We start from the raw sequence: 57,671 nt of genomic DNA, 5'->3' as shown, positions 1-57,671 counted from the left end.
TTTTCCAGAATGTCTGCCAGTTGGTGAGAATGATGGCGTCGCCAAAGCATCCGCAGTCTCTGACGGGGTTGCTGATGGCCAGCCACAGTGTCAGGGGTGTCATCACCAGCATGATGGCTAATGCCAGTCGTGAAGACAACTTCCTTCTGATTGCAAACAACAGAAAGATGCCTAAGCAAAATTCCGTGGCGCCCAGCAGCACCGACAGACCCAGTGTTGCCATGTCGGGCAGCCAACCTCCCAGATGCATGGCTGTCAGGTAGTCCTGTATCTTGTATTGCGTGCCGAGCGGATCGATGGCCTTAACAAATCCAGAGAGGATAAAGACCAGCGCCAGCACCATGCGGGCTATGTTTACAATCAGTATTCTCACTTCTCCAACTTAATCAGTCCGAAGACTGCATAGTTGATAATATCCATATAGTTGGCATCGATGCCCTCGCTCACCAGCGTGGCTCCGCCTAAGTCTTCTATTTCCTTGATGCGCTCAATTTTGGTCAGGATGAGGTCCGTGTAGCTGCTCACGCGCATGTCGCGCCACGCTTCGTCGTAGTCGTGGTTCTTGCGTTTCATCAGTTCCAGGGCCTCTTTGGCATAGTGATCGTAGAGCACCATGGCTTCGTCGTTGTTCATATCCACGCAGTCGGCAAAGCCTTTCTCCAGTTGAATCAGTCCCACGATGCCATAGTTGATCAGCGCCATGAACTCCGGGCGTATGCCTTCGCCCACCAGCGACTCCTGTTTAATCTCCAGCGAACGGATGCGCTTGGCTTTGATAAACAACTGGTCGGTCAGCGATGAGGGTCGCAGGATGCGCCACGAGGCACCGTAGTCGTGCAACTTCTTCGAAAAGATGTCGCGACATTCGGCTATGGCAGCCTCAAACTGTGCATTAGTTTTTTCAAATTTGTTCATATTTCGGGTGCAAAGTTACTAAATAAATATGAATTACACATTAATAATATGGATTATGAACCTCGAATTATGAAATATTAATCATTTTGTTTTTTGCGGATATACTTGATTTTTGCACCAAGTGTGTTCCATTGCACCTGCAGCGAGTCGCGCTTCATGCGTAGCAGTGTCAGCTCGGTCAGTTCCTCGGCGGTGGCTTTCAGTGCTCGTTTGTGCTCCTCCACGATGGTCTTCTTCTGCTCATATTCAGCCTTCGTCGCTTCCAGTGCTTCATCGACGCGTGCCAGTTCCTCTTGTGAGGCCAGTAGGGTGGAGTCTTGCTTGTGCTTGAGGGCAGCCCGGCGCTGTTCTATTTCGTCTCTTCTTGAGTTGCTACAGGCGGTGGCGACCAGTGCTAAAGCGATAGTAGCAATGAGTAATCGCTGTTGTTTCATACTTCAATCATTTAGGGACAGTCCGCGTAAAATCAGGACTGCATATTTGGGTACAAAGTTAATCAAAAAAAGACTAAATGCCAAAAATAACTTGTTTTTTTGTCTGAAAGTTCGTAACTTTGCACCCTCAAAAGAGTTATATACGTAAATGAAGTTGTATTCTGACGAAGAACTGGCCAAGATTCTTGACCAGGATATTTTCCACAAAATTAGCGATGTGGCCGATCATCTGGGCGTAGAGTGCTACGTGGTGGGTGGCTATGTTCGCGATATCTTCCTCGAGCGCCCCAGCAACGACATCGATGTGGTGGTGGTTGGTAGTGGTATCGAGGTGGCCAAGGCCCTGAAGAAGGTGCTTGGTCGCCATGCTCATCTCTCTGTTTTCAGGAATTTCGGCACGGCTCAAGTGAAGTTCAACGACACCGAGGTCGAGTTCGTAGGTGCCCGCCGTGAGAGCTATAGTCACGACTCGCGCAAGCCAATCGTGGAAGATGGTACGCTGGAAGACGATCAGAACCGCCGCGACTTCACCATCAATGCGATGGCCATCTGCTTGAATCGTAGCCGTTTTGGCGAACTCGTCGATCCTTTCAATGGATTGGCCGACCTGGAAGATGGTATCATCGCCACCCCTCTTGATCCCGATATCACATTCAGCGACGACCCGCTTCGCATGATGCGTTGCATTCGTTTCGCCACGCAACTCAACTTCCAGATAGAGGAAGCTACCTTCGATGCCCTTCAGCGCATGGCCGATCGCATCAAGATTGTCAGTGGCGAGCGTATCGAAGTGGAACTGAATAAAATTATGATGGCTCCCCATCCCAGCAAGGGACTGGTTGACCTGCAGCGCTGTGGCCTGCTGAACATCATCCTCCCCGAGGTGGCTGCGCTCGACATCGTGGAGCAGAAGAATGGTCGTGCCCATAAGAATAACTTCTATCATACGCTTGAGGTGCTGGAGAATGTGGTGAAAGCGACCAACGAGACCCACCCCCAACCCCTCCCTGTGAGGGAGGGGAGTGAATGCTCTCAGACGAATGCTTCTGCTTCCCGTACCGATGGACTGGGTGAAAACCGTGTTCTTTATTTGCGCTGGGCTGCTTTGCTTCATGATATTGGTAAGACGAAGACCAAACGATGGGATGCTTCCATAGGTTGGACGTTCCATAATCACAACTATGTGGGCGCCAAGATGGTGGCCGATCTGTTCCGTCGCTTGAAGTTGCCCCTCGGTGCCGAGATGAAATACGTTCAGAAGCTGGTTGATCTGCACATGCGTCCTCAGGTGATTGCCGATAGCGAGGTGACAGACTCGGCCGTTCGTCGCTTGTTGAACGATGCCGGTGATGACATCGACGACCTGATGACCCTCTGCGAAGCCGATATCACCTCGAAGAATGAAGTTAGGAAAAAGATGTTCCTCGAGAACTTCCGTATGGTACGCGAAAAGCTGGCAGACCTTAAGGAGAAAGACTATAAGCGTCTGTTGCAGCCCGTCATCGATGGTAACGAAATCATGGAGCTCTTCCATCTCTCGCCTTCGCGCGAGGTGGGCACCCTGAAACAATACTTGAAAGACGCCGTATTAGATAATAAGGTAGAAAACGAGCGCGAACCTCTGATGCAGCTCCTCATGGAGAAAGCGCGCGAGATGGGAATCGCCTGATATGGGCGTCATATTCTAATTCTAAAAGTGCCACTTTTCCACAAGAAGAGTGGCACTTTTGTTGTCATCGCCCTTTGTTAATAGCTTTTCTATGAGGATAGCTCCCCTCCCTTTGGAGGGGCTGGGGGAGGCTCCCCCTGTTGTTTTTTGTTAAAGTATCACTTTGTCTTGGGGTAAAATCGTGTTGTTATCGCAAACAGACGTTTTGTTTATTTGATAATTTTATCATTTCGGTGGTAAAAAAGTCCGTTTTTAATAGCAAAAATGGATATAAATTAAGAAAATGCAATTAATTTATGAATTTTTTTTGTAATTTTATTGATTATTCCGTTTTTATTGTTAATTTTGCACCCCGAAACCAAACTGCACCGAATTGACATCGGTTTGTAAGTGAGAAAGCAGATGAAGTGACAATTTGTAATTCATTCTATTTAGTTTTAATTGGTTATACACAAACATTTATTTAATATTAATTTAACAGAAGTCTTATGAGCAAAAGACTAGCATTGCTTTTGATGACCCTTTTCCTCGTAGTAGGTGGGGCATTCTCTCAGACGAGAGTCAATGGTACCGTCATGTCAAAGGACGATGGTGAGCCCGTTATCGGTGCATCAGTTTTAGTTGTTGGCACCCATGTCGGTACAGTTACTAACAGTGAAGGACAGTTCTCTCTGAATGTTCCTGCAGGTAAGAAGACACTTCGTATTTCTTACATTGGTATGGAAACTTTGGAATTGCCCGCAAGCGCAAACATGCGCATTTTGTTGACCAGCGACCACAACTCACTTGATGAGGTGATTGTTGTTGCTTACGGTACAGCAAAGAAATCTTCATTCACAGGTTCGGCTACTGCCATGAAGGAGAAAGACATGTCAGCCCAGAAGGGTTCGCTTGTTAAGTCTCTCGAAGGTAAGGTAGCTGGTGTACGTGTAGGTTCATCTATTGGTGACCCAGGTGCTGACCAGAACATCCAGATCCGTGGTATCGGTTCTATCAATGGTTCTACTCAGCCTCTGTATGTTATCGACGGTGTGCCCGTATTGGCAAACTCAGATGGCTACATGTCATCAAGCATCAAGTCACAGTCTATCCTTGCTACTCTGAACCCTAACGATATCGAGAGCATGACCATCCTGAAGGATGCTGCTGCAGCATCACTTTATGGTTCACGTGCTGCCAATGGTGTTGTTATCATCACCACTAAGAAGGGTGCTAAGGGTAAGACCAACGTACACTACGATATGCAGATTGGTACTCAGCAGATTGCTAAGAAGAGCGCCATGAACACCATGAATGCTGCTCAGCTGAAGGAGTACTATACAGATGGTATCAAGAATGGTATCTTGGAGTATGGTCTGGCAGCAACAGAGGCCGAGGCTTTGGAGTATGCTACTAATGGTGGTTTGGAATCACAGGGTTTTTATCCCGCATACATGTTTTTCTGGGATTTCGATAGCGATACTGATACCAATTGGTACGACCAGGTTTATCACAACGCTCTGACTCAAGACCACCAGCTCTCTATCGACGGTGGTAACGACAAGACCAAGTTCTATGTAGGTTTGGGCTACAATGATTCAGAGGGTGTCGTTAAGGGCACTCAGTTCCAGCGCTACAGTGGTCGTGTGAACTTGGATCACCAGGTTAACGACTGGTTGAAGATTGGCGTTAAGCAGATGATTTCTTTCTCTGATACTAAGGGTATTCGCGACCAGAGTGATCAAGAACAGGGTTTTGGTACAACCGCCCCTTGGTCCGTACTCTACTCTTTGGATCCTACAGCTAAAAATAAAAATGCTGATGGTTCATATAATAATGATGTTGCTTTTGGTAAGGTTGCTAACCCCAACAACATGTTTGGTGTTGAGAGCGGTGAGTATGCCGAGTTCGTGAAGTCAAACATGATGCGTAGCATGAGCAACCTCGAGGCTGAGGTTAAGCTGCCTTACGACCTCGTTGCTCGTACCATCTTCGGTTATGACTACACCAACAATAAGTTGCAGGAGTTCTGGTCTCCTCTGAGCGTTAACGGTGAGTCACTTGGTGGCTTGGGTCAGCGTTGGGACTTCACCAGCAAGACTCTGACCTCTTCTACCACTCTGGGCTACAACCATCAGTTTGGTAAGCACGCTGTTAATGCATTGGGCGGTTATGAGTATGAGAAGCGCCAGATGCCTTTCTTGACAGCTTCTGCTAAGGGTTATGGTACTTACAAACTGCCTGAGCTTTCTAATGGTCAGACTTACGATACTGGTAGCGCTATCTACGAGTCAATGCTTTCTTCTTGGCTCGGTAAGGCTGACTACAACTACGACAACAAGTACTATGCTGGCTTGAGCTTCCGTCGTGACGGTTCTTCTCGTCTGGCTAAGGACAATCGCTGGTCTAACTTCTGGTCAGTATCTGCTGCATGGCGTATCTCTCAGGAGTCTTTCCTGCAGGACAATCCTCTCTTCTCTGACTTGAAGGTACGTGCATCTTACGGTACTAATGGTAACCTGCCCACCGGTATGTATCAGTACATGCCTCAGTATGCTACCAGCGGTGGTTATGGAGCAAATGGTGCTTACTACTGGTCAACTCCTGGTAACGAGGGCCTGACATGGGAGAAGTCTAAGAACTTCAACGTTGGTTTCGACTGGACACTCTACAACCGTGTATCACTCACTCTTGAGTACTATAAGAAAGTGACCGACGATCTGATCTTCTCTACTCCTGTGTCTTATGTAACAGGTTTCGGTTCTAACATCAACAACATCGGTAAGCTGGAGAACAGCGGTCTCGAGTTCAGCGTTTCTTCTCAGAACATCCGTACTAAGGACTTCAGCTGGACCACCGACTTCAACCTGACATGGCAGAAGATTGAGGTGAAGGAGTTGCCTGGCGGCGAGGACGTTCAGTATGGTGATGGTAACATGTACCTGCTCCGCGAGGGTGAGTCTATGCACACCTTCTACCTCCCCGAATGGAAGGGCGTTGATCCTGAGACCGGTCTTGGTGAGTTCTGGCTCGATCCCTCTGATCACTCAAAGGGCGTAACTAACACCTACGCAAAGGCTGGTAAGGGTAAGGTAGGTAAGGCTGTGCCCGATGTACTCGGTGGTATGACCAACACCTTCCGCTACAAGGACTTCGATCTGTCGTTCATGATTTCTTATCAGTTCGGTGCCGACATGTTCGACTATCCCGGATACTTCCTCACCTTCAGTGACGGTGTACGCATTGGTTCATTCAATGTTCATGAGTCAGTTGCTGGCAACTACTGGAAGCAGCCTGGTGATGTAGTTGAATTCCCCAAACCTATCTATGGCAACCCCTATCGTTCAGATAGGTTCTCTTCACGCACGATCCGTTCTACCGACAACATCCGTGTTCGTGATATCACTCTGGGCTACAACGTGCCTCTGTTCAAGCAGTACATCAACAACCTGCGTGTGTACTTCCGTACCACCAACCCATTCATGATCTACTGCGCAACTAAGGACGTAGATCCCGACGTTGATGTAAACGGTTATCGTCAGACCGATACACCTCCTACACGTCAGTTCCTGTTTGGTCTGAACCTGACTTTCTAATATTCAATACATCAATAATAGAATCATAACATATGAAAAAGATATATTTAGTTTTAGGTCTGGTTGCTGGACTGAGCCTTTCATCTTGCAGCCTCGACTCAGAGCCATCTACTTCGCTTGGCGAAGGCGTGGCTATCACGACAGAGTCTGATTTGCAGTACGCTGTCAACGGTATCGGTTATCTGATGTCTGAAGATCGTATGCTCTACGGTTCTGAGTTCGGACTCTATGCCGACCTTCTTACTAACGAGTTTAAGTATGTTGATGACTACGGTCAGAGCACTGCCATCGCTCGTTATACTTTGACTAAGTTTGATGAGCTGCCCGAGTATGCTTATGCTGATATGTATGGTGCTATCGCCAACTGTAACAAGGCACTCGAGTTGTCTGAGGCACTCGAGCAGACCGAGACTGTTGACAAACTGCGTGGTCAGCTTTATGCATGGCGTGCATTGCTCCACTTCGACTTGGCTCGCCTTTTCGCTCACATTCCAACAGCTGTTGATGATGTGAACGCAGCTAACTCTGGTATCGTTCTCTCTGACCATGTGGTAGCTCCCGACTTCAAGGGCGATCGTGCTACTTTGGCACAGACCTACAAGCAGATCACCGACGACTTCACACAGGCTATGAATCTGCTCGAGGCTTCTAAGGACGAGAAGAAGGAGACTGGTTACTTCAACTACTATGCAGCTTTGGCTCTGCGTGCACGTGCCAACCTCTATGCTGGCAAATATGCAGAAGCTCTGGCTGATGCTAAAGAGGTAATCAAGGATGGTGGCTACGAACTCTATACACCTTCTAACTATGTTAAGGCTTGGGAGCAGGAGGGTACTTCAGAGTCAATCTTCGAACTTCTGATCACCGCCAACTACAATGCTCAGCGTAACTCGCTTGGTTATTACACCGATGCTTCTGGTTACCCCGAGGCTGCCCTGGATGAAGATGGAAATATTCTGACCTACCTGAAGGCTACTCCTGCTGACATTCGCTCTAAGATGATCAAGGAGCAGGCAGTTAAGGGTGTTGCAGGAACTCACTTCTTCCCTGCTAAGTATCCTGGTCGTGAGGGTCTCTACGTTAACAACCCCAAGATCATCCGTCTCTCTGAGGTTTACCTCATCGCTGCAGAGGCTGAGCTGAAGGGCAACAATGATGGCGCTAAGGCTGCTTTCTACATCAACGAGATTGAGAAGAACCGTGTAACTGGTTACACCGATGTTGCTACTGTTACTATCGACGACGTGATTGCTGAATACGAGAAGGAGTTCTTCGCTGAGAACCAGATTGCATTTGCTTACTGGCGTAACAAGAAGAGCATCACTAACCAGGTTAACAATGTTATCAGCTACGACGATAACCAGACCATCCTGCCTATCCCACAGCGTGAGATTGACTTCTATCCTGGACTGGTTCAGAACACAGGTTATTAATCCTCTGAGTTTATATTGCAAGTTTCCTTGTTGATAGATTCTTGCAATCATCATAAGACACTCCGCACTGTTTGTGTGCGGGGTGTCTTTTTTTTTATATAAACTTTTGATAGATTAGAAATTATTTTATATCTTTGCATTATAAAACAATTAATTATTAATCTCTTTTTAACTAAATTGCGATGAAGCCTTTTTTATTATCAGTAAGTTTGTTGTTCATCATAGGTTTGTTCTATGGTTGCAGTAGTAATGATGAAATCGATATCAAAGACAGGAATATTCTGGGCTACTGGGAAAGTACAGAAATTTTTGAAAGAAGAGGAGGCTTGTTGTTTACTGCAGATGGTAAAGTCAAATGGTGGGAATTGCAGCCGACATTTGATACAAAATCAAAAAAAATTGATGAAGTGTACTCCGAAAGCCTTTGGGGGTATTTCTGGTTCGAGGATAATGGTGCGGTGCATATGCAAAAACGCCCCAAAGACAGTGCCCCCAATCCAGATGAACTGTATTACAAAATTGTGAGTTTAACAAGTGATTGTATGGTTATTCGTACTTTTGGTGGCATTATGGGAACTCCGTTAAAAGATGGTTATGACCACACGTACAGGAAATTGCTAAGCCGCTGAGACCATCCTTTTAGCTAATCATGGGTTCACTTCAGTTCCTTCAGTCGCTTCGCATTCTTGCCTTGCAAGCGTCCATCTGGAAGACGTGGTCGTGGTGGCAGACTCCGGACTGATGACCAAGAAGAATGTGCAGTTACTGCAGACCGGGAAATACAAGTACATTCTCGGGGCGAGAATCCGCAATGAGGCCAAGGAAATCAGGGAGTGGATTCTGTCTCAGGAGAAGGAGGAGAATACATATCCGGAATATGAGAAGACGCACATCTTGATGATTTACGTCTCAAAAACGCTAGTTCGAGCATTTTCTTTGATGTCATTTTGTTAAGAAGTTTAATTGTTTTTGTGTGAAAAAGGGAAAGGGATGTTAATGATATCATCTTTCACCTAATACCATAACCCTTGCAACCTAAGAAGTTGAGTGCATGCGAAACTTCAGTCAATTAATATATACAGGTCCAAATTTCATTTTCTTATAAGTAGTCTTGACGTGGGTGTTAGACCAATAATAGTATGTTTCAAACACAAGGTAACTATCATTAATACTGATTATACCGAAGCCTGTATCACTGATAGAGGGTCTGAGATGATAGCCTTTCTCGGTAACTTCCCATTTCCCCATAGGCATTTCTTCGAATTTTTCTGGTGTGACAGACCATTCGCCAAAGGTTCCATTTGCCCAAAATGCCATTCCATGCTGATGTTGCATGTCTTCCTCATCACATTCTATGCTTAGCCAATAACCTACGGGATTGATGGGATTGATGGGATTGTTCTCGTCATCTTTGCTGCATCCTACTAATATGAGAGCAATGGCGCTCATCCACAACACTTTTTTTGATGATTGTAATAAGAATGTTGTTAACTCCATAATTACTTGTTTTTGATTTCGTCTGCTATTATAATGCAAAAAAGAGAAAATCTTGCATGGAAAAGCGTTAAAGAATAAAAAAACACACACATTTTCATGCAAGGTTTACGTATTTTTGAATTATTAAAGTAGGAACGCGATAATAAAATGGTCGGAAAACTTATAGAGCGTGTACGGAAGAATGACCGACGAGCGATGAATCAGTTATACCAACTGTATGTTGAGGAGCTTTCATCGGTCTGCTACCGCTATGTGCCTAATAGGAACGACGCGAAAGACGTGCTACAAAATAGTTTCGTGAAAATATTCACGTCAATCCCGACCATTAGTTACCGCGACGAACCAAGCTTTAAGGCATGGATGAAACGATTGGTAGTGAACGAGACTCTCTATTTCCTAAGAGAACGAAAGAAACTCTTGTTCGTAGAACTTGATGAGTCAAACCTTCAGTTGTCTGATGAAGAAGAGCCTCAACCAGAATACTTGTCTCCTAACGAACTCCATCGACTCATCAGCGAATTGCCAGACGGCTATCGTACCGTGATAAACCTGTTTGTTTTTGAGGGGTACACCCACCAACAAATTGCAGAGATGCTGGATATCAAGGAGACAACTTCCGCTTCGCAACTCTATCATGCAAAACTGACATTGGCAAGGAAAATCAAGGAATTAATGAACGAGAAACAATGAAAGAGGATTGGACAAAAGAAATGAAACGAAAGTTGGAGGAACATCGGATGGATCCGCCTTCTGGGTTATGGGAAGACATCTGTGAACAGATGGACCTCTCGACGAGCCCTGTCCAAAAGCCAACTCTTATCAAGCGATGGCACTTAGCTTTTGCCGCTGGATTGTTGGCACTTGTTGGGTTCTTCACGTTCTATCATCAAGATAACAGCCTACCGCTTTCACAACCAAGTGCGACAACACAGGTTTTGGAAGAAATTAGCCATGAATCGATTCCTTCTGCCTCCACGCCATCAAAACCGTTCTCTTCAAACCCCGCGAATCTAATCGCCCAGAAACGACAGACCAACATATCTGTCAGGGAAGTGGCACATAACGATACGATAATTGAATCCATTCATGAAAAAGAAAAGGAGACAGAACAAGTTGCCGTTGAGAAAGCAGAAAACAAACCTTCTGTTGAGCATCCAACAACATCTGTAATAGAGAATGACTTCATGACATCCGAACGCCCTATCAAACGTTCCGCAAATTCCGATAATTGGTCTTTGGGCATCAACGCTTCTGGCGGATTGTTTGCCTCCAACAACATTGTTAACGGTACTTCATACGGCTCATCCCCAAATAACTCCTACTATGTTGGAATCATTGGAAAATACCCAAACTCAGGCTATGAAACACCACTCGGTGATTACGTATGGAAGCATCAGCTTCCCTTGCGCATCGGATTGAGTTTGCAATATCAACTGAACCAACATGTGGCAGTGGTGAGTGGCATCAACTACACATATCTCTCTTCTGAGTTCTCCATCCCGTCTATTCAGAACGCCAACTATGAACAGAAGTTGCACTACCTTGGTATTCCACTCGGCATCTCATGGCAACTGTTGGCAAATCGTCACTTCCGCTTCTATCTCTCTGGAGGGGGAATGTTGGAAAAATGTATTCGCTCAACGTTATCACTGGAACATCGTCAAGAAATCGAAAAACCGTGGCAGTGGTCTGTCAATGCAGCTGCTGGCGCAGAATATACCTTCACCAACCAATTCGGTATTTACATCGAGCCCTCACTCAATTATTTCTTCAACGATAATACTTCCTTAGAACATTACTATAAGGAGCATCCACTTACACCTGCCATAGAGTTTGGCATTCGCTTACATTTGAAGAAATAATACCGTCATTCACTCCACTCTCATGGGATGTTACATTATGGTGCGTAGAAAGCACCGTGTCTCTATTCGCTCAGAATAGTTGCACTGTTTTTTTTGTTTGTTCTTTCTGTCGTTTGCAAGACAAACTAAAGCCCGATAGCTATTTTAAAAGTATGTTCGTTATTAAAAAGTATGTTCGTTATTAAAAAGTATGTTCGTCTGTTCTTTCAGTCGCTCCGCTTTATGAAAGCGGCATAGCCGAGCGATTATGTCTTTATTATTCGTTAGTATGTCTTTACCTCCGTTATTATGTCTTTAATAAGTTATTCAGTCTTTCAAAACTAGTTAATCTGTCTTTAACTAGTTATTCTGTCCGTATAAAAGTTATTATGTCTCCTTATGTTTAATATACAACTAATTTACTAATAAAATGTTAAATATTCGAGCAGCGTGTGTTATATATTCCTCTTTTTTTTGTAATTTTGCATTTTGAAAACTAAGTATGACTAAATAAGTTTTCCTCAACAAAGGAAATAAAGGAATAAGAAATATAACAATTTAAGCTTAAAGAATAATTATGAGTAAGAACAAAATGATGCTGGCTGCTGCTGTTGCAGCCATGTTGGTTTCGTGTGGCGGAGGCGGTGGCCGTCCGACTTTTGGCGATAATGAGTTTCCCGTGGAGACCGTTTCTTCGCAGTCGGCTGCTCTGCAAACAAACTATCCTGCTACGATTAATGGTATTCAGGATGTAGAGATTAGACCAAAGACTTCAGGCTTTCTGACACAGGTCTGCGTTAAGGAGGGACAGACCGTCTCTGCCGGTCAGTTGTTGTTTGTTATCGACAACGAGACATTCCAGGCACAGGTGCGCCAGGCACAGGCAGCTGTCAATACGGCACAGAGCGGTGTGAACACTGCTAAACTTACTTTTGAGAACTCAAAGCAGTTGCATGCCAACAAAGTGATTGGCGACTACGAGTTGCAGACTGCCGAGAATACCTATCTGAGCGCACAGGCACAGCTGGCCCAGGCAAAGGCTGCGCTGGCTTCAGCCAAAGAGGCGCTGAGCTACTGCTACGTGAAGAGCCCCGTCAAGGGCGTTGTGGGCACCCTGCCTTTCAAGAAGGGCGCCTTGGTGAGCGCATCAAACGTGCTGACCCACGTGGCCGACATCAGTCAGATGGACGTTTATTTCTCAGTCACCGAGAAAGACCTGCTGCTGCTCTCAAAGGCTGAGGGCGGTGTCAGCGGTGCCATCGATGCTTTCCCCCCAGTGAAGCTCTTGCTGGCCGACGGTAGTGAGTACGGCTATCCCGGCAAGGTAGCTACCGTCAGTGGTGTCATCGACAAGAGCACCGGTTCTGTTCAGTTGAAGGCCCAGTTCCCCAACCCCGACAAGCTGTTGAAGAGCGGCGGTTCTGGTACTATCGTTGTTCCCCAATCAGCCAACGATGCCATTGTCATCCCCCAGTCGGTGGTTGTAGAGGTACAGAACAAGAAGTTCGTCTATCTGCTCAACGACAGCAACAAGGTGGCCTACACCGAGATTACTGTCAACCCTCAGAACGATGGCAACAACTATATCGTGACCAGTGGCCTGAAGATTGGCGATAAGTACGTGACCAACGGTGTCACCAAGCTGACCGACGGTCAGGAGATCGTGCCCATCACTCCTCAGCGCTACCAGGAGAAGATCCAGGAGCAGGCTAAGGCCATGAGCGCTGGCGACATCGTGGGTGCCATGAAGAAATAAGTAGAATTGAAAAATTGAAAAATTGAAAAGTTGAAGTCTGAGAAAAACTTTAATTCTTCAATTCTTAAATTCTTAAATTTTTAAAGATAAGTAGAATTGAAAAATTGAAAAATTGAAAAGTTGAAGTCTGAGAAAAACTTTAATTCTTCAATTCTTAAATTCTTAAATTTTTAAAGAAATGACATTTACAAACTTTATCAAGCGCCCAGTACTCTCTACGGTGATCTCTATCCTCATCGTGCTGCTGGGTGTCATCGGACTGACCTCGCTGCCTATCGAGCAGTATCCCGATATTGCACCGCCTACCGTGGTGGTTTACACCAGCTATCCTGGTGCCGATGCTGAGACCGTCAAGAACTCAGTCATTACTCCTTTGGAGGAGAGCATCAACGGTGTAGAAGGTATGGACTACATCTCTTCTACCGCTTCGTCGGGTTCGGCACAGATCAGCGTGCTGTTCCGTCAGGGCATGAATGCCGACATGTGTGCCGTCAACGTGCAGAACCGCGTACAGCAGGCTCAGGCCTTGCTGCCTGCCGAGGTGACCCGTATTGGTGTGACCGTCATGAAGCGCCAGACCTCTCAGGTTATCATGTACACCCTGACCAGCGACGGTCGCTACGACGACGAGTTCCTGACCAACTATAGTAATATCAATATCGTGCCCGCCATCAAGCGTATCCAGGGTGTGGGCGACGTGCAGAGCCCAGGTCTGAAGACTTACTCTATGCGTATCTGGCTGAAACCCGATGTGATGAAGCAGTACAACCTGATGCCTTCCGACATCAGCGGCGTGCTGGCCGAACAGAACATCGAGGCTGCACCTGGTACCTTCGGCGAACTCTCTGACGTGGCCTACGAGTATGCCATGCGCTACACCGGTCGCTTCAAGACCGCCGAGGAGTTTGGCAACATCATCATCCAGAGCAATGCCGACGGCACCACGCTGAAACTGAAGGACGTGGCAAAGATCGAGCTGGGTGGTCAGCAGTATTCCGTTGCCATGAAGAACAACAACGTGCCTTCGGTGCTGGGTATGGTGCAGCAGATTGCAGGCTCTAACGCCAACGAGATTGCCAAGAACGTGAAGAAAGAGCTGGAAGAACAGTCCAAGCTGTTCCCTCCAGGCATGACCTATAAGATCAACTACGACGTCACCGAGTTCCTCTATGCTTCTATCGAAGAGGTAGTGTTCACCCTTGTGTTCACCCTTCTGCTCGTGTTCTTCGTCATCTACATCTTCCTGCAGGACTGGCGTTCTACACTCATTCCTCTGATTGCCGTGCCTGTGTCGTTGGTAGGTACATTCTTCTTCCTCGAACTGTTTGGCTTCTCTATCAACCTGCTCACGCTGTCGGCCTTGCTGCTGGCCATCGCCATCGTGGTCGATGATGCCATTGTGGTGGTCGAAGCCGTGCATGCCAAGTTGGACCAGGGTTATAAGTCAACCCTGACAGCCTCTATCGATGCCATGAACGAGATCTCTGGCGCCATCATCTCCATCACGCTGGTGATGTCGGCCGTGTTCATCCCTGTATCGTTCATCGGCGGCACCAGCGGTACCTTCTACCGTGAGTTCGGTGTCACCATGGCTGTCAGCATCTTCATCTCGGCACTGAACGCTCTGACGTTGTCGCCTGCGCTTTGTGCCATCTTCCTGAAGGCCCACGACGAGAATGGTCATGAGAAGAAACTCTCACGCATCGACAAGTTCCACATGGCCTTCAATACCGCCTACGACGGCATTCTGGGCAAGTATAAGTCGCGTATTGAAAAGCTGGTACATCGTCCTGTTGCCATCCTGGTGACGGTGGTCATCGGTATTGCCGTGCTCGTTGTCTCGCTGGTTACCAGCAAGACCGGCCTGGTTCCCGACGAGGATACCGGCACCATCTTCTGTACCATCTCAATGCCACCTGCCACCTCTGTGGCCCGCACCCAGCAGGTCATTGCCGAGGTTGACAGCATCTTGGCAGCCGACCCGGCAGTACAGAACCGCGAGCAAATCCAGGGTTACAACTTCATCGCCGGTTCTGGTTCCGACCAGGCTACGTTTATCGTGAAGCTGAAGCCCTTCAGCGAGCGCCAGAAAGGACTGTGGTGGAAGATCTCTGGCCTGTGGCAGGGCGACGGCATCTACCGTTTCTTCCTCAACCCCTACGAGTCTAACGGTGTGCTGGCTCAAATCTATCTGAAGACGGCCCACATCAAGGATGCCCAGATTCTGGCTTTCGCACCGCCTATGATTCCTGGTTTCTCGGCCAACAGCGGTGTGTCTCTCGTCATGCAGGACCGCACCGGCGGTTCGCTGGATAAGTTCTTTGGCGTGGTCAAAGACTATCTGGCCGAGCTCAACAAGCGTCCTGAGTTCCAGATGGCACAGACCTCATACAATCCTAACTATCCTCAGTACATGGTGCATGTAGATGTGGCCAAGTGTAAGCAGAGCGGCATCTCGCCTGCCACCGTCCTCTCTACGTTGCAGGGTTACTATGGCGGACTCTACGCCTCTAACTTCAATGCCTATGGTAAGCTCTACCGTGTCATGGTGCAGGGCTCGCCCGAGACCCGCATGACGCCCGAGTCGCTCAACAGCGTCTATGTGCGCACCGCTGCAGGCATGGCACCCGTCAAGGAGTTCTGCCAGCTGGAGCGCGTCTATGGACCTTCAAACATCAACCGCTTCAACCTGTTCACGTCTATCAACGTGACTGCCACCGTGGCTGATGGCTATTCCACCGGTGAGGCCATCAAGGCCGCCCGGGAAGTGGCTGCGCAGGTGCTGCCCACGGGCTACACTTACGACTATCAGGGTCTGACGCGTGAAGAGGCCAAGGCTTCAAACACCACTGGCATCATCTTCCTGCTGTGTATCATCTTTATCTATCTGATTCTTTCGGCCCAGTACGAGTCTTATCTGCTGCCGCTGGCCGTTATCCTCTCCGTACCGTTCGGTCTGGCAGGCTGTTTCCTGTTCACCATGTTGTTCGGCCATGCCAACGATATCTACATGCAGATCTCGCTCATCATGCTGATTGGTCTGCTGGCCAAGAACGCCATCCTGATTGTACAGTTCGCCCTTGAGCGCCGCAGCACCGGTATGGCCATCACATGGTCGGCAGTGCTGGGTTCTGCAGCGCGTCTGCGTCCTATCCTGATGACCTCTCTGGCCATGATTATCGGTCTGCTGCCTCTGATGTTTGCCAGCGGTGTAGGCAAGAACGGTAACCAGACGCTGGGTGCAGCAGCCGTGGGCGGTATGCTTATCGGTACGCTCTGTCAGCTCTTCGTTGTGCCTACGCTGTTCGTCATCTTCCAGACGCTGCAAGAGAAGTTCAGACCGATGAAGTTCGAAGGCGACGACGAGAATCCTGACGTGGCCACCGAGCTGCAGCAGTATGCCAATCGCCCCGTTGATTATACGCTTGAAAAATAGCAGTTCCTGCCTCCATTCCCCAATCGGGGAGGGGAGGCAGATACCCAATAACCAGAAGATAAAAGATTATGATGAAAAGTAATTTTCTAACGAGAATATTAAAGTCCTTCCCTTCGGGAGGGGTTGGGGTAGGCCTCCTGTTCAGCCTGCTGCTCTCCAGCTGTGGCCTCTATAATAAATACGAGCGCCCTGAGAGCATCAACACATCCGGACTGGTTCGCGATATCGTGAGCGATGGCGACACACTCGTGGTCAACAGCGACGAGAATTTTGGCAACCTGCCCTGGCGACAGGTGTTCACCGACCCCCAGTTGCAAGGCCTCATCGAGACTGCTCTCGAGAATAATACCGACCTGCGCAATGCAGCCCTCAACGTGAAGATGATGGAGACGGCCCTCACCGTGTCTAAACTGGCCTTCCTGCCCTCGCTGGCCATTGCCCCTCAGGGCACCATCAGCAAGGTGCAGATGGATGGCGCTTCGGTGTCGAAGACCTACCAGTTGCCCGTCTCTGCTTCGTGGAACCTCGACCTCTTCGGCAACCTGCTCTCGCAGAAGCGCTCGGCACAGATGAAGCTGCTGGCCACGAAAGACTATCAGGTGGTGGTACAGACCAATATCATCTGTGGTGTGGCCAACCTCTACTACACGCTCATGATGCTCGACGAGCAGATGCGCATCGTCACCGACATGGAGCAGCTCACCAAAGAGACCTGGGACATGATGAAACTGCAAATGGAACTGGGCCGTGCCCGCTCTACCAGTGTACAGAGCGCCGAGGCCAGCTACTACAGCGTGCAGGCACAGAAGGCCACGCTGCGCCAGCAGATCCGACAGATGGAAAACTCTATGGCACTGCTGCTCAACGAGGCCGGCCATCAGATACCCCGTGGCTCGTTCTACAACCAGTCGCTGCCCTCTGAGTTTGCAACAGGTGTAGGCATTCAGCTGCTCTCTAACCGTGCCGATGTTCATGCTGCCGAGATGGCGCTGGCTCAGTGCTTCTACGACACCGAGACGGCTCGCTCGCGCTTCTATCCCAACATCACCATCACGGGTAATGCCATGTTCACCAACTCGCTGGGTACTGCCGTGGTCAATCCCGGCAAGTGGATCCTCTCGGCTGTAGGTTCGCTCACACAGCCAATCTTCGCCCACGGACAGATCGTGGCAGGACTGAAGGTGGCCAAGTATCAACAGGAACAGGCCCTCAACACCTTCCAGAACACCATCCTGAAGGCTGGCAACGAGGTGAGCAATGCCCTGGTGGCATACGCCACCTGCGATGAGCTGAGCCAGATAGACGACAAGCAGGTGAAGCTCTACGAGCAGAACGTGGAGGACACCCGTCAGCTCTACACCTCTAAGGGCAGTAGCTATCTCGAGGTCATCCAGGCACAGAGCGGACTGCTCAACGCCCGCATCTCGAAGGTAACCAACGACTTCAACAAGATGCAGGCTGTGGTCAACCTCTATCAGGCACTGGGAGGCGGCGCCAAATAAAATTAAAAAGTTGAAAGGTTGAAGAATTGAAGTCTTTACGATCTGCAACTTCGATCTTTCAATCTTTCAATTCTTCAATCTTTTAATTCTTTAATTCTTAGATTATGGCAAGTGAAATTAGTCCAAAAGCCGAGATCAGCCCAAAGGCGAAGATTGGCGACAACTGTAAGATATTCCCCTTCGTGTATATCGAGGACGACGTGGAGATTGGCGACAACTGTATCATCTTCCCCTTCGTCAGCATACTCAGCGGCACACGCATGGGGCGCAATAACAAGGTGCACCAGGGTGCCGTGATCGGTGCGCTGCCTCAGGACTTCAACTTCCGTGGCGAGAAGTCTGAGTGCATCATCGGCGACAACAATATCATTCGCGAGAACGTGGTCATCAACCGTGCCACGCATACTGGCGGACAGACCAAGATGGGCAACGACAACGTGTTGATGGAGGGTGCCCATATCTCGCACGACACCAAGGTGGGCAACCGCTGTGTCTTTGGCTATGGTACCAAGATTGCTGGCGACTGCTTCATCGAGGATGGCGTCATCTTCTCGTCGTCGGTCATCGAGAATACTAAAACACGCGTAGGCCAGGGCGCCATGATTCAGGCTGGCACCACCTTCTCTAAGGATGTGCCTCCCTACATCATCTGCACCAAGCGTGCTGAGTATGGCGGTGTCAACTTCACCATGGGTCGTTCCTATGGCGTTGACGAGAAGGTGCTCAAGCACATTGCCAACGCCTACCGTCTGGTGTTCCATGGTCAGACCTCGCTCTTCGATGCCATCCTGCAGATCGAACAGCAGGTGCCCGACAGTGCCGAGATTCGCCACATCATCGAATTCCTGAAGACCACCGAACTGGGAATCATCACGAAGTTGTAAGAAATAGTCTATCTCTCTCTCACAGAAGTGCCGCTATTCATCTCGAATGGCGGCACTTCTTTTTGTCACTATGTGGAATTGTGTATTCTTGTTTTTCCTTGTTTTTTTTTCTTTTTGATGGATCATTTCCATTTCATTTTCAATTAAAAGTTATATCTTTGCACAACGAAAACCAAAACAATAACCATTATGAGCAAGACCATACAATTTAGCGTACACCGCAACCCACTGAAAGATGCCGATGGAAAAGTCACCTTCCAGGTGAGACACGAGAACTTCTATACGGCACGAAGAAAAGACCTGATGCACCACCTGCAGGTGCACAACACCATGAACCCGGAAGTCATGGAACTGGCTCTGAACGTGCTGGCCACAGAGATTGTTGATTTTCTGACCGACAACAAGCGACTGCACCTGGAGGGCATCGGCACGTTCTCGCTGAAGGTGGGATTCAGAAAGCGTCCAGATGAGGACGGCAACCTGCAGAAATTGCAGTTCACCAACGCTGCCGACATCACTGGCAACGATGTGGCCATAGAGACCATCAACTTCGCACCCGATAAGGCGCTGCTCGATAAACTGAACAACAACGGTTATCATTTCATCAATAAGACCGGTCGCGGCAACGTGGGCCATTCTGCCTCCTACACCAAGGCACAGGTCGTCAACCAATTGAATGCCTATCTCGACGAACATTCATTCATCACTCGTTCGCAGATGAAGAGCCTCTTCGGCATGACGCAACACATGGCGTTGAAATGGCTTGACGAGCTCGTCGCCGGCCCAGAACCTATGCTTGTGTGCTCTAAGGTGGGTAATTCTTTGGTGTATAAGCGTAAGTAATGCAACCTAATACTTACGCTTTCGTAACTTACGACTTAAGTCAACAGATCTTTCGACTTAAGTCAACAGTTCTCACGACTTAAGTCAACAGATCTCACGACTTAAGTCGAAAGATCTCACGACTTAAGTCGAAAGATACCAAACTGCCACTTTTCAGTTGGTAAAGTGCTATCATTGCTTCATGATAGCGCCACTGTCAGATACCAATCACGTCGTCTTTGAAACTTAAAAAAACGTCGGTTTCATCGAAGATTTTGCTGAATGTTCGTTTTTTATGTTCAAAAATGTTCGTTTTCTGTGTTCGAAAATGTTCGGAAATGTTCGATAATGTTCGTTTTTTCATGGGGGAAGTTATTTTGCGGAATTAATGTGCAGCTATTGTTGTGACTAGCGAATAAAATGATATGGGTACGAAAAAACAAAAATATTGAGTACGAGAATGCAAAATATTGGTCAAAAGGGTTCTTTGACTTATTTTGACTTATAAATTCGTTTTAATTTTTTGACTTGCGTATTCTCTTTTTTTGCTATATTTGCACCGAAAAATTACCCATAGCATATAAACCTATAACTAAAAAAAATAAATGAACAAGAAACTGTTTTTGATTTGTTTTTGTTTGTTTGTCGTGTCTGAATGTTCTTGTCAAGAGGAAATTCTAAAACGAGGTCGTCAGTGGGGGTATCAATGCAACCAAACCCCTAATTATACATTTATAAGTAACTTGTCATCACATTGTAAGGAAAAAGTATGGGATTGCGCTCTTTCCGACATGGGAAAGTCTACTGGCATATGGTTAAGCAAAGATGGCCAATGTGAGGTTGGTGTTTTTATTAGGAAATGGGACGAAAGTGGATTGCCTCCTTCTAGAAAAGGAGTTTTTCATCAGTATGCCTGGAATCGTATTCGTAGTGGCCTGCATTGGGGAAGACTATTGGTACCATGTCCTAATTCAAGTCATGATGATATAATGATGCTGCTTACAGAATATCCAAAGAAGCTTGCCAAGAAATATTTTAATTCCGACAGAATGTATGTATATCCTATAAACATGAACGGGAAAAAATGTCGTGACAAATATTCAGTGTTAATGGCCGTATATTTGCATGTTGATTATCGCGTGGCATGCCCCCATTTACTTTTTGCAATGACTGATGAGAGCGCAGAGAATTTCGATAAGTATTTAGAGGAGTTCCAAAAGACAATTTGGGTAGATAGAAAGTGGAAAAAATAATTAATAATAGATAATTATGAAAAAGAAATATCTTTTGGTTTTGCTTACTTTTGTAACAGTAATAACATGCAATTCTCAGGAAGTCCTGACGCAACGTTGTGTTGATTGGAATATAATAATTACATCAAATCCTAGTTTTTCGATTATTAGGGAAATGGAACATCATTGCAACGATGAGATGGGGTGTCCCGTGTATGAATTGGGAATATTACCAGCTATATGGGTAAGCCGGGATGGAAAATGCGAGGTAAGTATTGATATTAAGGATAAGAATATTTGTTACGACGGCGATTTTGAAGTTTTTAAGAACGATATATTCTCACAATACATTTATAATAACATAAAGAAACACTTTCAGTGGGGTGATCCATACAGATTCCCAGAAAAGAAAGATTATAAGTATCTTAAGATGTTGCTCACAAAATATCCCAATAAATTGGCACGAAAGTATTTCAATGCAGATGAGTTGTATCTATATCCATTAGATATCAAAAGTGAATGTCGTGGAAAATTCAGCCATGCAATGGTCGTGATTCCACTGCAACGAGGCAATGGGGCTCCTCCCTTCATCCATTTTGTAATGACAGAGGATGCACGTAAAAATTTTAATGGTTATTTAAAAGCCTTCCAGAAAACCATTATGTATAAGACTAAACTATAAACATTATTATAAAAGAATAAGACAATGACAATGAGAAATGTTTTTTTGATTCTGTTCAGCCTTTTGCTGAATCTATTAAGTATTGGTGCACAAAACAAAAATCCACAGGGGCTTTATAAGTTGCAGCGCCTCGCTTACGAGGATGGACGCCCTGATATTGTCGCTGACATGTTGCAATATAAGTTTTTCTCGGATTTCGTACCAGTCACAATTCTTGTTATGAACAACTCACCTGAATTGTGCGCATACTGGATTAAGCAAGATGAACCACATCCATATTTGTTTACTGGAGATGTACCTGTTGGCAATGATGGGCGTGGCACACGTATATTCAATTGCGATGATAATCATGTGGCAGTGAAATGGTTTAACACCATAAGACCTGGTGATGAAGAAAGATTTCCAATGAATCAGTTTATCACAGAATATTACGACCGATATAACATTGAATCCGAGATTGAGACCGCAATAACAATGTTACAAATGAAAAACGTTGCTACTTCTCAGCGCCTTGGCGGATGTTGGAAGCTGAAGGGAATCTATAACGATGCGACAGAAGAGCTTAACACAAACAACATGCAAGGCGATGTTTATAAAATATACGGAGAGAAAAAGTTAACCACTCTCGTTTGTCATGGTAATCGCATTATGGGGTCTAATATTTTTATCTGTCCCGTTGAATACAAGTCTGAATCGGTCGTTAAGGAAACCACCAATCCCGAGGGAGTCATAACGTGGATAGATGAGAATACATTTACATTTAAGACAGTTGCCGGCAATGGAAAAGTAATTGAAGAGTTATGGGAACGCAGTAAACTTCCGGAATCGTTCCAAAGACTATTTGCTCCAAAACTGCCTACTGCACCGATGTGATAATCTGAAACAAACACTCTTTAGTAAACGCCATTAATTTGTGAATAGACATAATAACTTCTTTTTAAAGACATACAAACAAACGAACATACCTGATTTTACAAACAGACTTGTTTTGAACATTTTAATTGGATATACAATGAAAAAATTTCTTTTTGCATTGTTGCTTGCATTGCCATTAACAGTGAGCGCAGATAATGAAAAGGTAATAGCCCAAACAAAGGGTAGCATTACTTTTGTGGTCGATGAGAATCTGGAGGCTATTCCGGATTTTGATCCGTATGATACCGGTGAAATGTCTGCCAGCTTCTTGCTTGGTAATAAAAATATAAAACTAGAGGACCGACATATCATTGCCACCAGCTTTGCTGATGCCCAATGCATGAGAAATGCTTTCGAGGATGCCTTCTATTGTAGTGTTGTTGATGCATACGCTAAACACAAGTCGCTGACGTTTTCACCCGACATGATGTGGCTGCTCATCAGCCAAGGCTTCGCTCGCTATGTGAACGCTCATCCAGAGGAGTTGCGCTATCAGCTGGTTAATCATAAAAAAAAGGTGACACTGGTGGTGAGAACTTCTGAGGACCTGCTCACAGGCCATCCCGACTGGCCAGAGCTTATAGATAACTTTGCAACGCTGATTGACCAATGTACCAAGGGTGACATTGCAAAGACCATTACGGCCGACTTTTCAACAACAGGTTCTGCAGAGCGGGTGGCTTCGCAGATTACACTGATGGAGAGTGTGAAGTCTTACTTCAACTATCTGATTATCTACTTTAGTTGTGGCATTCCGACAATTACACTGAAAGGAACGCCCGATGACTGGCGTCAGGTGATGGAAAAGAGCAAAAGATTAGAAAAGTACGGCCTTGGCGAGTGGACCAAGAGTCTGGAGCCCATACTCGCAGAGTTCGTTTGTGCAGCGGAAGGACGACCTAACCAGAGCTTTTGGCAGGACATCCTGAAGAAGAATAGGTTGAAAGAACTACAGAGTGGTGGTGGTTGTATTCCTGGAGAACCAACACATTTTGATGGTTGGATACTCAAATTCTTTCCCGATGAGAACGGAAAGACGCTCGATGTGATTGATTATGGAGAAAGAATGCCTGCAGAACAGGTGAGCGTGGGCTTCAAATACCAAGTTGTTGATCCATTTAATAAATCTGTAGTGAGTGAGACTCCCATGGAATTATGGGCAGGATTCGTTGGTGTAGATGTAGATACGCTCACCAATACCTATACACCAAAAATTGGCTGGCTCGTGCGCAAGTCTCCTAGCGATGAGGATCAGATTAAAGAACTACGAAAGCAGGATGATGCATATGCTATTAATCTCACTGTTGATGAGGTTCCCGAGATACTTTCTCGCATGGAACACATTAAGAGATTAGGCCTTTCTTTCAAAGGTGATGTAAAGCTGCCAGACTGGTTCTTTAAATTGAAGATTGACAGATTGACTATCGATGGAAAAATGACCGATAAGCAGAGAGCTCTTATCAAGAAGCACTTCCCACAAGTGGCATTCGAAGCTGTCTATTAGTTTCGAAGTGACAGACTGTATATAGTCATATAGCCACAACTGTTTGCATGCTGATGGTGTGTAAATAAGCCATTACTGAATAGCAAGTAAAATGTATAAATTATGAAGAAGTTATTCTTGTTTTTCCTGTTGTCGTTGGGCACCATGCAAGGCCGCGCCCAATTGTTAGTCGATGCGGATTATAACACGACATCGGGCAAGATAGATGTTACCTTTAAAAATATGTCAGACAGCCTGACATTTATTTTCTGTGGTGAACGTATGCCCGTCCCCGATGCAGAGATGAGCTATATAGAACTGGAAAATGGCGAGACCTTATATCCAGAGATTTGCAGGTGTAGTTTATTACCAGGCGATCTGTTTTTCCTGCACCCCGGCGAGCAATGGAAACTTGGATATCCGGTATTAACGGATAGTTTTGTTCGGGCTTTCCTGCTGGAAATTAGCTACTGGAGGGCGAACATGCCCAAAGAAGAATGGGGAAAGCCTGTTGACTACAAAATGAAGAACTGGCGAAAATACACGCTACCCAGAAAAAGCCAGGTGAACCTTTTACGTATCATTAAATGAATAGCAGACCATGAAAAGAATTTATTCATATATCATATTGGGACTATTGACACTCCATGTGTGCCCATGTTCCGCACAGTTGTTAGCAACGTCCAATTATGATGAGGACGCAGGAACCCTTATTGTCACATTACGGAATGTATCTGATAGCCTGTCGTTTCAGTTCTTGGATGGCGAGGGCCCAAAGCCTGGCACGTTTGTAACTGTAAAGCCGATTAAGAAGGCTGATTACAATCATCAAATATACTATCTTCACGAGGACCTATTCTCTGGTTCTTCGGTGTTCTTGCATCCAGGGATGTCGGTCAGTCGTGTGCTGGTATTGCCAAAGAAGATGCCCACATCCTTCCATGTGCAGGTGAATGTGGACTTTGCGCGGTATGCCATTCCAAGGGACAGACGGTCTTCTATTGATGTGTTCTCGCAACATGACATATTTAAAGATTGTCGGTTGCCGGGACGCACCAGGATGGAATTCAATGAAGATCTCTATGTTGAGGAGCCTAAGGGTGGCAGATGATAGGTCACATGCATTTTCTATCTTTAAAATAGATGAATTATGAAAAAAAAATATTGCTTTTTTGTTTTGTCTCTGATGCTTTCTTTAGTAACCAGTGCTCAAGAGGTGACGATGGACTTTTTGAAGTCGAGTACATGGACATGGAAACGAATTTCCTATCAAGTCGCTTTCACGGAGGATAGTATGTATATGGGCACTAAATTGGTTAGTTTCGGTGTCTCGCCAGAAGCTTACTATCTTTCATCGGAACCACACAGTAGGTTCCGTGATGAGTTGGTTGGAAAGAATAAGAAAGGAAGCTATGTCGTGGTGAAATCGAATGAATCAACACCAAGTCAAACCTACAGTTTTAAAATTACATCCGCTTCTGAGAAAGGACTTACTTTATATTGTAAAGAAGTTCCGGAGTATGCTGAAATGATTCTCACAAAAAACGATTGTGAGAAATACGACACGCTGCAACTTTCTTGTGCCTATAAAGAACTGGCTTACAAGCATGGCAAACAGTACCAGCAGGCCTTTTTTGATGCGTTTCCTTCAACATGGTATGATTTTGAGCGCACGTTCAATGGTGCTTTCTTCAAAAACGATATAAAGGCTATCTACAAGCAGGACTTCTCGCACGACTTTGAGAAGTATCTCAATGCGTTTAGCAATCTAAAGGACATTGATACCAAGGAGTACTATCGTAAACTCATTGACGTCACCATTGGAATGCCGATACAAAACACACCGGCATCGGACATGTGGCAGAAAATAGTGGCAGCAAAGGTGGCTCGTAACAAGAATCTGGTTTCGTTGTTGCTGAAAGAAAAGACAGAACTCCAACAGGCTCGTTTCTGGCAGTTCGTACAGAAAGATAATGAACATTTAAAGAAAGGTAGTGTAGTCAGCAAAAAGCATAGTTGCATCAAAGAAGTCTGGAGGTATGGCATGTCCATTGATAAGGAATGTATCTATTTCACCGATTCTCTTTGCTATATCATCAAAAATTGCGTACCTCGTAAGACACCGGAAATCATTATCATTGCTCCTTACCAGATGTCGGATAGTGGAAACAAAGTTGATGGTGCCATTGTGTTTTCTCATGTTCAGGTTGGAGAACATACGAAACTTCAGATGCACCTCCCTGGAGCCGATGGCAAATTTCCTACTTACTTCAAGAAGGAACCTTCACTTGTTACTGACACCCTTCTCATGGCAGCAACATATCGTTGCATATTCAGACAGAGTCAAGCACTGGAGATACATGAGCGCCCATTCTTCGATACGTTCCCATCGACTTGGAGTCAATTCTATGCCGTGATGATATCAGATGAGTATGGCAATAACGGTTTTCGTAGCAATGCCGATAGATACATTTATACTTTCAAGCATTTGAGTTGTATTCCTGTACGCGAGAAGCTCCGCAAGATGGTAGGTATCTCTATTGGTGCGATGGCGCAAGATTCTGTCTCGGAACTGTGGCGTACGGTAGTAATTAATCTCAGCAATAAATACAAGGATGAACTGAACAGTGTGCTTCAGGAATTCGAGCCTTGGCAACAAACATCATTCCGACAATTCGTGGAGAATAAGGAGTAATAGAACATAATCAAATACTCAAAGATTAATCGTTGTAGCTATGAAAAAGTTCTTCTTGTTTTTCCTATTAGCGTTGGGCATGATGCACGGCCGCGCCCAATTGTTAGCCGATGCGGATTATAACCCGGCATCAGGCAATATAGACGTCACCGTTAGAAATATGTCGGACAGCCTTACTTATATTTTCTTCCAGTTTACAGCCAGTTACCCAGAGATAAGATATGTAGAAATGGAAGATGGCAGCCTCTTACATTCCTTTGACTGCCATAATACATTATTTCCTGGCGACATCTACTTTCTGCACCCTGGTGAGCAATTTGTGCGTGAAGATTTGCTGCCGAGGGACAGCCGTGTTCGGGCTTTCCTGCTGGAAATTCCCTATAAGAAGGCCAACATGCCCAAGGAAGAATGGGGAAAGCCTGTTGACTATAAAATTATGAACTGGCGAAAATATACGCTGCCCGGATGGAATCAGGTGGACCTTTTACGTATCATTAAATGAATAGCAGATTATGAAAAAGAAAACGATTATTATCACATTGTGTTTAATTGTGGCTGTAGTCACTGGCGCCGCCTGTATGCTGTACGTCCATTCAGTTGTTAAGTCCGATGAAGAGGTGGTGACACTCTTGTCCAAGCTAAAGGCCGACGAGATGTTTCCTCTGTATGCCATTCATTCAGAATGTGACAGTGTGTTTGTTGTTAAGCCTTATCCCATAAAACATGAATTTTGTGAATAGGCTATATAGCTTAATAACTTATAATTAACCAAAACAACGTTATTTTGTGAAACCGCATCAAGAACGATATACTGAGCTATCTAGTGTTCAGATATTATAATTATACTTTTATGAATAAAAAGAGTTTGTTTATTATTTGTCTTTTAGCCTTTTTGTGCATACCTTTATCTGGCTTTGCTCTGGAATTGACGCAGTCAATTCCAGAGTCTAAGGCTGTGAAGAAAGGGGTGCTGAAGAATGGCATGACGTATTATATCTGTAAGACGGCAAAGAACGAAAAGGCCAGCTTCTACATCATACAACCGACGGGATCGTTGGCGGAGCGGGAAGGCGAATACGGTCTTGCCCATTTCGTGGAACATCTTGTGTTTTGCAGCACAAAGCACTATAAGAATAACGAAATCGTAAATCGGATTCAAAGAATGGGTCTGCAATTTGGACCAGACCTAAATGCCGCGACTGGTTTCGAGATGACATTCTTTAGCTTCAAGAATATTCCTTCAGGAAACGATCGGATGACAACAGACTGTCTGCTGATGTTACGTGACATGATGTATGATGCGGAGCTCAACGATAGTGACATAGAGAAAGAACGGAATGTCATCATTGAAGAAGGGCTGCTGCGTCGGGAAAGCAATGAGGAACTTGCAGGCACTCCGTTCTCCCGACCTATCATAGGCGACACCAGTACGATTCTTCATTGTTCGCCACAGACCATACGTGATTTCTATCATCGCTGGTATCAGCCACAGATGCAGGCTGTTGTGGTAGTGGGGCCTTTCGACGTGGAACGGATGTATGAAAAGATACGGGCTATCTTTGAACCAGTTCCGGCTGGGACAAGTGTGGTTCCTGCACGAGCCGTGATTCCACCCTACAGTGAGCCAAGAGTATTCGTCGAGCGTCTGGATAAAACAGATGAAACGATACATATAGAATTGGCTATTCGCCAGAATATGCTGGCAGATAGGCTTAAGACGATAGAAAGTGTTCTGCCACAAAATGCTGTTTTAAGCCTAATCAGCCCAATCATTGAAACCTTCAAGAGGTTGTATGGTAAAGATATCAGTTGCTTTACCTCTTATAGGAAAGATATAGATAATGTGCCTATTCTGCATTTTGATATCAGGTCAGATAAATATGGTCCCAAAGAGCTGCTGTCAAAATCAATAAAAACGATTAGAAGTATTGCCGATTATGGATTCCCCGAGGAAATAGCCGATGAATATCGTGCGGAGATGACGGACACATTGGAGATGACGGGCTCACAGGTATGGGAGTCTAATGATTCCGTGGTTGTATATCCTTCCAGTATATTTAAATATTGCTTATCAAACTTTCTCTATGGAACGCCAATCGTGGACAATGATGTGAATGTAAAAATGAGCCAGTACATAAAGGGGAACTGTGGTTTTGATGGATTCGCCAAGCAGTTCAGACAGTTGTTCCATGCTTCCGCACCGAGCTTTCAACTCTCTGTCTCGAAAAGATGCGAGATTACCAAGGACGAGCTTCAGGAAGTAATTGACAACGCCAATCAATCGGAAATAGAGCCGATACGTTTGCCTTCAAAGAAAGAAAGCACAGAGAAAGTCAAGGAATCTCTGACACTTAACGTAGAACCCACACCAGGAAGAATCGTGAAAGAGAAAAAGTTGAAAGATAGTGATGTATGGAAACTTACTCTTTCAAATGGCGTCACGGTGTTGATGCATGAGGTTGATAGTTGTGGCGAGTACATTAGTTTGCATACTCATCGTGAATTGAATATGAATATGTTAGACTCTTTGCAATATGCGGGCTTCTCTTGCATGAATAACTGCTCAGGTTTGAGAGGAGGTCTATTTTTATCTGGATATTATGATGAGTTGAGTAGGGATAATATTAGTCATTCTGAAGTTGAAGAACGATTCAAAGAAATCTACCACGAATTAACAAATTACGAGATTAATGGGGAGGATTCTATTCAGCTTGCTAAGGAATGGAGAGAAAATTATAACACTAAACATAACAAAGCTCTCCAACAACTTAGAAAGGTAATCTTTGCGCCTACAATAGCACCCAAAAAGTATGTACGCGATAGTACGATGACAGCAGACGATTTCAAGAATGTATGTGAAAGCTGGAAAGAATATAAATCGGACTACAGTGGCATGATCGTAGCGATAGACAATGTGGGAAACAAGGACTCAATCATGCCGCTTGTTCTGAAATACATCGGTGGCTTGCCTTCAAAGAACGAGCCGACGAAACTGTGCAAAAGGAATTTTTATGTTAATAAGGATTCCATATTGGTAGAGCCTTCTGTTGACCCCGAAAGTGATTGTTACTCCATGATTCTGTTCCAAGAACATGGCTTGGAATTCACGGCAGAGAACTATATGCTGCATAAGGCACTCGAAGCGGCATTCAGTACTGTAGTAACCAATAGGATACGCCTGGAGAATGGTGATGTCTATTCACCATATGTACGTGCAAACATTGAGTTTCTTCCTGTAACAATGCAGACGTATTGTATCTTTTTCTCGTGTGCTCATGGAAAGAGCAATAAAATAGAGAATGATATGAAACAGCTCTTGCAGGAAATGGCTTATGGTAATGCCATCACCCAACAGATGATCGATGATTACATTAGGTCGGTCTATGTCAGCGGTGGAATATATCCGCAGGGTGGTGCTGCTTCTCTGGAGTTGGAGAAGATAATAAATAAAGGTGTAGTCGTTGACACACGGACCATGAAGCTGGAGAAGGTCATCACACCGAAACGGGTCAGAAAGTATCTTCGTTCGTTGTTGAAGCATGGCCATCGCTATGAATACAAAAATGTATAATGAATGCAGTCAATTAAACAATAATCAATTACAGCAATGATAATTATGAAAAAACTATTATTTGTAGCGATGCTGCTTCTTTCAACAGTGGCTAATGCTCAGAAGATTTGTGGCGTGTATGTCAATCAGGTGGAAGATATGTATGAAGACCAGTATCTGGTAATAGAACAAGATGAGAAAGGAAAACTGTCTGGCTACTATTATGGTACCACTGATGATTTCGATGAAGTGCGTGAAGGTTATAGACCAGGTTTCTTCGTGGCAGAATTAAAAGATATAAAGTCAGATGCGAAGTCGCTGGATTTCTCAGTAGAAGTTCAAACGGAAGACCTCTTTTCTTTACCAGTTCCGCTTAATGTACGATCTTCCAGAGTGGCAAGTAAATTTTTGATGCCATGGACGGTTTATCTAAGTGGGGTAAAGAAGCGTATTTCGTTTCATTGCTTATTTAACAACGGCAGCTTGATTTATCAAGCAGGAGATAAATATTCATCAAAAACGTTTGTGAAGGTAACAGATGTCCGCATCTTGAACGTTGTGTCTGAAGGTAAGGTGATTAACTGGAACAACAATTAAATAATTCATTATCTTGTAGCTATGAAACGAAAGTTAACACGCGCAACGCTCAAACTTTTTGTTTAGAGAAGATACAAAAGAAATGGCGAGTCTCCGCAGGGAAGACTCGCCATTAGTGGTTTATGAAAAGCTAAATTGAATTAGCCCAGGTGGATGGCCTCAGAAGGACAAACACTAGCGCAAGTACCGCACTCGGTGCAAGCATCAGCATCGATTGAATACTTCTCGCCCTCAGAGATTGCCTCTACGGGGCACTCACCCTGACATGTACCGCATGCGATACAGTCGTCACCAATTACATATGCCATAATCTTTCTAAATTTTGATTAGTTAATACTCAAATATTGTGATGCAAAGATACATAGTTTTTCCGAATAATACCAAACTTTTGGTATCTTTTTTCTCCAATTTATACGGTGTCGAAATTGTGATTTGCAAGCGGGATATATAATAATAGCGCGCATTCTGCGTTATAAATAAACAATGAAACGACTATTCTTGATACTCATCATACTGGCCGTGGCCGTGGCCAATGGCGCCGCCCAGAAGCGCAAAGTGCAGAACAGACCCTATGTGGATCTGCGACCCATGCACTTTGGCATCAGCATAGGCATGAACATGCAGGATGTGAAGATGAAGAACGTGGGGCCGCAACTGGTGTCGCTGCCCGACGTGGGCGACACGGAGCGCACGGTGTATTGTGATGCCGACACGTGGAATCCGGGCTTCAGCGTGGGTGTGGTGGGCGATCTCAGACTGAACCAGTACCTCTCGTTGCGCGTCACGCCTTCGATGCACTTCGGTTCGAAGCGCCTGGTGTTTCGCGACATGGACAACCTGAGCGAGAACGGGACTCCGCGCGAGACGACACAGGATATGAAGAATACCTATGTGTCGGTGCCCGTGGATGTGAAGTTTGCTGCCGAGCGCTTCAATAACTACCGCCCTTACATGCTGGCTGGCGTGAGCCCCATGCTGAACCTCTCGGGCAAGGATCAGGACTATAGTCATCTGAAGCCATTCGACGTGATGGTAGAGGTGGGCATGGGCTGCGACCTCTATCTGCCTTTCTTCAAACTGATACCCGAGATTAAGTTCTGCTACGGCCTGACCAACGCCTATGACAGTAGCCATGCCAGCGAGCTACGCGACGTCAACCAGCGTGTGTTTACCAATGCCGTGCAGTCGGCCCGCAGCAGTATGTTTGTGTTTACACTCTATTTCGAGTAGCCGCATTCTCGGCTCTCTCTTGCCATTTGTGCCAGAAAAACATCATTTTGGCACAAACGGAAAGCCCTTTTTAAAATATAATGGCTATCTTTGCACCGCGTTTCTGCCGCTGTGGTAGCGACAGGGCGTGATTGAGACATTACCATCAACTAAAAATAGTAATAATGATTATGAGACGAAAACTTTTAATGCTTGTTGCAAGTACCTGTATGGCATTTGCTGCACAGGCCAAAGGCAACTATGCCGACTACGTGAGTACGCTGGTGGGAACAGACTCGAACTTCGAGCTCTCTACCGGCAACACCTATCCAGCCACGGCCATGCCTTGGGGCATGAACTTCTGGACGCCACAGACAGGAAATATGGGCGACGGATGGGTGTACAGCTATAATGCCAATCGCATACGCGGCTTCAAACAGACCCATCAGCCCAGTCCATGGATGAACGACTACGGACAGTTTGCGCTGATGCCTACCACCGGCACACCCGTGTTTGCCGAGGGCGACCGCGCCAGCTTCTTCAACCATAAGGCAGAGACAGCCCTGCCTTACTACTATCAGGTATATCTGGCCGACTATGACATCAACACAGAGCTGGTGCCAACAGAACGTGCTGCCATGTTTCGCTTCACATTCCCCGAAAACGAACAGTCGTGCGTGGTCATCGATGCGCTAGACCGTGGCTCGTCAGTGACCATCATCCCTGGTGAGCGTAAGATTGTGGGCTACTCGACCAAGAACAGCGGGGGCGTTCCTGGCAACTTCAAAAACTATTTCGTGATTGTCTTCGACAAGCCGTTCACCTATACCGCAGCCGTTCCTAATGGCGACATCCGCAAGGGCGAGCTGGAGGCCAGCGGCAACCATGCCGGTGCCATCATCGGCTTTGCCACGAAGAAAGGCGAGCAGGTGCACGCACGAGTAGCTTCATCGTTTATCAGCACCGAACAGGCCGAGCTGAACCTGAAAGAGCTGGGCAAGCTGTCGTTCGACCAGCTGAAACAGAAAGGACGCGAGCGCTGGAACGAGGTGCTGGGACGCATCGAAGTAGAGAGCAGCGATGTGAACGAGTTGCGCACATTCTATAGCTGCCTGTATCGCAGCACCCTGTTCCCACGTATGTTCTACGAGAAGAATGTCAAGGGACAGATTGTGCACTACAGCCCCCACACGGGCGAGGTGCTGCCAGGCTACCTGTTTACCGACACAGGCTTCTGGGACTCGTTCCGCGGACTGATGCCACTGGTCAACCTGGTCTATCCCGAGATGAGCGAACAGATGGAAGAGGGCTTTTATAATGCCTATAAGGAGAGTGGTTTCTATCCTGAGTGGGCTACACCCGGACACCGTGGCTGCATGGTGGGCAATAACTCTGCCTCGGTGGTGGCCGACGCCTTCGTGAAGGGCAACATCAAGAAGGATGCCCTCGAGATGTACAAGGGACTGCTGAAGGGTGCCAATGCTGTTCACCCCAAGGTATCATCATCGGGCCGACTGGCTTTCAAGGAATACAACGAGCTGGGCTATGTGCCTTCTGACGTAGTGGGCCAGAGCGCCTCACGCACATTGGAGTATGCCTACGACGACTGGTGCATCTACCAGATGGGTAAGCGCCTGAGACGCCCTGCCAGCGAGACCGACATCTACAAGCAGCGCTGCCTGAACTACAAGAATATCTATCATCCCAAATACGGCATGATGAGCGGACGCGACTCGAAGGGCAACTTCCCCGACGACTTCAAGGCTGATGAGTGGTGGGGCCCCTTCACCGAGGGTAACAGCTGGCACTGGACGTGGTGTGTGTTCCACGACATCCGCGGACTCATCTCGCTGATGGGTGGCGACCAGGCCTTCATCAACAAGCTGGACGCTGTATTCACCACACCTCCCACCTTTGGCGGCGCGGTGGACACACGCAAGCAGCTAATTCACGAGATGCGCGAAATGCAGGTGGTCAACATGGGACAGTATGCCCACGGCAACCAGCCCATCCAGCACATGATCTACCTCTACAATTATGCCGGCGAGCCTTGGAAGACGCAGTACTGGGTACGCGAAGCTATGCGCCGTCTCTACTTCGCCACGCCCGACGGCTATTGCGGCGACGAGGACAACGGACAGACCTCGGCATGGTATATCATGTCGGCACTGGGCTTCTACTCCGTTTGCCCCGCCACCGACCAGTACGTGCTGGGCGCTCCTCTCTTCAAGAAAGCAAAGGTGAACTTAGCCAACGGCAAGACCATTGACCTGTCGGCACCAGCCAACAGCGACGAGAACCGCTACGTGCAGTCGCTCACGGTGAATGGAAAGACGTACGACAAGAACTACTTCACCCATGAACAGTTGATGCGCGGTGTGAAGCTGAACTACCAGATGGGTAGCAAGCCAAACAAGCGTCGTGGCACGAAGCCATCGGCCTATCCCTATTCGTTTTCAGATAACAATGAGTAATCCCAAAGGCTCCGCCCTTTGACCCACAACAAAACCAATGCCGGTTTGAACCATCACATAGTTCAAACCGGCATTCTTTACCTCTCACCTCTCGCCTCTCAGTTCTCACCTTCAAAGTTTGTCTTCTTGTCCGGACTTTATGCCACGTAGGTCGCACTTGAATTCTTTTCGAAATTCCTGCTTGGCCTTTTCCATGGTTGGATTTGATTTGTTTGAAGGAAATGATTGTGCCACGATTCGAGCGCGGATGTCATCGTTTGATGGATGCCTGAAGATGGGGTTCTTTAGCGTCTGACGTAGCTGGTCTATGGCATGCTTTGTATCTACTCCTTTCAATTCGATGAAGGCCTCTGTCCAACGTTCTGGGTTTACGTCTTTGCCAGCGCGTTTTACCAGCACCAGTTTGTCGCACCTTTGGCCTTCTTTCATGATGTAGCCATCCACAGCATATACCACAGACTCCTCTTTGCCAGTGGTCGTCAGAAGATAGCGCTTGCCATTCTCACTTACGCTAATCTTTGCTCGAGTTTGCAAGGCTTGTTCAGGTACAAATGATTCAGTGGTCAGACGGTCGTGGGTTGATTCGTATGTTGTCTTCTTGTCTTTCATTTCTAAGCAAAAAGAATCTTATTCAACATGCTGATGCTTTCATCTACCCAGTCGGAAACGCCATCCAGATCGTTGCCGCTAAGCATAGGAATATCGTTATCCATGATGTTCTGGAAAGTACCTTTCTCATCGATAAAGTATCCAGAGATGTTCTTCGAGGGGATAATGTATTCCTTGCTGATAATATCCTGCTTCAGCTTTTTCTCCTCTATTATGGCAGCTGCCAGTAAGACATTCACCACTGACATTACATACGGACTGTGGGTAGTTACGACGATCATGCTTTGTTCAGAACCGTTCTCCAACGCCTTCTTCAGCGAACGAACAAGGCTCATGACTACAAGCTTCTGTGATTCGGGATATAGATTCTGCTCGGGCTCTTCAATAAACAACTGAGCAGACTGATATTCGAGCCTTCTGTGTGAGTGACCGTTATCAGTATTGCTTATCTCATTACGTTCACGCATAGACAGTGAAGCATTCTTTCCGACACGTTCTGTGATGTAGTTGACCATCACATCCAGGGGCATCACACTCTGCATACCACTAGAGGCATAGAAGGCTGGCGTCTCTGTACCGTCCTCACGTAAGAGAACATCGGCACCTGACTTGTTGACATAGCTAAAGCCACCGGTTGCGGACAATCGGAATGGGTGCTCACTGGTATAAGGACTCTTTGCCTCATCCCACTCATAAATGAAATTAAACAAGACGTCCCTTTCTGTGGCCTTATAGGTCTGGTCCACATTCTGGATAGCTGAAATAAGATTTCTCTCGGCAGGGATGTAGCTCAACTTTGTGTTAAACCTATTCTCTGCAAATGATTTCTTTCGCACAATCTTTACGTTGCCATTCTCGCCTTTGTACTCTATAGTCAGGTTGTCGCCATCATACAGCAACTCAGTCTCTTGGGTAAAGTACTCGTCGTTTAAGCGATGGAATTGCTTCAATTCTTTAATAAACCGATTGTCGTGAGTGAACAGGTCTATCATGTCGTCGGTAGAGACCATGATCTTCTTCTCTAGCCAGCGGCAAAAACAAAGCACCTTCATGAAAGTACTCTTACCGGCACTCTGACGGCCTATAAGAACAATCAGGGGTGTCAGCTCAATTTTTGTCGAGTCCACTATCGGACCAAAAGATTTAATATGCAACGACGTCATACGATAGTATCGCTTGATGTGAGATCTTTGAGAATTAGAAATATGTTTTGCAAAAATACTAATTTTATTTAGATATGAAAGAAAAATATCGTGACATTCTCTTTATTTTATGCATTTTTAGCGGAAATGGTGGCTTCGGTTTTCAAAAAGAAGTATATCGTGGGAACAGAGGTATAGAGCAATAAAGTTGCGACTTACTCAGCACTTGGAAGAAAAACTCTCATCTTGCGGCAAAGCCGCACCCCTCTCACTTCTCCTTCTCTCCCGATAGCTCTTTGGTGTCTCATCGAAATGTTTGCGAAACTCCTTGTAGAAGGTGGACTGCGTATCATAGCCCGTTTTGTACATCACCTCAGAGATGGTCATGTGTGTGGAGGTGAGCAGGCGTGCCGCGGTCTTGACACGATAGTCCTTGATAAACTCCTTGACAGGAGGCAACTGGGCTGTCTCAAACTTACGGTAAAGGTTGCGACGACTAATCTTCAGGATGTTGGCCAGCATCTCGGCATCCAGGTGCGAGTTGCCAATGTGCTTATCGACGGCTTTGGTGACTTCTTCGAGGAAGTCGTGTTGCTCTTTTTCGATGAGTGATTCCGTAAAACTGCCGTTGACCATTTGCGACTTTTCGCTGTTGATGATCATCTGCTGCAGTTGTGCTGCTTCCACCTCTTGCTTGCGACGCTGCTGTTGCCACCAGCGATGCAGCAGATAGCCGACGACAGCTGCACAACACAAATAGAGGGCGTAGGCCCACCACGTGCGGTACCAGGGTGGGGTGATGATGATATGAAGCAGAGCTTCGCCACTTTCCTTGCCGGTGCTGATGTTGCGTGTCTTCACATACAGCGTGTAGTGGCCCGGTTGCATATTGCTAAAGGTAAACTGGTTGCTATGGCCGTTGGCTGTCCACTCGTCGCTGGCAGACAGACGGTAATAGTAGTCTAGCATGGAACCGCCCAGATAGTCGTAGGTGGCTACGCCAATGGTGAAGAAGTTCTGCTGATGGTTCAGACGTAGGGTGCTGACCGCTGCTTCTGGATCCATAAAGTCGTTGATATCCTGTTGTATGCCTTGAATGCTCAGGCGGTTGAAGTCTATCTGCAACTTGTTGGCGCAGGGCGTTGCATGGGCATTGTAGCTAATGGCCGCAAGACCATTGATAGAGCCGAAGAGCAGCGTGTTGCCTGCATGGTAGGCTGCGCCGTCGCAATATTCCTTGAACCCTGGGATGGTGTTGCTGTCAACGACCTTGATAACGTCGCCTTGCAGACTAAGGGCAGCCAGACCAGCACTTGTTGAGGCCCACACCTCGCCATGACTGCTCAATGTGAAGGCATGGATGGTGTTGGAGGGGAGACCATGGCTGGTGTCTATATGTTTGACGGTGCCTTTCTGGTCTAGGATGATAATGCCGGCACTGGTGCCTATCCACAGTTTGTTGGCTATGTTTCTCAGCGCAAAGACATCATTGATATTGGGTGTCTTCTCGGTATCGCCGAAAGGTACATGTGTCAGGATGTCGCCCTTCAGTTTGTAGAGTCCCTTTCCGCGATTGCCGAAAAGCAGATAGCCTTGTGGTCCTTCAGCCATGCAGAAGAAATAGTTGGACGACATACTGCCGCCGTCAAGACGGTAGGACTTCACATCGCTGAGTTCCGGTTGCCCGTTCTTCTCGTCGATGTGTGCACTCACGATGCCGTTGCCCAGCGCTGCCAGCCATAGCCTGCCGTCGCGCTCGGCCATGGCCATCACGTTGGCGGCATAGCCCGGCAGCGACATTCTGATAAAACGCTGGCTCTTTCTGTCGTAGCAACTCACGCCACGGTCGTGACCTATCCAGATGTGCTGTCCGTCTTTGCTGTCCAGTATGCTGAAGATGTTGCGACTCTCCAAGCCCGGCGTAGCGTCGTTGAAGTGGGTGCCCTGTGGCAGCGACTGACTGTTGGCGGTGCTGAAGTTCGGAACACGGAGCAGACCATCGCCCTTAGAACCAACCCACAGCGTGTTGTCGGCATCGAGCAGCAGGGCGCGGATGGCCTGTTGCTGCTTGGTGAAGATGCTTTTGCCCGTGTAGGTGCAATAGGTGTAGGCCTCATTGCTCAGCATCATGGCGCCTTCGCCATCGGTGCCTATCCAGACGATGTCGTTATAGCGGTCTTTGGTCAGGCAGAACACGCCTGTGTTGATGTTCAGGTCGGTGATCTTCGGTGTGTCGTTAGGACCTTTCGGCAGCACAACGCTGATCATGCCGCCCGTGCCAAAGGCCATCAGCAGTTCGCCGTTGAACTCCACAATGTCGTTGATGCTGCCTCGCGTGGCCAGTTCGTGGCTCAGCGAGAACAGTTTCTGAAAGCGTCGGGTGGCATAGGTATAGGTCAGCAGCATGCCCTGATCGTCGATGATATACTCTCTGTCGCCAACCTCTACGGCAGTACGGATGTTGGCAGCCCGCTGATGGTATCGCCCTATCTGATACGTGCCGTCGGCATGGCGCAGCAGTTCGTAGGTCATGATACGGTTGTTTTGGAACACCAGTACCTGGTGGTCTGTCACCACATAGTCGCATGGCCAGGGTACATTGTCGCCCAATCCTAAAGAAAGAGAGTGGAAGTTGCCGTCGGATCCCATGTAGCAAAGACGTCCGTTGTCAAGAATGAAGCCGTCGCCCTTGGGGTTGCGCTTCATCTTTCTCAGTCCGGCAAACTGAGAGAAGAATTTATTCTCCTTCTTGTATCGTGTGAACACGTTAAGACCATAGTTGGTCAGCACCCATGTCTGGTTGCCATTGACGCACATCACGTTCTCGACAACGCGTCCACGGATGCTATTCTTGCCATGGGTGTCGGCACTCCACACGCGTACACCATCGTAGCCATCGAGCCCGTCGAGTGTGCCAAAGAGCATCTCGCCACAGGGCTTTTGTTCTACAGACAATACAAAACTATTGGTCAGTCCTTGGATGTGCTTGATATTATAAGCACAAGCTGACTTTAGGACGCATGCCAATAGGAATAAACCATACAGCCTTCGTCGCATCTTACTATTTAGTTCAAGCTTTATGTATTTAGCTTTGCAAAATTAAACATTGTTTTTCGGTTGTACGAATACTCCGGGTTTATTTAACTTTATTTAGATTGCTATCAGCCCTACTGGCCGTTCTTTGTCATATAAAGATGTCAAAGGATGATAGACCTGTGTTGAAGACGTATGGCGCATGACCACCAGAAGAGCGGTGGGACATAAAGAAAGAGCGTGCACCGCTAACAAATGCGGCACACGCTCTTGATATAGGATTATGGATGATGATTACTGTTTGTTGTGCTCGTCAACCGTGCTCTCCCAACCCTTGTTCTGAACGCAGAGGTGGTTGCGGTTCAGCTCCTCCTGAGGAATGGGCAGCAGCGACATGCGCTTAGCAAAGATACGGTGCTGCTGTACTACGCGCTTGTAGAACTTCAGGTCGGTAGCGGTGTTGCTGCCATAGAGGTTGTAGCCATACAGGTCGCCACCTTCACCACCCTTGTGGTAGGGAGCGTAGATCCAACCGTCGGTGAGTTCCTCGCCGTTGGTGCGCCACTTACCTTCGGCCACACCCCAACGACGAACGTCGTAGTAGTACTTGTTCTCGAATGCCATCTCGATGAGGCGCTCGCGATAGACTGCCTTCAGCACCGTGGTCTGGTCGTAGGCAGGCAGCGCGATGCGGTCTTCGCCACGAGCACCCTTGGTGTCGTCGCTGGCATTGACCTTATACTCTGCCACACCGGCACGTGCACGGATGGCATTGACGGCCGTCAGTGCTTCCTCCAGTTCGCCCAGCTCGGCGCAAGCCTCGGCATAGTTCAGGTAAACTTCGCCCAGACGCAGCAGCACACAGTAGCTCCAGCCGCCCAGTGCGCTACCATACTGACAGCTCTTGCGGCAGATGGTACCGAAGACGGGATAGTCGTGTGTACCAGATGAGTTAGGACCAGAGTTGCCCGAGTAGTTCATCTCGCTGGGAGCGTTCTTACCATTGCCAATGTTCCAAGGACGATTCTGGAAGGTGATGCCCAGATAGAAACGAGCCTCACGGTCGTAGAACTGCTTCATGATAGGATGTGCGTTCTGCATGGTGAAGTAGTTGTAGCCAGAATAGGGATCGTTGTAGGTGGTCTTACGCAGGTTCACCAGTGCGTTGGTGTACTGAGTCTCGTCGCCATACTCGTCATACGTGAAGTAGTCGGGGTCTTCCTCGATGCGCAGACCCTTGTTGGTGAAGTAGAGGTCCACGAACTCCAGGGGCACGGTGTAGGCACCGGCACCGCCGTCAACAGTTCCGTAGGGAGCGGGCAGCGAACCACCATTGTTGCGAGGCACCATGGGATAGGTGTCGGTAGAGTTCTTGGTGGTGCCCACAATCATCTCCTCATTGTCGCTGTTGCCGATGCAGGCATAGAGAACAGAGTTGTAGGGACATGACTGATCAACCGAGTTGACCAGCTCGCCACTGCTGTTGCGCAGCACCAGTCGCCACTGGCCGTCGTCGATCAGTTCCTTGGCAGCATCGCGGGCGTCAATCCATTTCTGGTTGTCGCGAGCTTGGGGGAACAGCTTCTTGCCGTCGGGATTAGTAACGTCGGCATAGAAGGGATCGCCATTGAACAGATAGCTGGCGCGGAACAACAGCACCTCAGAACGGATACCGCGAACAGTCTCTTCGGTGAAGTTGCCGGCATACTGACGAATGAAGGTGTTCTCGCTGTCGTACTTGGTCAGCAGGTCGCCACTGCTCAGCACATCGTCGAACTCGCTGAGAATGTAGTCGAAGCACTCGTCCACGGTGCTACGCTCTTCCATCATGTTGCCCAGGTCGTCTTCTACACCGTTCACACGGTCGCCAATGATAGCCACAGGACCGAAGTTCTTCATCAGACAGAAGTAGAAATAAGCTCTCAGTGCACGGCACTCGGCTTTGGTGGTAGCCTTCTCAGCATCGCTCAGAGGGTCGCACTCGTCCACATGCTGCAGGTACACGTTGGCATACTGAATGCCACGATAATAGTTGGTGAACATGTCGGCCACCCAACCAGTAGAAGGCGACAGCGTACCGTTGATGATGTTCAGATGCTTACCATTACCACCATCGCTCCAAGGCTGATAGCCCGAGAGTGAGGCATGCAGCATCATACCGTTGCTGGTACCTCCCTGATAGCGGGTCTGCAGGGTGTTGGGGATATAAGAATAAACGTTGGACAACCAACTGAGAGTCTGCCCACGGTTAGAGAAGACATCCTCGAGCGAAGTGGCGTTGTTGGGCACGTCGTCGAAGTAGTCGTCGCATGAGCTGAGTGTGAACGCAGTCATGGCGGTCAGCAAGACTCCAAAGCAATATTTCTTTGTTTTATTAATCATGATTATCTATATTATACTGTTAGAGGTTGAAGTTGACACCAATAGAGAATGTGCGTACGTTGGGATAAGAGATACCATTGTCGGTATTCAACTCGGGATCCCACAGCTTGAATTTGCTGAAGGTGAGCACGTTCTCGCCCATCAGGTAGAAACGACCACCGCTGAGGAAGGTGTTGCGAGTCCATGACTTGGGGAAGTAGTACGAAATGGTGAACTGCTTCAGGCGCATGAAGCTGAAATCGCGTTTCCACCAGGTGCTGGTCTTGAAGTTGTTGATGTTGTGAGGGTCATTCTCACCCCATGCCAGTAATGGATAGAAGACATCAGTATTCTCGGGATCGTCTGCACTCCAGCGGTCGGCAATGTTTGAGTAGAGTGTACCACCGCCCGAGGTAGAGGTGAACGGACGGATACCGTTGCCGCGCAAGATGCGTTCGGCGTCAGCCACACCCTGGAACAGGATGCCAAGACCAACGTTCTTCCAGCGCAGGTCGCCACCGAAACCGTAGTAGATGCGTGGCACGTCGCCACGGCTGATGCATACCTGGTCGTACTCGTCGATATGACCGTCGCCGTTCATATCTTTATACATGATGTCGCCAGGAGCCACCAGCTCGCCGGGATAGGTCTCACCGAACTGGGTGATGTTGCGATCCTTGATCTGCTGGTCGCTGGTGTAAAGACCTTCAGCTACGTAGCCCCATTCAGCCAGCACGTTGTGACCGCGGCGGTCCAGCCAGGGATGTGCGGGATCGGCCTGAGCATTCTCGATGACCTTGTCGTCGTTCATGGCCATGTTGCCACGCAATGACATGTAGAGGTCCTTGCCAAACTGATGGTGGTATTCGAACGATGCCTCCATACCCTTATTCTCTACCTTACCTACGTTGGCCGAGATATTGGTGGCGAAACCTGCAGAGAGGGGCACGTTGTCGCGCGATACGAAGATCTTAGAACGGTTCTCCTTGAAGAGGTCCACAATGAAGGTCAGCTCATTGTCCAGGAAGTTGATCTCGATACCCAGGTCCTGCTTGTGAACCACAGACCACTGTGGGGTGTAGCCGTAGCGGTTGAAGCCCAGTCCGTCGTTGCCCCAGTAGCTGCTATACTTACCGTCGTCGCCCGTGCCGCCAATCTGTGTGAAGTAGGTGAAGCGACCATCGGTAGAAGAGTTACCTACTTTACCGTTAGAATAACGAATCTTGAAGAACGAGATGTACTTAGAGATGGGATCCCACCATTTCTCGTTAGAGGGTACCCAACCGAATGCCACAGCGGGGAAGAAGCCGAAGCGATGGCCTGGCTTGAAGTTCTCAGAACCGGTGTAACCACCGTTGAGCTCTACGAAGTAACGGTTGTCGTAGTCGTAGGTCAAGCGTGTAGAAAGGCTCTGCTGCTTGTATGGCAGTGTCTGCAACAATTCGTTTTTGTTGGCATCCAGATAGCTGCGCATGTTGAACAGCAACAGTCCGGTGACGTTGTGGTAGCGGTTGAACGTGCGACGATAGTCGAGAGCACCTTCAAAGTAGAAAGTACGATACACCCACTTGTCGGCTGTCACGTTCATGGAGTTGTTACCACGATATTGCTCGGTGAGCAGCAGCATCTCTGGACGAGTGTCCAGCAGTGGCGTGGTGGTATCGTTGCCGTTGCCATCTTTCACCCACAACAGGTTGCCGTTCTCGTCGGTAAGCTGAGGATAGAGGCTGGTGTCTTCAACCCACACGCCATTCTGCTGACGACCGGTGGGCTTCCAGCTTGAGTTGCGCACCTGGTACTTCAATGCCTGAGTGGCACGGAAGTCGAAAGCCACCAGTGCACGGGCGCTCAGACCCTTGCTCCATTCAAAGAAGCCCAAGTCCTGTGTCAACTTCAGGTTGGTGTTGATCTGCGTTTGGTGCTGCGTCTGATAACCACGGCGCGTCAGTGTCTCCCAAGGAGAGTCCAGGCTGTAGTCGTGGGGTGACGAGCCAGGGCTGCGACCATCGGCATACTGCACGGGGAAGATGACGGGGTTGGTGGTCATGGCACGGCTGAAGATGTCTTTCAGTTCCTCGTGAGGATAGTTGCCGCTGGCCAACCATCCGCTGACGCCCACATCCAGATTAGTGGTCTTGGTGGCCTTCAGGTTGACGTTGGTCAGGAAGTTGTAGCGGTTGTAGTCAATCTCAGAGCTGAAGTCCTGTGAAGGATCGTCTTTGGTCAAACCCTTCTCGGTATAGTACGACAGAGAGATGTAGTAGCTGGCGTTGGGCGCACCACCACGGATGTTGACGTTGGCACGACGGTTCCATCCGTACTTGTGATACATCTCGCGCATCCAGTCCACATTAGGATACAGGTACTTGTTGATAGAAGCGGGCAGCTTGCCGCCATTGCCGTCAATCAGTCCCTGCTTGTAGGTCAGCTCATCGGCAGTCAGAGGCATGCCGTTGGCAATCTTTGTGTTGATAATCTGGTTAGCACCATAGTAGTCGTAGCCACGGCTGGTCTGGTAGGCCTCGTTCACGGCATGCATGTATTCGATACCATCGACCAGGTCGGGCACCTTGGTCAGCGAGGTGATACCCTGGAATACGTCGAAAGAGAACTTTGGCTTGCTCACCTCACCAGGCTTCGTGGTGATGATGATGACACCGTTACCACCACGTACACCATAGACGGCCGTAGAGGCTGCGTCCTTCAGCACGGTGATTGACTCGATGTCCTCGGGCGACAGGTTGTTCCAGCTACGCTCGATACCATCCACCAGCACCAGAGGGCCCTCGTTGCGGTTGGTCAGCGTAGAGATACCACGAATCCAGATGTCTGAGTCGTCTTGTCCGGGCACACCGGTACGCTGTACCGATACCACACCAGCCACACGACCGGCCAGCACAGAGGTCATGTTGGCAACAGGTGCCTTCACATCGTCCATCTTCAGTGTGGTCTGTGCACCCAGCACCGAGATCTTCTTACGCGTAGAGTAACCTACTACGGTTACCTCGTCGATGTCGTTGACTTGCTCGTGAAGGATGATATCAATCAGGGTCTTGTTGGCCTTGCGCTCTTCAGCCTTATAGCCCACATAGGTGGTGGTAATGATGTCACCCTCAGAACAATTGATGGTGTACTGGCCGTTGACGTCGGTCATTACACCATTTGATGTGCCTTTCACTTGTACGGTGACGCCAATGAGCGGTTCGCCGTTGACGTCTTGTACGCGTCCCGTCACTTTGATGGGACCTGCGAGTGCGCAGGTCACCATCATTGTGGCAAAGAACGATAGCAGCGTTTTTTTGATACAATCTGCTGTTATTCTCATATTTACTTACTGTTTTTCAAGTATAAATTATTATTTAATCACTACCTTGTTGCCATTCACAACATAGACACCCTTCTTCAGGTTGCCCTTCATCTGGCGTCCGTTCAGGTCGTAGATGTGCTTCTTGGCAACAGTTGTCTGCTGTCCGTTCAGTTCAACAATGCCGTCGGGGTTGTTGTTCTCCTCTGACAGGGTGAAAGGAACGTAGCCGATGTTCTTCAGAACAGGATACTTGTAACCAGATTTGGTGTCGAAGGTCCAGATGTTCTCGAAGTCCCATCCAATGTTTGTGTAGGTGCTCTGCTCCTCCAACGTCTGTGTGGGAACGTCGGTCTGATATTCTACAAAACCACCCTCGGCAGTCTCGTTGCTGAAGGGCCAAGGATTCTCGGGTACACCTACGAGGTCCTGGAACTGGTTGGCAATGTTGTTGGTGAAGGTAATCTTACCGTTAGGCGTGTCGCCAGCACCATTCTTTCCGATGAACGAACCAGCGTGGCTCCAGTTGTTGGAAGAAGACCAGATGTCGCCGATAGATACACAACCCTCGATGGTGATTTCGCTGTTGGCTACATCGACCAAACCAATGAAACCACCGGCGCAACCGCGGAACACGGCATCCATCTTACCATTGTAGTATGTGTTGCGGATGGTTGCACCCTTGTCAAGTGTACATCCGAAGATACCGCCAATCTGCTGGTTAGCAGTCACCTCACCCCATACATAGCAGTTCTCAACGGTAGCATTCACACCGTCGCCGGCCAGCAGAGCAACGTGGTCGTTACCCATAACCTTACCAGTCAGTGCTACGTTCTCGATGGTGCAGTTCTCTGCACGACCGATGAAGCCGATGTGGTTGGCACTCTTATTGGGCGAGATAACCTGGAAGTCCTCGAAGGCTACGTTCTTGATGATACCACCGTTCACGTTGCCAAAGATACCCTTGTTGTCGCCGCTGGCTACGTTTACGGTAGCGTTCTTGATGCGGTGTCCCTGTCCGTCGAAGGTACCAGAGAAGGCATTGCCATCGTTGAAGAGACCCTCGAACTCAACGTCCTTCATGTCTATGTCGGCAGTCAGGAGGAACTTGCCTGAAGGCATCTTCTTCATGTCCTTCAGATCTTCTACTGTAGAGATCTCGGTAACAATATCGTTGGCAGTTACGGGGATAGAGAAGCTGTTCTCACCAACCACGGTGAACAGTTCGGCCAGGCCGCTAGGCATGTTGGCCTGGATGGTCAGTGTACCCATGCCGAGGAATACGCCATTCTCGTCAGAGCAGTAGAGCTTGGTGCCGTCAACCACGTCAACCAGCTTCTCACCTTCAGTGATCTTGATGTCAAGAGCCTGACCCCATGAGGCGTGAACCTTGGTCAGATCCTTGAACTCAGAACCGGCCTCATAGACCAGTGCAGAGTTGAACTCGTCGTCGATGATGCGAGTCTTCAGCGGGGTCTTCATGATCTTCAGTACGGGGAACATCTTTCCTTCGGCGTTAGGCAGGAAGGTCCAAGTGTTCTCGAAGTCCCATCCCAGTGTAGTGGTATAGAAAGCCTTGGTGCGTGCGGTGTTGTCGTCGATCATTGCGCCCTGCTCGTTGTCTGCGCTGCCGGAAACAGTGCTGAACGAACCGTTGCAAACGGTAGAAGCCATCACGTAGTTGTTGGTCAGCACGGTGTTGTTGCGCTTAGACTGAGCAATACGTGGGGTGTTGGGATCGCCACCATTGATGTGGGCAGCTCCAGAGAAGCAGTTCGTGATGGTGGTGGGATAGGTGTCAGAGTCAATCAGAGAGATGAAGCCATTGTTGCAAGAGTTGTTGCGCAGGTCTTCTGCAGTACCGCTGAACAGACAGTTCTTCAGTACGCCACCGTTGGCCACACCAACCATACCACCAGACTGATACTGACGAGTCTTTACCTGTGCGTCAGAGATACAGTCAGAGATTTCGCTCAGTGCACCGAAGTCGTTGCTCATGTCGCCGGTGAAAGAACCTACGTGGTCGCGACCTTCGATGTATGAGTTCATGACGAAGATGCGACGAACGATACCGCCATAGACGTGACCGGCTACGGCACCTACGTTCTCGTTACCTACCAAGTAGGCATCCTCGAAGCCCAGGTCCTCGACAAGGGCGCTGCGGGTGGTAGAGAAGAGACCCACGTTGGCCTGACCGGAATTGTCGAAGCGCATGCCACGAATCACGTGACCGTTACCATGCAGCTTACCGGTGAACTCGGGCAGTGGGGTGAACTCAACGCCGGTCAGGTCGATGTCGGCCACGATGTCGAACTCGCCACTTGGGTTCTGCTTCAGCTTGGTCAGCAGGTCGTCGGCATTCTTGATGTCGGTATCCATGCTGTTGACAGTGATGGTGTAGCTCTTGCTGAAGCCTTTGATGTAGTCGTCGCCCTCGGTAGAGATGGTAACGACAGCCTCGCCGGTGGTCAGAGCTGTTATTTTTGTACCATCAACGGCAATCACATTGGGGTTGCTGCTGCTGATGGTCACCTTACGGTCTAAGGTAGAGAAGGGAGCCAGATCTACAGAGGTGCCCTTGAAGAACTCAGGCAGACTGTTGTAAACCACGTAGTCACCCTCGAAAGGCAGCGACATTCCTTTCAGTACGGGCATGCGACCGTCGGCCATATCCCAGGCGTCCTCGTTCCAACCAATAGCTGTATAAGTGGCTTTCTGCTTCAGTTCAGCCTCGGTCTTGGGAATACCGTTATATGGACTCTGCTTGATGGTGTCCAGTTTGCCACCGGTGATGTCTGCACCTGTGCGGATACTACCAACATAGTAGCGTGTGGGCTCAAGAACCAAGCAGTTGTTCAATACTGATTTGGGGTCTGGGTCATTGTTACCAACAATGGCATGAATGTGATAGTTGGCAACACCGTCAGCTACACCCAGAGAGACAGGTGCAGCCACGCAGCCATTGACAGTACAGCTGCCAGGACCTTCCTGCAGACCAACGATGGCGCCGCAGCCGTTCCAGCTGTTGCCGGCATACACCTGACCCAGGAACAGGTTGTTGGTGTAGCTGCCATCGTAGTTGTCGCCAGCAATACCACCAGCCTGATAGCCTGAGCTATAGACTGCCATGGTGCTCAAACAGTTGATAATCTCTGTGCCGTTGCGCACGTCACCAGCGATACCACCCACGTGGTCGTTGCCATAGGCTACACCCGACGTGAAGCAGCTTTTGATGGTGACGCCCTGGGCGTTACCCACGATGGTACCTACGGCCTTGCCGTTGCCGTATTGTCCAACTTCAGCGTTGGTCAGTCGAACATTCTCGATGATGGCGCCGCTAGCCGTACCGAACAGGCCAAGGTTCTCACCGCCGCCGATACGGAGACCGTTGATGGTGTGGCCCTGTCCGTTGAATGTTCCGCAGAATGGATTTTGGGCATTGCCGATAGGCGTCCATTCTTCACTCAGGGTGATGTCGCTTGTCAGCACGTATTCACCCGTTAAATCATTAGCCATTGCCTTCAGACCTTCAGCGGTGCTGATTTCGGTCTGTGCGCTGGTTCCCAGTGACGCCAGCAAGACAAGTGCTAAACCAAAGGATTTTTTTAGTCCATGTAATGATTTACACATAGTTTAAAGATTAATAATTAATTAATGATATGAAGCAAAAAGTCGCTTTGCGTTGGTATGTAATGTTCCGCTCTTGCTTTGAGCGGTCAGGTAGTAGAGATAGATGCCTTCTGGCAGCATGCCTCGCCAAGTGAGCTGTTGGTCGCCTGGGCCGACGCAGTAGTCTTGTTGACAGACCTGCCTACCGTCTATGGTGGTCAGGTGCAGCGTCAGCTTGTCAACGCCTGGCGGCACCTGACAGTGGATGTGTGTCATGCCGGCGCAGGGGTTGGGGGTGTTGCCATATAGCAATAGGGAGCGGCGGTGGTTGGTGTCCGCCACTGTTAAGTCTTCTATGCTGAGTGTGCTTGCGGGTGTGCCAAAAACGGCAAACTCGTTGATGCGTGTGGTAAAGTTCTGCTGTTCGCCCTGTGTAATCTGCAGGCGCACGCGACTGGTGGTGAATGGTGTTACGCCGCGCACTATCTTGTTCTCGCGGTTGGCCGTCACTACATCCACGTCCACCCATCTGCCGCCCTCGTAGCGCTGCAACTTGCAGGCCTTGGTGATGTAGTCGCCAGCCTCGTTGCCGGCATTCAGCACCATCCATTGGCAGATCTGCATGGGTTCGCTGAATCGATATTCCAGATAGGGCGTTTGGTTCTGGTTGCCGCTGACGCACCATTTGGTCATCTCGTCGTTGTCGGCAGCCATTTTGCCTGCTTCGTTGTTGTTGATTTGCTGACTGGCTGCAATGGTCTGTGGCTCCAGACGTTGACCACAGTGACCTTCTTCCAGGTAGTCCAGCTCCTGATAATTAATATAGGTGTTGAGTGCTGTCAGCGGTGTGATGTCGTCGCTGGGATTGTCCGACGTGGTGGCAGCCAACAAGTAGAGGGTGTTGTTGGTGGGCAACTGCAGTGTCTGGGCGTGTTCGGGCAGGGGCAGTGCGTACTTGTAGATGTATAGGAAACGATAGGCCTCGTTGCTGTTGCCGCTTATGTTGTGGCTGTGTGTGGTGCAGAGGGCTACGTCTTGTTGGCGATAGTGGGTGCCGGTATTGTAGGGCGAAGCCAGCTGACCTGTCACGCCGCCGTAGTAGGGCACTTCGATGTGGTAGGTTTGACCGTCAATCTTTATCTCGGCCATCGTACCTTTCTTGTTGGTTGAGGCCATGAGCAGGTATAGCTTGCGCCCTTTAGCCGTTGTGAGGTCGATGGTCTGTTGGTTGCAGCGCACCGCATTCTTATCGCCACCTGCGCGACTGCCCATGGTGAATGCCACACCACCCGTGGTCAGCACATCGGGTATCTGCTCGGCAGGATAGGCCAGGTCGCTGATGCCCAGCACGTCGTTCTTCTTCGAGTCGTAGCTCATCACGTCGGCATTGTAGGGCAGGGCGATGGCTGTTGAGGTCTCGTCGGTTGAAGAGGGCTGTACGCCGGTTGTCTGCAACTTCACGGCAAAGGTCTTGGGTTGGTATTTCTCGATGTCGAAGACCAGCGTACGACCGTCGTAGGTGGCTTCGCCAAGTGATTCTTCCAATCCGTTGACCTCACGAGCCGAGAGGATGTCGGCGGGGAATGTCATGCTGACGCGGTCGTGGTGCTGTCCGCTCCATTCATAGACGCGCACAATCAGTTCATCGCTCTCCTCGGCTTTTTTCACAGCCTTCACCGACACCTGGTCGGTGCTCAGCGAGACGAGGCTTGCCTCGGTACTCAGCGTACCGTCGTGTTTCGGCGCAGTGAACGCCAGCAATGGCTGGTTGAGCTGTGCGGCCGCCATCTGTGTCTGCTGGCTCCATACCCCGTCGTGGGGGAAAAGGGCGTAGGTGAACAGGTTCACACCTAAGTCCTGATCGGCCTGATAGGTGTAGTTGTTGCCTGTAGATGGTGTGTGAATCAGGGTCAGTCGAAGGGTGTAGTCGTCGGGCTTGTCCCAACCATATTTACAGTCGTTGAGAATAGACAGGCCATAACTGCCGTCGGTGGTCGAAAGGTCGGCCCACTGGTGGCCCTGCACCTCGTATTGGTTGCTGTTGCGGTTGCCACGCTCGATGGTGCCCAGCGAGAGGTCGTAGGTGGCTTTCGGGGTGCCGAAGGGTGTCTTGAAACAGACTTTCAGCATACGTCCACGCGACTGCCAGTCGGCCTCGGTGTCGATGTCTATGCGGTTGTTCAGCGCGTTCATGCGCACATACTGCACAAACGTAGAACCGTTTTTCTCTCTGACCACGCGGAAGCTCTTGCGCAGCGGACCGTCTTCGGCCAGATTGATGGTGACATTCTCGTCTACAAGCTCTGGCTGGCGCTGTATGTCGGTATAGGAGATTTCCCACGAGGGCCATGCGTCTTCATGGTCGTAGATCATCTGTAATTGCGAGTTGGCGAGCAGGTTGGTGCCTGTGGCCATGTTGATAAGCTGCATGGGGTTGCCCGTGCTGGAGAGTGTCAAGCGGTATTGGCCGTTGGACAACTGGCGGGTGCGCTTGCTGGCCTGCAGGTCGGATGTCATGGACGAGGCTTCGCCCAGTCTGACGTCGTAGGTGGCGTAGCCCAGCGAAGGTACGGTGGCGGCGAAGATGAACGTCAGTTCGCCGGTGGTCTCGTCGTAGTGGCTTATCTGTGAAAGAACCTCGGTGCCGTCTTTGCAGAAAACGGCGATTCCATCGGGTTTCTCGTCGGTTTTTAGCTTGCCTTCCACAATGTCTGTACGGGCGAACGACAGAGGGTTGAATACAACCACTGGTAGTCCTTCTGTCTGTGTGTTCATCCTGCTGATGATGCTGCCTGCTGTTGAGGCCATGGTCTGTGCCAGCGATTTGTTGACCAGCACGTAGTCGCCTACGGAGTAATAGTAGGCGTTGGGGATGCTGGTGCCCGTGATGCCGTCGTGGTGCGACTGCCATAGATTGCGCACCCAAGCCTCGTTGATCTCTGTCTGTGGGTAGGCTTGAACGCCCAACCACTGGGCCAGCGAGGCAGCCTTTTCACAGGCGTCAGCCAACAGCTCGTTCTTGCGGTTCCAACGCTTCAGCATGGTGCGCGAGGTATAGGCACCTACGCCGTGCGTGCGCATGGGCAACTCACCATTCTTTACGTGATATTTACTGTTTTTGTGCTGGTCAAGGAAGTCGATGATTTCATCGGGTGTGGCCATCTTGACGGTGGTGGCACCCTCGGTCTTGGCGCTGAGGTTCAGCCAATAGGGGGTGTTCTCACCTTGCTGCGAGGCATTGTCTTGCAGACCGCCGCCACGGTCGCTTCGCGGACCGACATAGCGAATCTCGGCAGCCACACCATATTTATTATAGTTGTTGGCAATGATGCTTGCCATCTCGCTGTCGGTGGCCATGTTCTTGTTGTATTGCTCGTGACTATCGTAGGCACCGGGCTTATAGATGGCATACACCTGCGAGCCATCCACGCCTTGCCAGATGCCGAAGGGCGGCAGTTGGTCGTAGTCGGCCGAGCCCCATGCCAGCTTAGCGGTGTGGAAACCTTTGAAGCCACAGTGGTGCATCAGCGAGGGTAGGGCGTATGAGAAACCGAAACAGTCGGGCAGCATCACGTCGTAGCCACCGCGCACGCCAAACTCTTTCTTAAAGAATTGGTTGGCATAGAGCCAGTTGCGCATCACGGACTCGGCCGACGGCACCATCACGTCGTTGGCATCCACCGCGCAACCGCTGATGTGCCAGCGCCCTTGGGCCACGTGTTCTTTCAGTTGTGCATAGAGATCGGGGTAGTATTCTTTCATCCACATGTAGCGGATGGCTCCTTCGTGGTTGAAAACAAGATTGGGATATTTGTCTAGTAGTGTGAAGTTCTGTTGCAACGTGTTGCGCACGTATTCATTAATAGTGGTTCGCACGTCCCAGTTCCACTGCGTATCTAGGTGCGCATTGGAAATGAAGAAGAGCGTGCCATTGGTAGTCTGACCCAACATACCTTGGGGTATGGCCAATAGAAACAATAATAACCTAATTAAGGTTTTGTGTTGACTCATTATTACTATTTAGCGATTTTTAGTTTTCTTTCGACCGCAAAGTTATGCGATTAGGAATTAATTCGACTTTCCGTTTGTGCCAAAGTTGTTTCCGTTTGTGCCAAACGTGAAAAATTGCGATATTTCTGACCTGTAATTTTTGTTTTTCGCCCATTTTATCGCTAAATTTTCATTTTCCATTTCTAACGTCTTTGTTGAGGAAAATAGCCCTTTTGGGGGGCTTAAACCTACACTTTTCCTCACTTAAAGCATCCGTTTTATCTTGCAATACCTTTACTTTTAGTTTGATTCTAGACCCTAGATTACCCAATTCTAGGCCCTAGATGAGTCCATTCTAGCCCCTAGATTAGTCATTTCTAGACTCTAGATTTATCCTTTCTAGACTCTAGAATCATTTTATCTAGACTCTAGAATCATTTTATCTAGACTCTAGATTTATCATTTCTAGACTCTAGATTGCCACCAAAAGTAAAACTATTGCACGCCTATTCCTTAACTCTTATCTAATAATAGTTGCCCTTTTATGCCTTAAAACTGCCACTTTTTCCTATTATTTCTTTTGTTCTTCACTCGTTTTTTCGTAACTCTGCAACAATAGTTGCGAAATTACTCCGTCTCGGCATAAAAAATAAATGGATTTATTTTGTTCTGCGCTCGACTTTTCGTAACTTTGCACCAAAATGTGCTAAGAATAACAAAGAATGGCAGTAGCAAATATTATCAACCAGGAAAGCCAACAGCGGCAGTTCTCATTCGAGGTGCTTCCACCACTGAAAGGTACGGGCACCGATAAGCTGTTTGGGGACATCGCTAAACTGTGCGAGCTGAACCCCGCCTTTATCAATATCACTACACATCATAGTGAATATGTATATAAAGAACTGAGCGATGGACGCTTCGAGCGTCAGAGACAGCGCCGACGCCCCGGAACGATAGCTGTTGCAGCCGCCATTCAACAGCGCTTTAATGTGCCCGTACAGCCACACGTGATCTGTAGCGGTGCGACGATAGAGGATATTGAATATGAGTTGCTGGACCTGCAGTTCCTGGGTATCACTGACCTGCTGCTGCTGCGCGGTGACAAGGCCAAAGAGGATAGTATCTTTAAGCCAACACCTGGTGGACATGCACATACCACAGACCTGATACAGCAGGTGATGCGCTTCAACGAGGGCTTCTTTGCCGACGGGACGCCTATCAAGAACCCCGGAAAGAGGTTTGACATTGGTGTGGCTTGCTACCCCGAGAAGCATGAAGAGGCTCCCAACCTGGAGATGGATATGCAGTATCTGAAGCAGAAGCAGGACCTGGGCGCACAGTATGCGGTGACGCAGCTGTTCTACGACAACGAGAAATACTTCCAGTTTGTGGAGAAGGCCAGAACCATGGGTATCACCATACCCATCATCCCCGGTATTAAGCCACTGGCCAAGTTGACGCAGTTGACCGTGGTGCCACGCACCTTCCACTGCGACATCCCCGAGGCGCTGGCCCGCGAGATAGTGAAATGTAAGACCGACGAGGACGCCAGACAGTTGGGTATAGAATGGACCACCCAGCAATGTCGAGAGTTGTATGCACACGGTGTGAACGACATTCATTTCTACACCATCAGTGCCGTTGACTCGGTCGTGGAGATAGTTAAACAGTTGGCATAATGAGACTGAGTGAGGTCATAGGACAACAGGAGTGCAAGGCGCGCTTGAAGCAGATGGTGGCAGAAGACCGTCTACCGCATGCCATCATGCTGTGCGGTCCGCAAGGTGTGGGCAAGCTGGCGCTGGCCGTGGCCTTTGGCTGTTACCTGTTGGAAGGCAATGACGACGACAGCGTCGCAGAGCCACCGATGCTGGCAAAGCTGGAGCACCCCGACCTGCACTTCACCTTCCCCACCATCAAGTTGCCCTCAATGAGTAGTGATCACAAGCCCGTGAGCGATGACTTTGCACGCGAGTGGCACGAGCTAATCATGCAGGGACCCTACTTCTCGATGGACCAATGGATGACGGCCATGGGCGGCGAGAACCAGCAGGCTATCATCACGGCAGGCGAGAGTGACGAACTGGTGCGCAAGCTCAGTTTGAAGTCAAGTCAGGGCGGCTATAAGGTGTCTGTCATCTGGTTGCCTGAGCGCATGAACATTGAGTGTGCCAACAAACTGTTGAAGCTCATCGAGGAACCACCCACGCAGACGGTGTTCCTGATGGTGTGCGAAGAGCCCGACAAGCTGTTGGAGACCATCCGCAGTCGTGTGCAGCGCATCGACGTGAAGCGACTGGCCAACGAAGAGGTGCAGCAGGCACTGGCCGAGCGATATGGCATGGATGCCGATAAGGCCACACGCATCAGCCGACTGTGTGGCGGCTCGTGGCTGAAAGCCCTGCAGGAGATGCAGGTGGGCACAGAGAATGAGCAGTTTCTGGACCTCTTCAAGATGCTGATGCGACTGGCATATAAGCGCAATGTGAAGGACTTGCGCAAATGGAGCGAGACGCTGAGCGCCTTCGGACGCGAGAAGCAAAAGCGCTTCCTGCAGTTCTTTATGCGCATGCTGCGCGAGAACTTTATGTATAACTTCCAGCAACAAGAGCTATGCTACATGACGCAGGAAGAGGAAGAGTTTGCCCGCAACTTTGCACGTTTTATCAACGAAAACAATATATTACAGCTTTACGACCTGGCCAACGTGGCCATCCGTGACATCGGACAGAATGCCAATGCGAAGATTGTGTTCTTCGACTTCGTGCTGAGAATCATCGTACTGCTGATACCGCCTAAACAATAGAAAGTGAAATGGAAAAAGAATTAGAAATACGTACAGGCTGTGACCGCGGACTCTGTCATCAGGCTATCGGCCGACAGGACCGCCAGTTGAACACCTATGACTGGCTGGCCGACGTGCCGGGCAATGCCGACTCGACCGATCTGGTGGAGGTGCAGTTCAAACATACACGTAAGGGCTACTACCATAACATCAACCGTCTGCCCCTGAAGAAGGGCGACATCGTGGCTGTTGAGGCTAGTCCTGGTCATGATATCGGTGTGGTAACGCTGACAGGACGACTGGTGGCACTGCAAATTAAGAAGGCTAACTTGAAGTCGGCAGATGATATTAAGCGCATCTATCGCTTGGCTCGCCAGGTGGATATGGACAAGTATCGTGAGGCAAAGGCCCTGGAGCATCAGACCATGATTGAGAGTCGTAAGATAGCGAAGGGACTGGGACTGGACATGAAGATTGGCGACGTGGAGTATCAGGGCGATGGCAATAAGGCTATCTTCTACTATATCGCTGACGAGCGTGTGGACTTCCGCCAGCTGATTAAGGACTTGGCTGCCGCTTTCCACGTGCGCATCGAGATGAAACAGATTGGTGCCCGTCAGGAAGCCGGACGTATTGGTGGTACGGGTCCCTGTGGACGTGAGCTGTGCTGCGCCACATGGATGAAGAACTTCATCAGCGTGTCAACGGGTGCTGCGCGTCATCAGGATATCTCGCTGAACCCACAGAAGCTGGCTGGCATGTGTGCCAAACTGAAGTGCTGCTTGAATTACGAGGTGGACGAGTATATGGAGGCTGGCCGACAGTTGCCTAGTCGAGAGATAGCACTGCAGACGCTCGACTCGGACTACTATTACTTCAAGGCCGACATCCTGGCCGGACTGGTGACTTACTCTACCGATAAGCGCATCGCTGCCAACCTAGAGACGATCACGGCGGCACGCGCCAAGGAGGTGATAGAGATGAACCGACGTGGTGAGAAGCCTGAAAGCTTGCAGGAGGCCGGCAACCAGAAGAAGGAGAACGGACCTGTTGACCTGTTGGCAGGCGACAGCATCACGCGCTTTGACAAGTCTAAGAAGAAAAAGAAGAAAAAGAAGAAGCCGTCTGACAGACGCAACAACAATAATGAGCAACAGCAATAAAGGGCTCATCCTGATAATGCTTACGATTGCGCTGACACTTGTCGGGTGCAATCGTAAGACTGTTTTCAGCCATTACGAACATGTGGAACTGGATGGCTGGGAACAGGCAGACACATTGTTTTTCAAGATTGCGGGCATACCTGCCGGTACCTATGAGGAGGAGTTGGGCATACGCAACAGCGTGGAGTATCCGTATATGCAGTTGACAGTGGTGGCCTATCAGCAGTCGGTGTCGGGCATGCAGCGCACCGACACGCTGGAAGTGGACATGGCCAACCGTGCCGGTAAACTGACGGGTACGGGCATCAGCCGCTATTACCACGCCTTGCCGCTGGGACAGGTGACGCTGTGTGACAGCGATACACTATATGTACGCGTACACCATTATATGATAAATAATGATTTGCCCGGTATCTCGGATATCGGTGTCACGCTGAAGAAACTGAAGTAGAATTAACGATGGGCCATGTTTCTGCCGGCATCAATACGTAGGAAGATGAACAGCAGGAAGGTGAAGCCCCATAGCGACGAACCGCCGTAAGAGAAGAAGGGCAGGGGAATGCCAATGACAGGGGTCAGTCCTAGCACCATGCCCACGTTGATGAACACGTGGAAAAGGAATATAGATACCACACAATAGCCATAGACACGACCATAGGCTGTTGATTGACGTTCGGCCAATTGTATCAAACGTAGAATCAACGCCAGAAACAGAAGCAGCACGCTGGCTGCACCAACAAAACCTTCCTCTTCACCCACTGTACAGAAAATGAAGTCGGTGTCTTGCTCGGGCACATACTTCAGCTTGGTCTGTGTGCCATTCAGGAAACCCTTGCCACGCAGTCCGCCAGAACCAATAGCAATCTCACTCTGATGCACGTTGTAGCCCGCACCCTTGAGGTCTTCTTCAAGGCCTAGCAGCACATTGATACGTGTGCGCTGATGAGGCTCGAGGATATTGTTGAGTGCATAGTCGGCCGAGCTAAAGAACAGAATGGAACCCATGGCAAACAGGGCTATCCATAGGTAGTTTTGAAAACGGGTGAACAGTGCCTGCCACAACAGATATCCCAC

41 protein-coding genes (2 of these 41 cut by a window edge) are annotated in these 57,671 nt (G+C 48.6%); 28 read left to right on the top strand and 13 right to left on the bottom strand.

Going from position 1 to position 57,671, the window contains the following annotated elements:
* The 3 genes from tpiA to T496_RS0105865 form a co-directional block, all read right to left on the bottom strand.
* Positions 1-373: the beginning of a triose-phosphate isomerase gene (gene tpiA / locus T496_RS14675; protein ID WP_394331341.1), read on the bottom strand. 1,544 nt of this gene lie to the left of the window's left edge; only the first 373 of its 1,917 coding nucleotides appear in the window; the start codon lies at positions 371-373; its stop codon lies off the left edge, out of view.
* Positions 370-915: a DUF1599 domain-containing protein gene (locus T496_RS0105870; protein WP_027449922.1), complete on the bottom strand. Its 546-nt coding sequence runs from the start codon at positions 913-915 to the stop codon at positions 370-372. Before T496_RS0105870 ends, tpiA begins: the two co-directional genes overlap by 4 nt.
* Before the next feature lie 77 nt (positions 916-992).
* Positions 993-1,349: a hypothetical protein gene (locus T496_RS0105865; RefSeq protein WP_027449921.1), complete on the bottom strand. Its 357-nt coding sequence runs from the start codon at positions 1,347-1,349 to the stop codon at positions 993-995.
* A 148-nt stretch (positions 1,350-1,497) separates the two neighbouring features.
* On the opposite strand from T496_RS0105865, the gene T496_RS0105860 reads away from it, so the two are divergent.
* The 4 genes from T496_RS0105860 to T496_RS0105845 all read left to right on the top strand — a co-directional run bounded on the left by T496_RS0105860 (position 1,498) and on the right by T496_RS0105845 (position 8,655).
* Positions 1,498-3,018: an HD domain-containing protein gene (locus T496_RS0105860; protein ID WP_027449920.1), complete on the top strand. Its 1,521-nt coding sequence runs from the start codon at positions 1,498-1,500 to the stop codon at positions 3,016-3,018.
* A 488-nt stretch (positions 3,019-3,506) separates the two neighbouring features.
* Positions 3,507-6,593, top strand: a complete 3,087-nt coding sequence (locus tag T496_RS0105855; protein WP_155808703.1) for a SusC/RagA family TonB-linked outer membrane protein — start codon at positions 3,507-3,509, stop codon at positions 6,591-6,593.
* A gap of 32 nt (positions 6,594-6,625) precedes the next feature.
* Positions 6,626-8,026 carry a RagB/SusD family nutrient uptake outer membrane protein gene (locus T496_RS0105850; protein ID WP_027449918.1) on the top strand — a complete coding sequence of 467 codons (1,401 nt, stop codon included), beginning with the start codon at positions 6,626-6,628 and terminating at the stop codon, positions 8,024-8,026.
* A 182-nt stretch (positions 8,027-8,208) separates the two neighbouring features.
* On the top strand, positions 8,209-8,655 hold the full coding sequence (locus T496_RS0105845) for a hypothetical protein (RefSeq protein WP_027449917.1): 447 nt from the start codon (positions 8,209-8,211) through the stop codon (positions 8,653-8,655).
* Positions 8,656-9,091: 436 nt separating this feature from the next.
* Here the strand turns inward: T496_RS0105845 and T496_RS0105835 are convergent, their stop codons facing one another.
* Positions 9,092-9,523 (bottom strand): hypothetical protein, encoded by a 432-nt coding sequence (locus T496_RS0105835; protein ID WP_155808700.1) that lies wholly within the window; start codon positions 9,521-9,523, stop codon positions 9,092-9,094.
* A 195-nt stretch (positions 9,524-9,718) separates the two neighbouring features.
* Between T496_RS0105835 and T496_RS0105830 the strand changes: the two genes are divergently transcribed.
* The 18 genes from T496_RS0105830 (at position 9,719) to T496_RS0105745 (ending at position 30,918) form a co-directional block, all read left to right on the top strand.
* Positions 9,719-10,213 (top strand): RNA polymerase sigma factor, encoded by a 495-nt coding sequence (locus T496_RS0105830; protein ID WP_231478013.1) that lies wholly within the window; start codon positions 9,719-9,721, stop codon positions 10,211-10,213.
* Positions 10,210-11,385 carry an outer membrane beta-barrel protein gene (locus T496_RS0105825; RefSeq protein ID WP_027449913.1) on the top strand — a complete coding sequence of 392 codons (1,176 nt, stop codon included), beginning with the start codon at positions 10,210-10,212 and terminating at the stop codon, positions 11,383-11,385. Before T496_RS0105830 ends, T496_RS0105825 begins: the two co-directional genes overlap by 4 nt.
* A gap of 556 nt (positions 11,386-11,941) precedes the next feature.
* Positions 11,942-13,120, top strand: coding sequence for an efflux RND transporter periplasmic adaptor subunit (locus tag T496_RS0105820; protein ID WP_027449912.1), 1,179 nt, complete (start codon positions 11,942-11,944; stop codon positions 13,118-13,120).
* A 178-nt stretch (positions 13,121-13,298) separates the two neighbouring features.
* Positions 13,299-16,556: an efflux RND transporter permease subunit gene (locus T496_RS0105815; protein ID WP_027449911.1), complete on the top strand. Its 3,258-nt coding sequence runs from the start codon at positions 13,299-13,301 to the stop codon at positions 16,554-16,556.
* Between the two features lie 68 nt (positions 16,557-16,624).
* Entirely contained in the window at positions 16,625-18,058 is a 1,434-nt protein-coding gene (locus T496_RS0105810; protein WP_231478012.1) for a TolC family protein, read from the top strand.
* A 104-nt stretch (positions 18,059-18,162) separates the two neighbouring features.
* Entirely contained in the window at positions 18,163-18,942 is a 780-nt protein-coding gene (gene lpxA / locus T496_RS0105805; protein WP_027449909.1) for an acyl-ACP--UDP-N-acetylglucosamine O-acyltransferase, read from the top strand.
* A gap of 189 nt (positions 18,943-19,131) precedes the next feature.
* A complete protein-coding gene (locus tag T496_RS0105800; RefSeq protein WP_027449908.1) occupies positions 19,132-19,785 on the top strand; it encodes an HU family DNA-binding protein in 654 nt (217 codons plus the stop codon).
* A gap of 584 nt (positions 19,786-20,369) precedes the next feature.
* A complete protein-coding gene (locus T496_RS14895) occupies positions 20,370-21,017 on the top strand; it encodes a hypothetical protein (protein WP_155808697.1) in 648 nt (215 codons plus the stop codon).
* A gap of 16 nt (positions 21,018-21,033) precedes the next feature.
* Entirely contained in the window at positions 21,034-21,678 is a 645-nt protein-coding gene (locus tag T496_RS0105790; protein WP_155808694.1) for a hypothetical protein, read from the top strand.
* A gap of 24 nt (positions 21,679-21,702) precedes the next feature.
* Entirely contained in the window at positions 21,703-22,551 is an 849-nt protein-coding gene (locus T496_RS0105785; protein WP_155808691.1) for a hypothetical protein, read from the top strand.
* 139 nt (positions 22,552-22,690) lie between these two features.
* On the top strand, positions 22,691-24,097 hold the full coding sequence (locus T496_RS0105780; RefSeq protein WP_081783563.1) for a DUF4419 domain-containing protein: 1,407 nt from the start codon (positions 22,691-22,693) through the stop codon (positions 24,095-24,097).
* Positions 24,098-24,199: 102 nt separating this feature from the next.
* On the top strand, positions 24,200-24,667 hold the full coding sequence (locus tag T496_RS0105775; RefSeq protein WP_027449903.1) for a hypothetical protein: 468 nt from the start codon (positions 24,200-24,202) through the stop codon (positions 24,665-24,667).
* A 10-nt stretch (positions 24,668-24,677) separates the two neighbouring features.
* Positions 24,678-25,187: a hypothetical protein gene (locus tag T496_RS0105770; protein ID WP_027449902.1), complete on the top strand. Its 510-nt coding sequence runs from the start codon at positions 24,678-24,680 to the stop codon at positions 25,185-25,187.
* Between the two features lie 417 nt (positions 25,188-25,604).
* On the top strand, positions 25,605-26,771 hold the full coding sequence (locus T496_RS0105765) for a hypothetical protein (RefSeq protein ID WP_027449901.1): 1,167 nt from the start codon (positions 25,605-25,607) through the stop codon (positions 26,769-26,771).
* Between the two features lie 40 nt (positions 26,772-26,811).
* On the top strand, positions 26,812-27,273 hold the full coding sequence (locus T496_RS0105760) for a hypothetical protein (protein ID WP_027449900.1): 462 nt from the start codon (positions 26,812-26,814) through the stop codon (positions 27,271-27,273).
* 10 nt (positions 27,274-27,283) lie between these two features.
* Positions 27,284-27,511, top strand: a complete 228-nt coding sequence (locus T496_RS15215; RefSeq protein WP_027449899.1) for a hypothetical protein — start codon at positions 27,284-27,286, stop codon at positions 27,509-27,511.
* A 110-nt stretch (positions 27,512-27,621) separates the two neighbouring features.
* Positions 27,622-30,342, top strand: a complete 2,721-nt coding sequence (locus tag T496_RS0105750; RefSeq protein ID WP_081783562.1) for a M16 family metallopeptidase — start codon at positions 27,622-27,624, stop codon at positions 30,340-30,342.
* A 45-nt stretch (positions 30,343-30,387) separates the two neighbouring features.
* Positions 30,388-30,918 (top strand): hypothetical protein, encoded by a 531-nt coding sequence (locus T496_RS0105745; RefSeq protein ID WP_155808688.1) that lies wholly within the window; start codon positions 30,388-30,390, stop codon positions 30,916-30,918.
* A 140-nt stretch (positions 30,919-31,058) separates the two neighbouring features.
* Here the strand turns inward: T496_RS0105745 and T496_RS0105740 are convergent, their stop codons facing one another.
* The gene (locus T496_RS0105740; RefSeq protein ID WP_027449896.1) at positions 31,059-31,226 is read right to left on the bottom strand and encodes a DUF362 domain-containing protein; all 168 of its coding nucleotides are present in this window, start codon (positions 31,224-31,226) and stop codon (positions 31,059-31,061) included.
* A 175-nt stretch (positions 31,227-31,401) separates the two neighbouring features.
* Here T496_RS0105740 and porT point away from each other — a divergent pair, with 175 nt between their 5' ends.
* Entirely contained in the window at positions 31,402-32,148 is a 747-nt protein-coding gene (gene porT, locus T496_RS0105735) for a type IX secretion/gliding motility protein PorT/SprT (RefSeq protein ID WP_027449895.1), read from the top strand.
* A gap of 170 nt (positions 32,149-32,318) precedes the next feature.
* Positions 32,319-34,601: a GH92 family glycosyl hydrolase gene (locus T496_RS0105730; RefSeq protein WP_027449894.1), complete on the top strand. Its 2,283-nt coding sequence runs from the start codon at positions 32,319-32,321 to the stop codon at positions 34,599-34,601.
* Between the two features lie 111 nt (positions 34,602-34,712).
* Here the strand turns inward: T496_RS0105730 and T496_RS0105725 are convergent, their stop codons facing one another.
* From T496_RS0105725 to T496_RS0105690, 7 genes are all read right to left on the bottom strand, one after another.
* Positions 34,713-35,210: a hypothetical protein gene (locus T496_RS0105725; protein ID WP_027449893.1), complete on the bottom strand. Its 498-nt coding sequence runs from the start codon at positions 35,208-35,210 to the stop codon at positions 34,713-34,715.
* Between the two features lie 2 nt (positions 35,211-35,212).
* On the bottom strand, positions 35,213-36,373 hold the full coding sequence (locus T496_RS0105720) for an AAA family ATPase (RefSeq protein ID WP_027449892.1): 1,161 nt from the start codon (positions 36,371-36,373) through the stop codon (positions 35,213-35,215).
* 198 nt (positions 36,374-36,571) lie between these two features.
* Positions 36,572-39,409: an AraC family transcriptional regulator gene (locus tag T496_RS0105710; protein ID WP_081783561.1), complete on the bottom strand. Its 2,838-nt coding sequence runs from the start codon at positions 39,407-39,409 to the stop codon at positions 36,572-36,574.
* A 270-nt stretch (positions 39,410-39,679) separates the two neighbouring features.
* Positions 39,680-41,767, bottom strand: coding sequence for a RagB/SusD family nutrient uptake outer membrane protein (locus T496_RS0105705; RefSeq protein ID WP_044110718.1), 2,088 nt, complete (start codon positions 41,765-41,767; stop codon positions 39,680-39,682).
* A gap of 19 nt (positions 41,768-41,786) precedes the next feature.
* On the bottom strand, positions 41,787-45,071 hold the full coding sequence (locus T496_RS0105700) for a SusC/RagA family TonB-linked outer membrane protein (protein ID WP_052342100.1): 3,285 nt from the start codon (positions 45,069-45,071) through the stop codon (positions 41,787-41,789).
* A 30-nt stretch (positions 45,072-45,101) separates the two neighbouring features.
* Positions 45,102-48,680, bottom strand: a complete 3,579-nt coding sequence (locus T496_RS13585; RefSeq protein WP_044110714.1) for a M26 family metallopeptidase — start codon at positions 48,678-48,680, stop codon at positions 45,102-45,104.
* A 21-nt stretch (positions 48,681-48,701) separates the two neighbouring features.
* Positions 48,702-52,610 (bottom strand): glycoside hydrolase family 38 N-terminal domain-containing protein, encoded by a 3,909-nt coding sequence (locus tag T496_RS0105690; RefSeq protein WP_044110712.1) that lies wholly within the window; start codon positions 52,608-52,610, stop codon positions 48,702-48,704.
* 761 nt (positions 52,611-53,371) lie between these two features.
* Here T496_RS0105690 and metF point away from each other — a divergent pair.
* From metF to T496_RS0105670, 4 genes are read left to right on the top strand one after another with little or no spacing between them, the layout of a single operon-like run.
* Positions 53,372-54,328, top strand: coding sequence for a methylenetetrahydrofolate reductase [NAD(P)H] (gene metF / locus T496_RS0105685; RefSeq protein ID WP_027449887.1), 957 nt, complete (start codon positions 53,372-53,374; stop codon positions 54,326-54,328).
* Positions 54,328-55,455 (top strand): DNA polymerase III subunit, encoded by a 1,128-nt coding sequence (locus T496_RS0105680; RefSeq protein WP_027449886.1) that lies wholly within the window; start codon positions 54,328-54,330, stop codon positions 55,453-55,455. Before metF ends, T496_RS0105680 begins: the two co-directional genes overlap by 1 nt.
* Positions 55,456-55,463: 8 nt before the next feature.
* Positions 55,464-56,597: a PSP1 domain-containing protein gene (locus tag T496_RS13580; protein ID WP_044110710.1), complete on the top strand. Its 1,134-nt coding sequence runs from the start codon at positions 55,464-55,466 to the stop codon at positions 56,595-56,597.
* Positions 56,581-57,048, top strand: a complete 468-nt coding sequence (locus T496_RS0105670; protein ID WP_081778364.1) for a gliding motility lipoprotein GldH — start codon at positions 56,581-56,583, stop codon at positions 57,046-57,048. The genes T496_RS13580 and T496_RS0105670 overlap by 17 nt, the downstream gene beginning before the upstream one ends.
* Positions 57,049-57,050: 2 nt before the next feature.
* On the opposite strand, the gene rodA is transcribed toward T496_RS0105670, so the two are convergent.
* Positions 57,051-57,671, bottom strand: partial view of a rod shape-determining protein RodA gene (gene rodA, locus T496_RS0105665; RefSeq protein ID WP_027449884.1) — the final stretch only. The gene runs 849 nt beyond the window's last position; the window shows 621 of its 1,470 coding nt (coding positions 850-1,470); the start codon falls outside the window, past its right edge — the gene reads right to left on this strand; its stop codon occupies positions 57,051-57,053.

This window comes from Xylanibacter brevis P6B11, assembly GCF_000621825.1.
Classification (GTDB): domain Bacteria; phylum Bacteroidota; class Bacteroidia; order Bacteroidales; family Bacteroidaceae; genus Prevotella; species Prevotella brevis.
Note: the sequence above shows the minus strand (reverse complement) of the source record. Positions and strands in the feature narration are given on the sequence as shown.

Bases quoted from the DNA above. Each gene is read 5' to 3' on its own strand.
- T496_RS0105770 (WP_027449902.1), top strand. From the start codon at position 24,678: ATGAAAAGAATTTATTCATATATCATATTGGGACTATTGACACTCCAT.
- T496_RS0105825 (WP_027449913.1), top strand. From the start codon at position 10,210: ATGAAAGAGGATTGGACAAAAGAAATGAAACGAAAGTTGGAGGAACAT.
- T496_RS0105750 (WP_081783562.1), top strand. From the start codon at position 27,622: ATGAATAAAAAGAGTTTGTTTATTATTTGTCTTTTAGCCTTTTTGTGC.
- T496_RS0105780 (WP_081783563.1), top strand. From the start codon at position 22,691: ATGAAAAAATTTCTTTTTGCATTGTTGCTTGCATTGCCATTAACAGTG.
- T496_RS0105745 (WP_155808688.1), top strand. From the start codon at position 30,388: ATGAAAAAACTATTATTTGTAGCGATGCTGCTTCTTTCAACAGTGGCT.
- T496_RS0105725 (WP_027449893.1), bottom strand. From the start codon at position 35,210: ATGAAAGACAAGAAGACAACATACGAATCAACCCACGACCGTCTGACC.
- T496_RS0105705 (WP_044110718.1), bottom strand. From the start codon at position 41,767: ATGATTAATAAAACAAAGAAATATTGCTTTGGAGTCTTGCTGACCGCC.
- T496_RS0105870 (WP_027449922.1), bottom strand. From the start codon at position 915: ATGAACAAATTTGAAAAAACTAATGCACAGTTTGAGGCTGCCATAGCC.
- T496_RS0105830 (WP_231478013.1), top strand. From the start codon at position 9,719: ATGAATCAGTTATACCAACTGTATGTTGAGGAGCTTTCATCGGTCTGC.
- T496_RS0105855 (WP_155808703.1), top strand. From the start codon at position 3,507: ATGAGCAAAAGACTAGCATTGCTTTTGATGACCCTTTTCCTCGTAGTA.
- T496_RS0105720 (WP_027449892.1), bottom strand. From the start codon at position 36,373: ATGACGTCGTTGCATATTAAATCTTTTGGTCCGATAGTGGACTCGACA.
- T496_RS13585 (WP_044110714.1), bottom strand. From the start codon at position 48,680: ATGTGTAAATCATTACATGGACTAAAAAAATCCTTTGGTTTAGCACTT.
- T496_RS0105760 (WP_027449900.1), top strand. From the start codon at position 26,812: ATGAAAAAGTTCTTCTTGTTTTTCCTATTAGCGTTGGGCATGATGCAC.
- lpxA (WP_027449909.1), top strand. From the start codon at position 18,163: ATGGCAAGTGAAATTAGTCCAAAAGCCGAGATCAGCCCAAAGGCGAAG.
- T496_RS0105700 (WP_052342100.1), bottom strand. From the start codon at position 45,071: ATGAGAATAACAGCAGATTGTATCAAAAAAACGCTGCTATCGTTCTTT.
- T496_RS13580 (WP_044110710.1), top strand. From the start codon at position 55,464: ATGGAAAAAGAATTAGAAATACGTACAGGCTGTGACCGCGGACTCTGT.
- T496_RS0105790 (WP_155808694.1), top strand. From the start codon at position 21,034: ATGAAAAAGAAATATCTTTTGGTTTTGCTTACTTTTGTAACAGTAATA.
- T496_RS0105835 (WP_155808700.1), bottom strand. From the start codon at position 9,523: ATGGAGTTAACAACATTCTTATTACAATCATCAAAAAAAGTGTTGTGG.
- T496_RS0105800 (WP_027449908.1), top strand. From the start codon at position 19,132: ATGAGCAAGACCATACAATTTAGCGTACACCGCAACCCACTGAAAGAT.
- T496_RS0105850 (WP_027449918.1), top strand. From the start codon at position 6,626: ATGAAAAAGATATATTTAGTTTTAGGTCTGGTTGCTGGACTGAGCCTT.
- porT (WP_027449895.1), top strand. From the start codon at position 31,402: ATGAAACGACTATTCTTGATACTCATCATACTGGCCGTGGCCGTGGCC.
- T496_RS0105865 (WP_027449921.1), bottom strand. From the start codon at position 1,349: ATGAAACAACAGCGATTACTCATTGCTACTATCGCTTTAGCACTGGTC.
- T496_RS15215 (WP_027449899.1), top strand. From the start codon at position 27,284: ATGAAAAAGAAAACGATTATTATCACATTGTGTTTAATTGTGGCTGTA.
- T496_RS0105690 (WP_044110712.1), bottom strand. From the start codon at position 52,610: ATGTTGGGTCAGACTACCAATGGCACGCTCTTCTTCATTTCCAATGCG.
- T496_RS0105845 (WP_027449917.1), top strand. From the start codon at position 8,209: ATGAAGCCTTTTTTATTATCAGTAAGTTTGTTGTTCATCATAGGTTTG.
- T496_RS0105680 (WP_027449886.1), top strand. From the start codon at position 54,328: ATGAGACTGAGTGAGGTCATAGGACAACAGGAGTGCAAGGCGCGCTTG.
- T496_RS0105710 (WP_081783561.1), bottom strand. From the start codon at position 39,409: ATGCGACGAAGGCTGTATGGTTTATTCCTATTGGCATGCGTCCTAAAG.
- T496_RS0105740 (WP_027449896.1), bottom strand. From the start codon at position 31,226: ATGGCATATGTAATTGGTGACGACTGTATCGCATGCGGTACATGTCAG.
- metF (WP_027449887.1), top strand. From the start codon at position 53,372: ATGGCAGTAGCAAATATTATCAACCAGGAAAGCCAACAGCGGCAGTTC.
- T496_RS0105670 (WP_081778364.1), top strand. From the start codon at position 56,581: ATGAGCAACAGCAATAAAGGGCTCATCCTGATAATGCTTACGATTGCG.
- T496_RS0105815 (WP_027449911.1), top strand. From the start codon at position 13,299: ATGACATTTACAAACTTTATCAAGCGCCCAGTACTCTCTACGGTGATC.
- T496_RS0105785 (WP_155808691.1), top strand. From the start codon at position 21,703: ATGACAATGAGAAATGTTTTTTTGATTCTGTTCAGCCTTTTGCTGAAT.
- T496_RS0105730 (WP_027449894.1), top strand. From the start codon at position 32,319: ATGAGACGAAAACTTTTAATGCTTGTTGCAAGTACCTGTATGGCATTT.
- T496_RS0105765 (WP_027449901.1), top strand. From the start codon at position 25,605: ATGATTCTCACAAAAAACGATTGTGAGAAATACGACACGCTGCAACTT.
- T496_RS0105810 (WP_231478012.1), top strand. From the start codon at position 16,625: ATGATGAAAAGTAATTTTCTAACGAGAATATTAAAGTCCTTCCCTTCG.
- T496_RS0105775 (WP_027449903.1), top strand. From the start codon at position 24,200: ATGAAGAAGTTATTCTTGTTTTTCCTGTTGTCGTTGGGCACCATGCAA.
- T496_RS0105860 (WP_027449920.1), top strand. From the start codon at position 1,498: ATGAAGTTGTATTCTGACGAAGAACTGGCCAAGATTCTTGACCAGGAT.
- T496_RS0105820 (WP_027449912.1), top strand. From the start codon at position 11,942: ATGAGTAAGAACAAAATGATGCTGGCTGCTGCTGTTGCAGCCATGTTG.
- T496_RS14895 (WP_155808697.1), top strand. From the start codon at position 20,370: ATGAACAAGAAACTGTTTTTGATTTGTTTTTGTTTGTTTGTCGTGTCT.